The organism is Ruminococcus sp. 1001713B170207_170306_F1 (genome assembly GCF_015668065.1).
GTDB lineage: Bacteria > Bacillota > Clostridia > Lachnospirales > Lachnospiraceae > Blautia_A > Blautia_A faecis.
Genome location: NZ_JADPEX010000003.1, coordinates 115,343 through 173,013, shown reverse-complemented (window position 1 = coordinate 173,013; position 57,671 = coordinate 115,343). Strand labels below are relative to the sequence as shown.

Below are 57,671 nucleotides of genomic sequence, written 5' to 3'. Positions count from 1 at the left end.
TGCGCCATATTGGTAATAAAAATAAGAGGAATCTGGCTATCAAATTCCCGCAGTTTTCTGGCGGTGTCAAGACCATTCATATGAGGCATTTCAATATCCATAAGAGCAATGTCGCAGCTGGCTTTATAATCGCTGATAAAATTTAATCCGTTTTCAAAGCATTCTACAGCTAACGGTTCCTGTTTTTCTTCTGAATAGCGTAATATATAGTCTTGAAGAATTTTTGCACTTTTCTTATCATCTTCCACAATAGCAATGGTAATCATAGTTATCCTCCATGGTATACGGCAAAAGCCGGAGTCCTTTTGGGCATTCCGGCTTTTTCATTATACCATGTAAATATTAATTTGTTCCATATTTTACAGCAGATAAATCAAGCTTTTGTCTCATCCTTACAAGTGCATTTCTGAAATCCAGAATAAGAGGAAACAATATATGCAATCATGGAAAGTGCCATAAGTACGGCTGAAATTATGAATTTCTTTATGGTTGCAAACTCATAAAGTCCTGATACCACATATCCAATAAAATCAACTTGTGTATAAAAACTGTTAACAAGTGCTGCTGCAGTCAGAATTGCATTTGCAGTAAGCAGAAGGCTTGTCCACTTAAAATCAGGTGCCACCTTCAAAACGATCATCGCAAGAATCTGCAGAACCACTGTTACAAGCAGCAGAACCTCAATATAAGATTCTGTATGTCCTGACTGACGGTACATTACAAAGCCGATCAGCGCAAGGATTGCAGCCACAAAGCTTAAGTAAAAACCAAATGTTTTATTTTTCAGATATCCCATATTACTTGTCCTCCTTCACGTAAACTGTCTTTTTGCGAAGTGAATTTCGAAGGTACATAACTGCAAACAAAAGTGTCAGAAGTCCAAATACCACCTCTGCTGCCATAAAGGCAATCTGCCACCATGTAAGAACGTGAATATATTTAGTGGAGGTTGTAATTGTATTCATATCATTACTTGCAACTGTATTATATACGAAATATTTAATTGTTTCTTTCATCTTTTTCTGGAAAGCAGAGTCCTTTGCAATCAGCTTCAGGTTCTCGGTTGAAGTCATGGAACCAATATTAGCGCTTTCATATGCGGAAGTTGTAAGACATCCGCCACCGCCGCCAAATACAATATCTCTCCAGTTCATGTAATCAGCACCGTTGATCATATCTGTTACGATCCAGCCTTCAAAGCCCCACTCGTTACGTGCAACCTGCACCTGTGAAGCTTCAGAAGCTCCTGAATATACAGTTCCAAGACGGTTGAAGCCTGTCATGATTCCCTGCGCATAGTTATTTTCCATAGCTCCCTGGAATGCGCGGAGTTCATTTTCCCTTGCAGCCTGCTCTGTGAAAAATGTGGAAACACCGGAACGGTTTAACTCCTGATGATTCATGATATAGTGTTTCGGCATCATCATAAGACCTTTGGATTTTCCGCCTTTGCAGACAGCCTGTCCCAACAGGTTGGTAAGCATGGCATCTTCTGAATAATATTCATGATTTCTGGAGCAGTAAGGTGCACGGTGAATGTTAAGACCAGGTGCTGCAATGGAGTTGGCATTGGACCACAATCCATCTTCACCAAAGAGCTCTCCTTCTCTCTCTACAAGTTCTTTATTGAATGTTGCTGCAACTACAGGTTCTGTAGGCATGGAGCTCATAGAGTAGGAAGCATATTCGTTGTCTGAAGAAACATAAGTCGGCTCGGAAGAGTTGGATTCATTCCAGCGGGTTGCATATCCTGCAATCTGGTCGTAGCTGTAACCGATCGGTCCGTCATACCAGATTGCTTCTGGCAGGAAAATAGAATCCAGCTTCTCAAAGTTTTTATCTCCTGCTTTTTCAATAAAGTTGGCAGCCTCTTCCAAAGTCAGCTGATCCATAAGCTGATCCCATTTTTCATCAGACAGAGGAAGTGCGCCTGCGAAAGTTCCATCCTCATTAAACTGGAGGAAATCAACGGTGCTTAATCCGTTGTCAGCTCCCCAGACAACTTCTTCGTCATTGTTCTCAGTAAGCTCATAAGCGGAGTTTGTAAGACCTTTCATCATTTCCTCTATTGGAGTAATGCTTTCCACTTCTTTCCAGCCCTTGCTCCAGTCAGAACGTGTAGTGTATTCAGCAGTATCCGGGATCAGATTGTTAATATCGCAATCCTGGAATGCATTCTCTACGTTTTCAGAATAAGTCTCTTTATCTTCACCAAGAGAAACTGTCACTACATTTTCCGGCTCAATTGTTTCATCGTCTGTAATTGTGATCAGATCGTCTGTGGAATCTGTTTTTACCGCCAAGACATTGTTTAATGCTTCATGCGCACCGTTTCCGATTGTGAAATAATAATCACCGGAATCCAGCACCCATGCGCCCTCTGTTCCATCTTCTTTTACAGCTTTTTCATCATAGCTTGCCATATATTCCGGAGCGAACTCAATTTCCAGAGTCTGTGATTCGCCAGGCTCAAGAACCTCTGTTTTTCCAAAATCAAGAAGCTGAATAGAAGCTTTCTCCAGTCCGCCCTCTATATATGGTGTCTGTACATAAAGCTGGACAACATCTTTTCCGGCAACGTCACCGGTATTGGTTACCTTCACTTTTGCAAGTCCCTTTTCCCCAGATATTACATCTACACTTTCCAGCTCCTGAGTAAAGGTTGTATAAGATAAACCATATCCAAACGGATAAGTTACTTCATCTACATAGTTCCAGGCTTTGCCAGTAGAAGAGCCTTCTGTGGTGGCTGCATTTCCCTGATCCAGAACAGTATCCTCGTAACGGGTTTCATAATATTTATAACCAATATAGATACCTTCTGTTTCTACTACATACCAGTCACCCTTGTCTGCTTCTGTAAGTTCTGCACCAGATTCTGCATTGGAAGCATTAGTATAAGTATAAAGACCAAAGTTGGTCATTGCCGGAGCAGAAACAGAACTTGTGGCATAAGTATCAGAAATATGACCGGATGGATTCACAGCGCCAGAAAGTACATCACATACTCCAAGGAATCCATTCATTCCCGGAAGTCCAGTCCAAAGAATTGCTCCAATCTCCGGATCATCCTTCAGTTCCTGGATTTCCATAGGAACATCAGAATTGATCAAAACGATCACCTTGCCATTGCTATTTTCCTTTGCAAGCTGGATCATCTCTTTTTCGTAAGCTGAGATAGACATCGGTGTGTCGAAGCTGTCCCCATTAGGATCCTTCATATTTGTGCTGTAGTCAGACGCCTCTGAACTGTCTCGGGAAAGAACAACAACTGCTGTTGTATCCTTAGCAGATTCCAGAATATCATCTGTGTAAAGTTCAGCAGGTGCCTCACCTACTGTATATGTATCTGCTTCATTATAAGAAGCGGAAAAAGCAGGTACAAGGCTATGGCCCGGAACTTCATTTCCAAAGAAAGAAGCTTTTCTGTAATATGGCGCGCAGGTTTCACTTGCATAAAAGCCTTTCATGGTTTCATTTACTGTGAAGCCTCTTTCATCCATAGCTTCTTCAATACCATAAGCGATCTGACCATCCTCTGAATCAGCCACAACAGAGGAACCAATTAATCCGCCGGTTCCCGGAAGATGGCTGTTTAAGCCCCAGAGGGTAACAGCTTCTTTGGATTTGTCAAGTGGAAGGGTCTGATCTGTATTTTTGAATAAAACGGAACCTTCTGAAGAAATTTCAGCAGCCAGCTGTTCTTTAGCCTTTACCAGATCCTCTACATTATCAAATTCAGATTCATAATAAATGCCATCAGAGTCAGAATCTCCCTGCTCGATTTTGTAGCTTGAGGTTCCAAGTGTCGCATTAATGAAATCCACTCTTGCATTTGCAATTGAGCTTCCGCCCAGTGTGATTGTGAGAAGTGAGGCTGTAGTTGTTGCCAAACCACGCCAGATTTTCCCGGTATGCTTTTTCATATTTCCTTTCCTCCTAGTAAATTTCCTTTGACAGATAAACACATACTTTTCAGATAGTTACTCTGTCCTTTCAGTTCTGTTTGAACCGCTGGATTTACTATAGCAAAAGGAATGGGATTTGTGAAAAATTCGGCAAATTTGGAACCGTTTCTGGCAAAACTGGTAAGCATATGAAATTTAAATCAATCTAATATTTCAATCTCTGTCTCTGCATTTCCAAGCTCAGATTCAGCTTTCACAACTACTTTACCAGCTCCAGCCTGTGGACGGATAATCGCCAGTGCTTCTCCATAATAAGTATCTGTCTCATTGCTCTGGTAGCTTTCCGGATAGTATGGGCAGGCACTTCCAAATGCCAGAAGCTCGCCACCTTTTACAGCAAGCTTGATTCTGCCTCTTGCCAACGGTTTTGTCTGGCCGTTTTCGTCTGTGTAGCGCATTCTTACGTAGCAAAGATCGGTGTCTGCATTCACACAGGTAAGCTCTGGTTCTGCCTGGAGGATTGTTTCTTTTCCCGCGGTTGTCAAGGTTTTCTCTGCAATTATATTGTCATTTGCATCATAGGCAACAGCCTTGATTTCTCCATTCTGATAGGTTGTATCAAAGAATACCTTGCAGTCATTTTTCGGCTTCTTAGTGCCTACACACTTGCCGTTTATATACAACTTCACATGATCTGCACGAGTGTAAACTTCCACTTTTGCTGCATTCCCATCACAGCCATTCCATGACCAGCTTTCCATTGCATTTGTCATTTTCCATGCAGAAGGAGAATGGGCATCCTTTGTGTGATCAACCGGCATAACTGCAATTGCCAGATTCTCCAGTTCAAAGGCAACTCTGGTATATGCCATCTCACCAAGAGGCTTTCCTGTGAGATCAATTCGGCCTGAACCGGCACTTACCCAGCCACAGCCGCCATCAAAACGAGGTGCATAATCCTTATATTCCCATGCGCCGATTCCAACCTCACCCAGATAATCCTGAGCTGCCCAGACGAAGTCACCAATGATACGCTTATCACGTTTTGCTTCCTGCATAAATCTGTAAGCATCTGCACAGAAGGTTTCACTTCCAAGAATAATTCGCTTGGAATACTTCTTTAAGTCATGACGGTAACGCTTGATTCCATAGTTATATCCTGCTACATCCATATTGGCATATGCATCCCTTGTTTTCACATCACATGGATAAAGAGTTGCTCCTGTTTTCATAAATCCGGCACCAAAAATTCCGGCTACCGTGTTATAAAATTCACTTCCCACAGCCTTTTTCTTCTTGGCATTCTCAGCAGCTTCATCTGCTTTTTTATCGCTGTAAACACCAAATCCCATAGAGCTTAAGAAGTTAAAGAAGATGTTGATTCCGCAGCTTACAGGGCGGGTGGAATCCAGCTCATGAAGTCTGTCTGTAAGGGATTTTGTAAGGGCAATTCCCTTTTTCTGCGCAGTCTCAGACACTTCATTTCCTGTAGAATACATGATCACAGATGGATGATTATAGTCCTTATCCACCATATCTTTTAAGTCTTTTCTGTAATTTTCCAGAATCTCATCTGCATAGTCATACTTTGTTTTATGGATATACCAGCCATCAATATATTCGTCCATTACAAGCATTCCCATCTCGTCACAGGCGCGAAGAAGTGCTTTGGAGCATGGGTTATGTGCAGAACGGATTGCATTATAGCCAGCGTCCAGAAGGATGCGGATTTTACGGCGTTCTGCAAATTCATACGCACAGGCACCAAGAAGGCCGTTATCGTGATGGATACAGCCACCTTTTAACAGGACACGTTTTCCATTGATACAGAAGCCCTCTTCCGGAGTACAGCTTACTACACGGATTCCAAAGGTTTCTTCCTGAATATCCTCGCCGAAGGTTACGCGACAGGTGTAAAGATTCGGTGCTTCCGGACTCCAAAGGTTTGCTCCCGGAAGAGCAATTTCTCTAGAAAATTTACCATCTGCCTGGAGAATTTCCAAGGCGATGATCTTATCTGATGCTTTGTCAGAATTTTGAACGATTGGTTGTACTGCATTTTCGTCAATACACTGCTCTATGGTCTCGTCTGTCTGGTCTGCACTTTCGCCAGCCACAGCTTTTCTGGTAACAATCTGTTTCTCCATAATTTCCACTTTCACCTCACCGGCAGCATTCGGCCATGCCTCCACGCGGATTTTCGGCTCCTTATAATCCAGTGTAGTGATCTTCACGCTGTCAAATCTTAAATGTTTCTTCGGCACGATATACAGCCACACCGGACGGTAAATTCCGGTACCGGAATACCAGCGGCTATTAGGCTGATCGTGATTGATCACTTCCACCCGGATCACATTTTCTTCCCCGAATTTTACATATTTTGTTGCATCTACATAGAAACCAAGATAGCCATAAGAATGATATGCAACTTTTTCGCCGTTGAGATATACAGTTGCCTTACGGTAAACGCCCTCAAATTCCAGGATCACTTTCTCGTCTTTCGCTTCCTCTGGAAGGATAAATGTTTTCTCGTAAGTGTAATCCTGTGCCTCATACCATCCTGTATTCACACCGCCGGCACTTGTCTCGCTTCTCTCATCCAGCTGCATGGCATCATGCGGAAGAGTTACTGCAAATGCATTTTCTTTATCTCCTGTTTTGTAGCAAATCCAGTTTTCGTTAAATGACTGCTTCATGATTTCCTCCTGAAATTTTCTATAATTTTCTTTTAATGTCAAGCGGATATTCCAGGTCCGCTTCGCTACTTACTCATAACCAAATGCTGCTTCTCAGCTTAATTCTACCAAATAAAAAGCAGGCTGCGCTATTCCAAACGCAACCTGCCAAAAAACACGCGCCAACTGTGCAAAAAGCGCATTGCTGTTCTCCTGTTCGCAGCGACAGGCTCTAAAGCCTTTTTCAAACACGCTCTAGAAAATCTTCTGTAAAAAATTATACAGCGCCAGATGCCAGTTTCCCATAGAATGATACCGCATTGGAAATACATCAAAACAGGTATTTACACCAGACCGCAATCTGGGTTCAATATCCAGCAGAGCCTGGTAATCCTGAATCTGTCCAGGCAGGGCGAAGTCGAGGTTGCCACTTGCCACATATAAATAATGAATTGGCAGTTCTGCAAAATCGCCTGTCTGAATGGTGTCTTCAAATGCAGTCTTATCTGTCCTGCTTCCGCTGAATGCCCCAAACCAGGAAAAATAATCCAGGCTCTGGCACAATACGGAATGGTACATCGTTACCGCCCCTCTTGACAAACCAGCAAAGGCTCTGTGATCCCGGCTCTTGGAAAATCCCTTATCATCTGCCGATTTTGCATATGTAGAATAAGAGGATTCAATCTCAGGCATCAGATCATTTCGCAGCTCCTTTGCAAAAGAATAGGTCAGCTGATCCAGATCATCTGCACAGTCATCTTCCACATAAAAGGTTGGTGTCACCACAATCAGAGGCTCAATATCTCCATCTGCAATCATATTATCCAGCATGGTTTTATTATACGGATTTGTTTTCAGCCAGTATTTTTCATCATCACCTGTTCCATGCATCAAGTAAAGAATATTGTACTCTTTCTCCTCGCTGTAGCCATAAGGCAGATATACATAAGCTGTCTTTTTCACGTCCCGCTCATCAGTGGCATAAGCCCTGGTATCGTATACAACTTCTTCCACAGTTCCAGCCTGTTCTGGTTCTTCCCCATCATATTTCGACGGAACTGCCCATAACTCATCCCGAGCCTGTCCCTGTGCTTCATGTCCTGCATCATACCTTACTTTCCAAAATCCCAGAAATCCTGCCAGTATCAGAACTGCTGCCGCAAGCGGTAAAACTGCCACACGCCCCATAGGGATTTTTTTCCAGATCATCACCGTTGTCCCCAGGATTCCTCCCAGCGCGGCTACAATAGCCTCTGCCAGAAATAACCAGTTAAAGTAATATGTACTGGTAGAAAAATTGGTATTAAAATACAGAATGAAAGCTGCCGCTGCAATCAGCAAATATAAAAATGGCATTCTGCTTTTCCATGCCATATACGCCACCAGCATAAAAACCACCGCGATCATACTGAATGTAATAAATGCTGTCTTATCTCCCAAAATTGCAAACCGGACAATATCAATTCCGGAAAGTAGCACCAGAACAACTGCGAGAATCTGGCTGATCCGGTTCCACATTTTTTCATCTGCTGTCATCTCAATTTTATGCCTCATTATTTTCCCACTCCTACATTTTCTCCAGATACTTTACCACATTTCCTGAAAAATCCGCAATTTGCAGCTCAGAAACCGCAGACTGCATACAATAAAATTCTTCACAGATAAAGATAACAGATTTCTTCTTATTTTTCAGCATTCTGGCAAATGTAGGCACCTTTTAGGCAAAAAAATACCGGAAACAGCTCTCCAAATCCTAACATTCAAAGAACCATTCCCGGTTTAGAAGGAATTTCAATTATAATTTGCAGCCTCGCTGCGCGCCCCAGATCATTCTTTCACCGCACCGGAAGTCATACCGCCCACAATATATTTCTGTCCAATCATATACACGATTACAACCGGAATACAGGTAAGTACAATATCTGCGAAAATATAATTCCAGTAGCTCTTATTTTTTCCAAAGAACTGATAAACAGCCATAGTCATCGGGAACATTTTACTCTTGCTGGACAGATACAACGGAGTCAGGAAATCACTCCACACACCCATAAACTGCAGAATAAAACATGTTACCATAGTAGGCTTCAGAAGGGGCATGATGATCTTGAAAAACAGGCTGATAGGACCTGCGCCATCAATGACTGCTGCCTCGTCCAGTTCCACCGGAACGGAAACCACAAAGTTGCGGATAGTAAACACACAGAATGGAATCATGGCGCTTGTAAACACCATAATAATTCCCTGTCGCGTATCGTTCAGATGAAGAGTGCTTAATACTCTCACCAATGTTACATAGTTAACCGGGAAAAACAGTCCGCAAAGTACGAAATAATATAAAAATACATTTAATCTGGTACGCTTGCGGCACATTACAAAGGCAGCCATTGCACAGAGCACAACCCCCAAAGTGGTTGCGACCAGTGCGTAAAGTAAACTGTTTGAAAATCCCTGGATCAGGTTTCCTTTGTCAATAACCTCGGTATAATTGGAAAACAGCCATTCCTTCGGCAGGGCAAGACTCATTCGGGAAGCCTCGCCTTTACTCTTGAAAGAATTTATAACTACCATATAAAAAGGCAGGATAACTGTCAGGCACAGCAGGATGCATACCAGATGTTTCAGCAGATTCTGAACTTTTTTCTTTGTCATTGCTGTACCTCCTGTTTTCCTAAAGTTTTAACAATTACAACACCGGCAATTGCTGTGATCAGAAGCAGAATACTGTTTAAAGCAGAAGACATACCGTACTGACCTCTGGAATAAAGCTGGAATGCATAGGTGGTAAGAACCTCTGTTGCATGTCCAGGGCCACCGTTTGTGAGAACGTAAACAATATCAAATACCTTCAGGCCATAGGTAATACCAAATACCAGGTTGATCATAATGGCGCCGCTGAGCATTGGAAGTGTCACATAGCGAAGCCTCTGCCAGAAGTTTGCCCCATCGATCTCAGCTGCCTCATAGTAGGATCTCGGAATGGTATTAAGACCGGCAAGGAAAATCGTCATTACATAACCAATACCTCTCCATGCATCCACACCATAAATGGATTTCCACACAACGCCAAGATCCGAAAGCCATTTCTGTTTCAGGATTCCAAGATGCAGACCATCCAGAATTGCATTTAAAAGACCATTGTTATAGTTGAGAATGGACTTGAAAACAAGACCAATGATAACAAAAGGAAGGATAGACGGCAGATACAAAAGTGTTCTGTAAAGTCCCTTTCCTTTCAGTCCTTCCTGAAGCATGATGGCAATCAGAAGTGCCGGAATCAGCTTCACAATATTGGAAATAATGGTAAATTTCAATGTATTTCCAATACCGCTTAAGTAATCTTTGTTTGATGTGAAAATCTCTTTAAAATTGTCAAGTCCGACAAAATGAATACCATTTAATACACTTCTTGAATTCCAGTCAGTGAATGAATATGCAACACCCATTATACTGGGAAGCAGGAAAAAGATAATGTACAAAGCCAGCGGCAGTATCAGAAACCACTGTGGATAAATTTTCTTCTTATTCAAAGGCGATACCTCCCCTTTATCAAACAGTGCGAAGGAATCACTCCTTCGCACTGAAGATATACCCTTATTAAATATCTTATGCTTAAATAATTATGTCAATTTCTTACCGAAAAACTTTATTTAGTTCCAGTTTGCATCGCCAACTGTCTTGGCAGCCTCTGCACGGTTGGTGTCCATATTTGCAAGAACGTCATTTGCTTCCATTTCGCCCTGGCAGAACGCAACCATATCCTGACCGAACTGCATCCAGTAGTCGTTTGTATATTTGGTACCAGTCTGAAGAACAGATACGCTCTTCTTGCTGTCATCTACTGTTGCAAGGAACTCTTCTTCCTCTGGCAGCCAGTGTTGCTCAATTGCATCATCGTTCATATCAACGTTTGTGTATGCAGGAGAGTTGTCAAGGATTTCCTGAAGACTCTCTGTGGTTGTAACAAAATTGAAGAATTCTTTTACAAGATCCTCATGCTCTGTTCCCTTGTAACCAAACATGGTAGGTCCAGCCGGGTTGGTCGGATACCAGGTGTTATCGCCAAGTGGGATCAGGAACATACCAAACTCATCCTCTGTGCCTGTGTCATCTTTGATCTGCTGAATGTAACTGGAGTTTGCCATAGCCATTGCAATGTTTCTGTCGCCAAATTCATTTGTCAGGTTGGTGCTGTCAGTTCCAATCCAGTCCTCTCCGAAATATCCTGCATCGGAAAGCTCTTTGAACTCGTTCAGAACCTCAAGCATTTTCTCATTGTCAGCAAATGTAGCCTGATTTGTATTCAAAGCATCGTAAAGTCCTGGTGTAGCTTCTTCGTAAACACCACCGATCTGGAAGAATGCCAGCTGATGCTGCCATCCATCTGCACCTGGCATAAACCATGGAGTAATTCCCTGTTCTGCGATCTTAGCGCAAAGGTCTTTCAGCTCTGCATAAGTAGATGGTATCTCCCAACCATTCTCTTCGAACAATGTTTTGTTATAAACCATTACATATTCTGGTGAATTGTGCCAGATCTGAAGTCCGTATAATTTATCATTGTATACACAGGATGTTTTTCTTGCTTCCGGCATAAGATCTTCCCAGGAAGCTCCTGTGAAATCAATACAGTATTTCTCTGGATCAACGATTGTAGACTCGATTGCAAATGGGTTGGACTGAATCCAGAAAATATCTGCACAGGAATCAGTAGCCAGTTTGGACTGAAGCAGGTCAGAATACTGGTCAGCCGGAATAGTCTGAAGGTCAACTGTTACACCATAAGTATCTTCAAAACGCTCGATTGTTGCATCATATCTGTTATCCATCCAGCCTGCTGATACCAGAATACTCAGCTCCTCACCGGAAAAATCTGCCGTCTCCTCTGCAAATACGGTAAGTCCGCTTGTCATGGACGCGATCATTGCTGCTGCACAAGCCACTGCCACAAAACTCTTTCTTTTCATTTACATATCCTCCTTTTAATAAAATGGCATTTACCTCATTCAGGAATCTCCGCTGATTCCTCTGTTCTTTTGATGATATTATTTTATCAGCCAGATGCTTTTTAATCCATGGATATTCTTACTTTCAATTTGTACTTTTTTCACCACATATTATACTTTTTTCACATAAGCTTATGTTTCTTCGAAAAGTCACCCGAAATTCTTATATATATTTTCTCTGTTTTCGAGCATTTATTTGTACTTTTTAAACAAATATGATATACTGATTTTTAATGTTTCACACATGGATTTCTGCATCTGCTTTCATAATATAGTCAGCAGCGCGGGCAAAACAATTACAGGAGGTATCGCCAGATGAAATCACGCAGTTTACAATCCAAGCTTTTTTTTGCCTATATCAGTCTGGCCTGCCTGATTCTTTTTTCTTTTGCTGTTTTTTTCTATGCTTTTGTTTCCAGACAGCTCAAGCAAAGTCAGATCAGTGCCATGAACACTCTCAATTCCAGCTTTCAGACTCAGGTAGATTCCGCGATCCGCAATCTGGATGCAGTATCTGTAAACATTAACTACAGCAATCAGTCAAAAACCATTCTGGACAATTCCTTCAACTTAAATATTTCCAGCAACATGCTTTCTGCCATGTCTGATTTGTTTATTTCCCTTTCCGGAACCGAGCTGAAGGCAGATCAGGTAAATCTCTATGATTTTTCCGGATATGTTCTGGAAGCCGGCATCTCAACTATAGTCAAAAAGACGGATGGCTCAAAGGATGAGTGGATTGAGGTCGCCCGTGAACTGGAGGGAAAAAAAGTCCTTACTCCACCCTACTGTACCAGAGAATATACAAAAACAGCCACCTATGACCAGTGGTTTATTTCCCTGTACCGATCCTTTAATAATCAATATAAACGTGGCGTGGGTGTGATTGAAACAGCCAAGCAGTGCAAATCTGTTTTTAAAAGTATCATCACTTATAAAAAAAAGAACCATGAAGATGCTGCCAGCATCTATGTTTTTGACAGCAATGGCGATCTGATCTATCCCTACGATATTTCCCAGGAATACAAAGCAGCACTTCAGCCCTACTATGAACTTACCAAGGGAGATGATTCAGCCCTCACTTTTATCAGTCCTCTTACAGGAAAAACAGAGTATGCAGCAGAGGCCGTATCCTCTTATACCGGCTATACCTATCTTACAATTCAGCCGGAATCTGTAGTTCTGGCTCCGGTTTACAATCTGCTTCGTATTCTTGCGGCAATTGTTGCGCTGTTTCTGACAATCTCCATCTTTATTTCCTACCGGCTTTCCCGTTCAGTCGTAAAACCGGTAAAGCATCTGAAGCATATTATTCAGCGCATGGAGCTTGATACACTTGGACAGGAAAAGGTGACTGCATATCCGGTTTCCGTTAATGAACTGGAAGAGCTCTACCAGGCCTTTCAGCTGATGAGCGATAATCTGAAAGATTCCATGGAGCAGCTGAATCAGGCTAAGGAGCAGGAAATGAAAGCCAGAAGCATGGCTTTGCAGACACAGATCAATCCTCATTTTTACTACAATACCTTGTCCAGCATTATAGTTCTGGCAGAGAACGGAGATTCTGAGACCGTGGTAAAAATGTGCCGGAATCTTTCCCGGATCATGCGTTATATTACCAATACCACAGAGACAACGGTCACTTTAAAGGATGAACTGGATTATGTACAGAAATATCTGTATTGTATGAAGGTCCGTTATCAGTCCAGCCTGAATTACAGCATCCATGTAGATGAAAGCCTTCTTTCCCAACCAGTCCCCAAGCTGATCATCCAGCCTATTGTGGAAAATGCCATTCGCTATGGTTCGAACTGTGCACCGCCATGGAACATTTCGATCACCAGCATGGTCACGGAAGGAAGCTGGCAGATTGAAGTAACGGATTCCGGTCCTGGCTTTACAGAGGAAGCCAAAGAGAGGATCACTGCCAACATTATGAAAGCCATTCAGAATCCGGGACTTCCGGAACTAAAAATAAATGGGCTGGGAACTATAAATGTGTATCTCAGATGGAAAATATTCTGTAAAGGAGACATTATTTTCAGATATGGAAATACCGCTGATGGGCACGGAATCGTGTCTATTGGACGGTATTTTTCCAAGACAGCTAAATCAGCAGATGAAACTGACTGCATAAGTGAATAAGCAAGGAGGAATCAAAACAGTATGACGTACACTGTCATCGTTGCGGAGGATGAAGAACTTCTGCTCACAAATCTTGTCCAGAAAATCCAGAAAGCGGATCCGGATTTTCTGGTGGCAGGAACTGCACAAACAGGCGATCAGGCTCTGGCTCTGGTAGAAAAGCTCAGCCCTGATCTTGTAATTACGGATATCCGTATGCCTGTGATGGATGGAATCACCCTGCTCACAAAAGTAAGGGAGCAGTTTCCATTTACTAAATTTATTATCACCAGTGGATTTTCAGATTTCGAATATGCAAAAAAGGCCATCACTTTAAAGGTTTCTGATTATCTACTGAAGCCAGTTGATTCAGAGGAGCTTAAAGAAGCTCTCTCCAAGATCAAACAGGAATTTCAGATTGCCGGAAATGATTACGAAGAGGTGTTTAATGCCCGGACTGCTGCCATGACACCAGCCCAGATTGCCACATTACTGAAAGATTTCATTGTAAAAAACTACAGCGAGGACATTAATCTGAACCTGATCGCAGATAACATGAACTACAGTCCCAGCTACCTGACCAAAATTTTCTGCCAGGTCTACGGTTGTACCCCGTCCAAATATCTGATCACCCTGCGCATGAGCCACGCCCAGCGCCTTCTGGTCCATGAGCCTGGTCTGTCCGTGAAACAGATCGGGGAAATGTGCGGCTATCATGATCAGGGGTATTTCAGCAGGATTTTTAAGAAACATACAGGTAAAAGCCCGTTGGAATTCCGGGGGTAAAGCTTTGAAGACCGGCAGGGATTGTTCCCTGCCGGCCTTCTGACACGCTCTAGAGCGTGTTTGAAAAAGGCTTTCTGCAAGATGTGCATCACAATTTGTGGGAGATTTCGCCCGGATGAGGGCGCCGTAGCGGGCTACAGCAACCAAATTCGGGTGAAATATACCGCAAAGCGGGGCGTACAGATTGCGGGAATGATTTTTCAAACAGGCTCTAGATCCGGAATAATTCTGCATGCTCTTCTTTATACAGCTCTATATTTAAGTACTCTCCAAAGTGCACTTCATTCGGTCTTCCGTATTCATAGGAAACCTTCACAGATTTTCCTGGCCATGGGTTTTTCACTCTGCATGGGTGACCTTTGTGACTGAGTATGGTAACTCGCTCTACCTCACCGTCTTTCAAAACAGCGCTCACTTCAAAGCCACCCCAGGCACGGAAATTCCGGAAAGAGGCATTGGGATGCTCTGCGCTCGGCCATACCGGGAAAATACGGATCACACCCTCGCAGCTTTGCAGCATCATCTCTTGGATGGCATCTGGGATGGTGTTCAGCTGCTCGATTCCGTGAGGATTTTCTTTCAGGAATCCATTTGGGATTCCCCTGTTAAGAATCATGTCGCGCATTTCTTTCCAGATGATTTCCGGATCGTAGCCTACACGTACTGCGGCAGTGAAAAACAGACAGCTTAGGTTAGAGGCATTAAAAGCACCAGCCTTGTAGAAATGAGGATTTTTTACTCCACCAGATTCCATTCCATTGCTGTAAGCTTCGCCATTTTCTAATTCACCATTGCTATTGAACAGCAAGTTATTTGCATTATCTTTATCTGCAAATTCTGCTTCTTCAAGTGCCTTCCTGTATTCCAGCTCCCCCAGCGCATTCTCCACCAGCGCATGAATCTGCACCGTATTTCGCGCCACTTCCAGCTCTTCCGGTTCACTTCCAAGCCCAATTGCATTACCCGGGTAAATCTGCATCACATTTCCCGGAAAATGGAAAGACCATTTGCCACCGATACCTTCATCATAATAAATCTCTTTGTCCAGCATTTCTTCCGGAAGCAGATCCTCCAGCTTCACATCCACCTCTTTCCAAAGAGTGGGATTCTCCTGAATCTCCCGAATTGTCCCCTTTGGATAAGGTGCCAGGTTCTCTGCGATTTCCAGCCATTTTTCCCTCTTTTTCTCATCCAGATCAAGTGCCTCACTGATTCTCGGCATCCAGGTAAAGAAGGTTTTCAGATAACCTAATGTATTCACCGGATTTTCCGGAACGCCATTGTCACGGATATTCCCATCCGTGCGCTCGTGCATACCATCTCCAACCACATGGTAAACGCCATCTCTGTACACCAGATCCTTTTCCCAGAAATCTGCCACACCGCGAAGATAGGGATAAACCTTCTGTGCATACGCCTCATCCTCCGTGATTCCATAACGATAGATCATATTCAAAGCACCGTGAATGGCAGGAGATTTCATATGCAAAAGCAGGGCCTCACTTACCAGGCCGTGAGGTCCCAGTCCCAGCGGATAATAAAGTCCCTCATGGTGAAGCAGCCGCTTACACATCTCATCTGAAATTTCCATCAGTTTCAGATAAGGCGCATCGTGAGGATCAGACTGCTGGAAATGTCCGGAGACCATCAGATTCAGATAGGGAGACTGATGGTTATAATTAATCTTATAATTTCCATTCCATGCCGGACGGTCAAAAGTACTGATTCCCAGAATATTGGGCGGATATTCCGGATCCCGTGCTACACTTGCCAGCATATACTTCGACAGATAATATCTCTGCTCGATCACCGGATCATCCAGGGAAATTTCGGAAACACTCCAAAACTTTTTCCACCATGCCCGGTGCCGTTCATGAAGAGTTTCCACATCTTTTTCCGTTATCCACCTTGCCCTGGAAAAGGCATACTCATAAGGCCTGCTGCACTTCGCCCAGGAGCGCACTGGCAGAACGAATGTTGCCCGCTTACCGGCTTTTATTTTTTTATGAGTGCTTCTGTCACTTAGCTTCCCTGTATTTCCAAATGCTTTAACTGCCTCAACATTCTTTAAAATACCGTTTCCCGCCGAAGGTTCTGTAAATACCGCTTTATTTGATTTATTCCCACTTTCCTCAGTGGATATAATAGATTCTTTCTTTAAAGAACCCAAACTTTCAACGCCGCCAATTACTTTCGTTTCCTTCAGAAAGCCCCCAGCAAAACCAACCTTAGTTGGAATATCCACATGATCTGAAAACTGCCGGTATCCACTTACAATCCCACCGCCGGTTTTCTTTACCTGCAGCGGACGTCCCGTCACCAGTCCAGCGAACATTCCGTTCTGGATATTCTCCAACTCACCGCTTCCCCAGACATCCACAGCTTTTTCGCAGCCTTTTCCCGTTTCGTCTGGAAAATAAAAATCAAATTCCACATCCAGATCTGTCTCACTCTCAAACTCTACCACAAGAATGTTCTCATCTGCAGCCACCCAGCTTTTCAGAGAACATTTCTCTCCGGCGGAATTTGTCAATATTGTTATAGTTTCTCCCGTGGCAAACTTCTGCTCCGTATACCACCTGGCACCCTCCATAGCAGGAATATCAAACACCATACGCCCTACCGGTCTGGGGCTTCCGCCGCTTACCGCCGGATCACATTTGGCAGAACTGTTATCATGAAAGAATTCCCAGTTCGCCGCACTTTCCATTTGCCAGAAGTCATTGGTCGTAAACCAGAACTGTGGATACCTCCCATCCCCGGCCACTGCCGCCAGCAAATCTCCATTTCCCAAAATCGGCGCGTCAATCTTCGTCCCCGCATTCTGCCAGATTTTCCATCGTCCGCCCCCTGAAACATCCACATTTCCATCTGGCACAGCCGTCGGAGCCTCAGTAAATACAGCCCTATTTCTCTCTACAACCATATATCTTTCCTTCTTTCCACTTTCGCTTCCCGCACCGCAGTATCCTACTTTATAATCACCGTCTCATAAACCGCTTCCCTCATTCCCGGGAAGCTGCCCTCTCTACGCCCATTCACCAGCTGTCCTGCCGCATCCTTCCACTGGAATCTGGTCGTCGCATACGCCCCATTCTCAAAGTTATAGTTATTTCCTTCATCCTCATACAGCACAAACTCTCCGTCTGCCCCAGGATAAACGATAATCTGTACCGGCTTCTCTGGCTCCTGCTCTGCATAAACCAGCCCATCAGCCACCGGAATGATCGCACCCGCCTTCACGAAAATCGGGATCCGGTCAATAGGTGTCTCCACCTTCACATACTGGCCGCCCTCATATTTCTCATTTGTCCAGTAATCGTACCAGATCGTACCAGCCGGCAGATAACACTCCCATGTCTTTTCCCTGTTAAGCACGGTACTTTCCGGACCATAATACATAGGCTCCGTAACTGCACAGATCAGCAGGGATGGTCCAAACATAAACTCATTCTCCACCTTTCGCGCCTCTCTGTCCTCCGGGAAATCAAACAACAGGCTTCGCATAATGGTATAATCCTCAAAATGTACTGCCCCTGCCAGCGAATAAATATAAGGCATAAAATGATATCTCAGCTTGATAAATTTCTCGATAGCATCATAGAACATAGTGCCCTTTTCCCCGAAATTCCAGATTTCTCTCGGCGTATCTGTACCATGGGACCGGAACATAGGAAGAAATGTTCCCATCTGAAGCCAGCGTGTATAAAGCTCACAATATCCCTTATCTTTCACACCCTCATTATATTTTCCTTGCCAGAACCACTTGGGCTCCGGATCCGTGTTGCATCCGCATCCACGGTTCTGCCACTTATCTGCAACTGTGAAAAAGGCTCCGATATCCAAGGTCCAATAGGGATAACCGCTCAGTCCCATATTCAAACCTTCTACGATCTGGATCTTCAGATTCTTCCAGTCCGCGCAGGTATCTCCAGACCACAGCATAGCTGCATACTTCTGACCAGATGCATAACCGGAACGTGTCAAATTCAGTACACGCATATCCTCCCGAGCCTTTCTCTGGTTCTCATAAATTCCCTTTGCATGCTCCAGGGCAAAAGCGTTGGCCACAGCAGGATCCAGGTATTTCTTGTGCTCGCCTCCAACCAGCTGGAAACGCTCCCAGGGCTCTCTTTTCACCGCACCGCCCCAGTCCGGACCGGAAAACGGCTCTGTGGAGTCACACCACCAGGAATCAAAGCCCTGGTCAAACAGCCCCTCCTTCGCCTGTTTCCAGTACATTTCTCTTGCTTTTTCATTAAAAGCATCATAGGTTGCATAATCATACAGAAGATATCCGGCATCAAAAAATTCCTGATGATTTTTTCCTCCGGCATTCATATTCGGCCATACAGAGACCATGCTGTGGGCATGCATCTCATGAATCCGCTCCATGCACTCCTTGTTATCCCCATAACGGGACTGATCCAGAATCTTCTCCCCCCAGTTGCCCGGATCCCAGGTATTCCAGTCCTGAACCACACAATCCAGCGGAACCCCGATTTCTCTGTAATGGCGTACAATTTCCTCTAATTCTTTGGAAGTATAATATTGCTCCTTGGACTGGATATAACCATAAGCCCACTTCGGCAGCATCTGCGCCTTGCCTGTCAAATAGCGATAAGCATGGATAATTCCATCCATGGTATTGCCGCCCATGAAATAATAATCGATCTGATCCACTGTATCCAAAAACAGGTAAGACTCCCTTCCCTCATCATTAAAAGTCATCAAAGAACAGCAGTCAAACAGCACTCCATATCCTTCTGTAGAAACAAACAGAGGCATTGGAATCCTCATATTGTGCTGGTAAAGATACTGATTGTGTCCGCGATAATTGTAAATTCCTTCCTCCGCCTGGCCAAGACCGTGAATCTCTTCCTCCTCTTTCCAGTCGAAAAATACCCTTGCACGATAACCGTCGCGCACCTTCTCCGGCTTCAGATTCTGAATAAAGTTACGCTCACCGTCAACTGTTTTTACACGGTTGATAACCGGCTTCTCACCTCCAGTTGTATACCGCACTACATCAATTTTTGTTAAATCTGCCTTATCCTGTATGCACCACCTGGTTCCGTCCGCGTGCTTCCACTCTATTTTTCCAGATGAAAGTTCCAGAGAGGCCAGAACTTTTCCAGTCTTTAGTTCCAGCTTTTCTTCGTTTTCCTCTGCTGCAAACTCAACTGCCGGATATTCCTTTTTTTCAATAATAAGAGAGTCGTTTCCCTTAATCTCCTCTTTTCCAATTACACAGCGGATAATTTCCTCTGTAACCGGAATCAGCCGGTATAACATTCCTGCCGCTTCCGTCTGTACATACCTGTCTGTTTTTATCATTTTCCATTCCCTCCGTTTTTCAATCCCCTTTTTTTTACGTTGTCTGTCTGAAAGAGCCTCTTGCGTGATAATAAATTCCAACGAAATTTTCCATTACATAAAAAGCTGGCACATCAGGACAAAGCTTCCTGCTTTTATCCTAACATGCCAGCCTGAAAAAGGTCTATGTCTTATCTGCTCCTGAATTTTAATTATTTTTACTCTTCTCATATCCGGGAGTTTTTCCCATATGCTTCTTATATAATCTGTAAAAATTGGAAATATTATTGAACCCACATGCCAGGGCAATCTCAGTCACATTTGCCCCATCCTCCCGAAGCAGCTCCCGGGCCCGGTTCACACGCAGACGTGTCACATAATCACTGAAGCTGATGTTGGTGAACTTACGGAAATAGGAGGAGAAATAGTTGGAGCTCATATAAACAGACGCTGCAACCTCCTCCAGTGTAATCTTCTCACAATAATGAGCGTTTATGTAAGTAAAAGCCTGCTCCAGACGTTTCATGGCATTTTTCTTTTCCCGAAGCATTTCACCGGACTTGGTCTCATCCTGATAAGCCCGGATCAGCATGGTCAGAATCCGCAGAACATTCGCCTTAATCATAAGCGGATAGCCCTCCTTGCGCTCCTGCCATTCCTGGTAAATCTCCTGTATGCTGGTACGGATCTCCGTATTCACCGGTTCTTCATGGCCCACTCTGTTCTTAAAATTAGTTCCACGCTCAACAAAGGGCCGCAGATATTCCGTATCAAAAGTACTGATCTTCTCTGCTACAAACTCCGGCGAAAAGATCATAACCAAAAGCTTCATTCTGCCTCCCAGAAGCTTCCAGCCATGCGGCTCTACATTATTGAAAATGATAATATCATTCTCTTCCATGGTATATTCCTGTCCATTGACGAAATAGTTTCCCTTTCCTTCCAGAACCCAGGTGATCTCAAAATAGCTGTGCCAGTGCCAGGTTCCCGGATGACTGTTGGAAGGGTTAAGCTCCACTTCTGATATCTGAAAAGGAAATTCTTTATCAAGAGGAATGCTGTCTCGTTCCAGTCTCATACTCTGCCCCCTGTAATAATCTCATGAGCACAGTATAGCAGACTTGGGTTCTGCATGCAATCAGCCTTAAAGATTATGTTATTGTTCACTCCGTGACCAGTAACACGGAGCGAGCAGTAACTTATTCTTTTTGGGGACCGGAATCCAAAAATTCTTCTAACTTTTGCAGCTCATCCTCATGCTTCCCATGAACTGCAATTCTGAAATAATCTTTTCCCTGCACTCCCTTTATCATATAATAATCATTTTCTATTTTGAAAAAAGGCTCTTTCAGCATATCCAGATACACAAAACTTCCCAGAGGTCTCAGACTTAATATAAAAGCTCTGTCTATAGGCGCATCCAGAAGGTAATCCGTTGCGAACCAGCCTGATTCTGCACACTTTTCTCTTGACGGCTGTTTTCCAAGAATTTTCATTTAATCGGCTCCTCTCAATGATACTGCAATCTGGCCTGCTGCCTCCAGAAATGCAAGGATTTCCTCTTCTTTCGTAAACCAGGAAACGCTCACTCTCACAGTTCCACTATTTTTTGTTCCCATTGCCTCATGAATCAGGGGGGAACAATGAAGTCCGGCGCGCACTGTAATTTCATAACCGTTTTCCAGGATATATGCCGCATCGGAAGCCTTCAGCCCCTGAAAATTCAGGCTCATAACAGGTCCCTTACATTCCGCAAAACTGCCATATATCTGTACCCCCGGAATTTTTCCAAGCCCTTCATACAAAAGCTTCATCATCCTTTCTTCTTTTTCCTGTATCCTGTCTACGCCGATTTCCAGCACGAATTCCACACCGGCAAGAAGTGCCCTGATTCCCGGCAGATTCTGAGTGCCGACCTCATACTCATAATCACCTTCTTCATAAGTAAGCTGTTGACTGTTCCGCCCTGTGCCGCCATACTTCAATGGCTTCAGTTCCAGCCCCTTTCTTATGAAAAAGCCCCCGGTGCCTTGTATTCCCAAAAGACTTTTATGCCCTGTAAAAATAACCCCATCTGCCCTCCAGCTGTCTGCATCCACCGGAATACAGCCTGCACTTTGCGATACATCAACAAGCAGAAGCAGATTATTTTCTCTTACAAAATTTCCAATCAGCTTCATATCCTGCACATATCCGGTCACATTGGAACAGTGGTTTACAATAAGAGCTGACGGATTTTTCCCTGTGTTTTCCAGAGCTTCTTCCAAACCTTTTTCCAGTGCCTTCCGGGTAACTGCTCCATTTTCCAGGCAGGAAATGATTGTTACCGGATGCTTCTTTAATACCGACTGATTCATAAGCGGGCGCAATACACTATTGTGTTCTGTCTGGGTTGCCAGGATTCCACACCCCTCTTCTCCGTAATCCAGTCCACACAGCACTGTGTTCAGGCTTTCCGTAGCACCTGAGGTAAAAAAGATCCGGTCATGAGCATGGATGCCCAGCAGCTTTCCAAGCTTTTCCCTGCACCTTTCTTCTGTATCTTTTTTCAAAATTGCGCTTCCTCCCCGGAATTGCGAAGCAGGCGTGTCCATAAGACACGCCTGTACAGCTTCACATACAGAGGAAGGCTTGGGCCAGGAAGTGGCCGCATTGTTCAGATAGATCATCTAACTCATCCTTCCAGGATATTGAAATCCATAACCTTTGCAATTTTTTTGATCAACCTGGTATAATCACCAAAAATCAGAACCTGATGATGTCCAAAGCCAGCCAGATTGTGCATAAACTCCCTTGCATCATCCATCTGGATATAGTAATACGGGCTGCAATAGGTCTCGGCATATTCCGAACGGATTACTTTTCCTTTCTTAATGCACATGGTATCACCTGCCGGATTGAAACGACCAAGTGTAATATAATCGTCTTCGTTCTGTGTAAAATCAACCTGAAGCTTACCGCCGAAGCCCTGTCCGGTAAATGCCCACAGCTTGTATTCCAGCGGTTTTGTTCCGTATCCGTTCATACAAAGTGCCGGAACTGCATGATGGATCCTGAGCAGCTCATCTGTCTCATGATTTGGATTTCCCATAAAGGCCGGACGGTTTGCAGCGTATTGCATGATCAGCATTGCCATAAGTGCATTCAAGTCTTCCTCGCATCCGCTTGGAATTCCCTCATCCTTCATAATTGAATGACACATGCATGGTGTAAATTTACGGTTCTGTGGAATTTCCGTCGTACAAAGCTCATGACAGGCTGTGGAAAATGCATTGCAGTCATAAATATCCATCATTTTCTTTGCTGCAAGATAATATTTAATGTCATTGATAAACCAGTCGGTATTTACCTGAGTATCTGTAGAACCAGCAATCAGCTTATCCGCAATTGGCTTTGCCTCTTCATCCGTAATCTCATCCATATATTTGAAAATAGATGTGAATGGAAGCTTGATCACTTCAAATCCATAACGCTGACGAAGAACCTCCGGATCACGGATAAGGCTCTGAATTCCAAATGTAGGCTGGGAACCTGCGGTCAGCACAAGTGCTCTTGTATTGCGAACTGCTTTTCTTACCCAGAGAATATGTGCGATTTCATTTACATCCTGAAGATCCATTGCCACGTATGCTTCCACACCAATTGAGCGGCAATATGCTGCAAAATCAATGCCCTCATTTCCATTCTGCCAGATAATGACCGGTTTTCTGTAGCGTTCCAGCTTCGGAATTCTCCATCCCATGCAAAGGAAGCAGTCAATTTCATCTACATCTTCACCGATCTTGTCGAACATTTCTTTTTCTACAACAAAGGATTCATTATATCTTACATCCAATGCCTCTTTAAATTCAACCTCGCTGATCACGTCCTTCAGGGCCTCTACAGAGCTTTTGAAGGTTTCATCAGCAACCTTTGTCTCTGCCTCTACAGTCATGTCTTCTTTTCGTCCGGCACGGCACGGTCCCTCCCAGAAATGAGTATGTGTCAGACAACCGATCAATGGTCTTACAACAAGTTTTACATCCATAGCTTTCTGTTTCATAGTTTGAAATACCTCTTTTCCCCATTCAATTTTTGTGTTTCCCCCGCGTATTAATTTCAATTATATCTTTTAAAAAAACTTTTTCTTCTATTTTCTTCCTGTTACTTTATACTTTCTTATTGTTTTTTGTACTAATTACACAAATATTATAATTATTCCTATTAGTTTTATATGAATTATTGCACGTTGTATATCTCATACAGACAACGCAAAGCGCCGACAGATTTACCTGCCGGCGCTTTTTGGTTTTTATTATGGAGTTAACAAAACAAACTTAATTTGAATATGGGTTACTTCCATCAATAAGACTGCATATGTTTCAGCGTCCCAGAGACTCTACAAAAGTTCCCTTCACATCGCTCCAGTTGCGGTCTGCATAATCAAGAAGATATGCAGCCTGCTCCATGGACATTTCCGGGAAAAGAAGGAAAAGGCTGTGGGAGCCGTATTTATTTACAATTCGGTCTACGTTGCGGATCCAGTCTTCAAACTCACCGGAATATACCTTTACCCAGATGGATTTGCCTGCTGCAATTGCTTTATCATAGATCACATCCCAATCCGGAAGGGTTCCGTCCGGACCGGCATCACCGCTGGTCCACTGAAGAGCATCAATTCCCTCAATTTCCATAAGCGCATCCATGTGCTTAATTGCAGCCGGACCATCCAGATGATAAAGTACATGATCCACATTTTCAGACTGACTGCGTAAGGACGGCTGGATATATTTACGGAAATCTTCCGGTGACATCATTGCTGAGAAATCGCACTGAAGCTTCACTGTTCTGCCTGGTCCCCAGATCTGGAATACGGTGTATGCATTTCCGCCTTCTTCATCTTTGATAACATCATAAAAACGGTCATAATATTCATAATAAATGTCCGTTACCTCCTGGATTCTTTCCCCGATCATTTCCGGCTCATCCAGAAGATCAAACAGAATATCCTGCGCTCCGCGAAGAGAGGCAAGAACATCAATGTTTTCCATAAGATCCGGCATATCCACATAGAAGTCATCTCCGGCAAGTGCCTGACAATCCTTTGCAAGCTGAAGATGTTTCTTAAACCATTTATTCTCCGGATCAAAGGTCAGCTTCGGCACACCGTCCCAGCCGTCCAGACATTTGTTAAACCATACTGTATCTTCTTTAAACCCAATTTCAGAACCAAGATAAGAAGCAAGTGAGCCTGGTCCAAAATCAATATTCAGATTCGGAAAGCTCTCTCCAAGGAATGCATGTGTCTGGCAGAAGTAACGATAGCGGTCAACAATTCTCTGAGGGTTCTGGTATTTGTCCTCCATATCTTTCCACTTCAGTTCTTCCGGCATATTATAGTATTTTCCCTGACAGATCTGATCCAGATAACCGCCCTCTACAGGTGTTCCGTCGGAGTACTGCTCCACCTCAGGTCTTCTTGCGATTACGCACATAAGCGGTCTTCCCGTGTTCTTATGCGCCCAGTAGTTGCGGAATTTCTCTTTGGCAGCTTCCATATTTACTTTGTAGCCTTCACCAGGTTTCGGAAGCTGAATTTTGCTCAGATCCACTTTATCCTTTACAAAATGAGGTGCCTCATGAAGCGGTCTGCGTACCCAGGTACCATTGGTTTCGGATGTTTCGTAGGAATCATCTTCCGGAGTTTCTTCTGCATCCGGCTCTGACTTTGTCTGCGCATCAGTCATCGCAATATTTTTCTCTTTGTCTTCCGCACCTGCAGTTACGCTTTCCTCGCCCTTTACTGAAACCTGGTCAAATTCCCCGGCTGCTGCCTTTGCACAGAATCCGGATTCCGCATATTTTTTTGCACACTCTGCTGCAGAAGCTGCATCCTCTGTGTATGCGTCTGCTCCGATCTCATCTGCAAACTCCTGGCTGATCGGCGCACCGCCAACCATGATCTTAATCCTGCTTCTGAATGGCTGTTCCAGAAGTGCTGCTACTGTGTCACGAAGTGACGGCATTGTAGTGGTAAGAAGAGCGGAAAGTGCTACAATGCTTGCTTCTTTGTGCTTATTTACCTCATCAATAAAAGTCTGGATCGGCACATCAACACCAAGGTCAATTACTTCAAAGCCTGCACTTTCGAACATCATTCCAACCAGGTTTTTACCAATGTCATGAAGATCTCCGGCAACCGTTCCAAGAATGATGGTTCCTGCGCTTCCGGCCTCTCCGGTTGCAAGATATGGCTTCAGTACTTCCACACCAGCCTTCATGGCTCTGGCTGCAGCCAGCATCTGTGGTACAAAAATAATCTCTTTCTTAAAGTTATCGCCAACAACTGCCATGGCGCCGATCATGGCGTCGTTGAGGATTGCAGTTGGATCACATCCTGCATCAAGTGCCTCCTGGACAGCCTGTCCGATTTCTTTATTTTTTCCATCCTGGGTTAATTTGAAAACCTTCTGCATTTTCTCATCAAGCGGAGATGCAGGAGCCGGCTGAGCGGCTTCCTCGGATGCTTTGTTTCCGAATTTATCAATATACTGCAGGCAGTATTCATCACGCTCCAGAAGTGCGTTTGTTGCATAGATCATACCAATCATGTTTTTGTTGGTCGGATCTACGATGGCACTGTCCATACCAGCATTCATAGCAAGAACCATAAATGCCTGGTTAATATTTTTTCTCACCGGAAGTCCGAAGGAAATATTAGAAAGTCCGCTTGTAATGTGGATCTCCGGATATTCGTATTTGATTCTTCTGCAGCAGTCTGCAAATACAGTCAGCGCAGTCTGGTCTGTTCCCAGGGTTACAACCAGTGGGTCAATATGTAAACGGCTTGGTGCAATGCCGTACTGTTTCGCTTTTTCCATAATTCCAAAGAAAATTTTCATACGACGCTCTACGGAATCCGGAATTCCATCGTTATCGCAGAGAAGGGCTACGCACTCCCAGTCTGTGTCTGCGATCACTGGAAAAATCGTGTCAATTTTGTCTCCTTCAAGGGAAACAGAGTTAATAAGTCCCGGTCTTTTACAAAATGGAATGGCTGCAACGCAGGATCTGGCACTTGGACTGTCCACACAGATTGGTGTATCTGTCACTTCCTGTACAAGGTCGATCATCCATTTCAAGGTTTCTACTTCTACAGCCTCTTCTACTGAGGCACATACGTCCAGAAATGTGGCTCCCGCTTCTGCCTGCATTCTGGCTCTTTCTCTGATCAGGTCCGCATCCTTCTCAGCAATGGCTTTTGCAACTGACGGAATGGATCCGTTCAGCTTCTCACCAATAATAATCATGGCATTTTCCCTCCAATATGAAATTGTAATTGCTACTGTTCACTCCGTGACCAGTAACTTGTAATTTTCTGTCACAATCTTCTCCGCAAGCTGTAACAGTTTCGTTCTCTCCGCTGCAAGTCCTCCGCTAAAAGGACTTGCTTTTTACAAATTCATTTTATATCAATTGGGGGAAATTCCTCTTCTGTTATTTTCTCATTCAATTATACTATCTTACTGTGAATAATTTCACAGCTTAATGCATATGCAGGATTTCAGAGCAAAGCATCGTAAAATACTATATAAACTTTCATTTCTTTGTGCTTACACTCCTTCACTTGACACATATACAACTTTTCTTTGCGAAATATCTAACCACCTGCATTTCATCTTCTCAGTTTCACTTTAATAAATAACAGCTGGTATACGCAATCTTTCTAGGACCATAATAATAGTCAAGGTGGTTTGCCTGACAAACCTGCATGACCAGCATTCCATAGGCTTCCATTGAGGAAAAGGCCTGGTCCGGAAAGCGGCAGGGAGCGTCCGGACAGGTACAGGTTTTGCATTTTATGCAGCAGCCTGCGCCTATGGGAAGCATATTCGGGTAAAATTTCCGCAGATCTTTTTCCAGGCTGTAAAAGGAGGCTTTGTGCATAGCTTCTGTGCGCATCATGCCTTCCCCGTCCAGGGAATCCTCCAGCTCTCCCACTGTCTGTACCAGAATTCCAAGTTTATACTTTCTTACTCTTTGTTCGCATTCCTCCAGGGTTCCGCAGCCGGGCGGACAACTCCAGCATTTGTTGTATTTGTGACAGGAATCGGAGGCGCACATCTGGCGTACTTCTGGCTTTAGTTCAATGGTATCGCAGGCCAGGGGTACCACGTTGGTGAAACCGTGGGACAGGCATAGTTGTTTTAAGTCTTTAAAATTCATGTCTCTAATCCTTTTTAAATCATTATTATCCACAGATAACAATATGCAAAAGCATCTTATAATTCTCTGTCTTCTATTTTTATAAAATCAGCACAAAATTTCCCGTAATAAACACGGAAATCTCTTTACCTTTCAAATCCCAGCTCATCTACGAAACAATCCTGAAATTCCGGGCAAGCCGCCAGTTCCAGAAATTCAATGCTCTGTACCGCTCTTTCAATCTCATGACGCTCATTCTTATTTAGCAATGCAATCTTAGCACCTTCCCCGGCGATATTTCCCACACATTGTACTTTCTTCACAAAGCTTTCCGGGATCAGCCCAATCCGGGCTGCGTTTTCTGCACTCATATAATTGCCGAATCCACCTGCCAGATACACGGTCTGGATCTGGGATTCTTCTATGCTTCTTTTCTTTAATAAAAGCTGGATTCCAGCGGCAATGGCTGCTTTGGCAAGTTGAACCTCGCCAATGTCTTTCTGGGTAAGATAGACTCCGCAATCATTCTCAAAACGCGACTGCCCACTCCCATTTTTTTCGTTTCTCTGTAGGCACTCCGTTTTCTCACTTTGCGCATCCTCTGACATATTCTGCTCACATTGGGCAAAAACAGTTTCTTGTGGTGGCACAAGCATAAACGTGTCTGATCTTTCCTGCCCACTGTGAAGAATTCCATTTTCCTCTAACAGACCTGCACGCAGAAGCTCTGCCACCAGATCAATCAGCCCGGAACCGCATAGGCCTACAGGCTTCTCACCGCCAATTGTGGTATACTGCCATTTTCCATCTTCATATTTTACATGATCAATAGCTCCCGGAAGCCCCCGCATTCCGCACTGGATCTTCGCCCCTTCAAAGGCTGGGCCAGATGCCGCGGAGCAGGCTGCCAGGCCATATTTATTTCCAAGGATCATCTCTGTGTTAGTTCCGATATCCAGCATTAAAGTTATTTCATCCTTCAAATCCTGTCGAAGAGCCAGAAGACAGCCACTGGTGTCTGCGCCTATGTATCCGGCGATATTCGGAAGAAGGAGCAACTGGCCTTTTGGGTGGATGTGAATACCATAATCGGCTGCGCGCAAAGTAAGGGACTGACTGATTGCAGGCGTATATGGCGCATGTACCAAAGAAGCCGGGGAAATTCCAAGAAACAGGTGGTGCATACAGGTGTTTCCAACAAGACTTACCTGATAGATATCTTCCACTCCAGGCATCCATTCAGCGCTTTTCGTCTTGCCATTGACAGTTTGATCATTCACTTTTTTCCTTCCACTTGCTATTTTGGGGGCTTTTTGAGTTTTTACAATAAGACTTTCCAGTATTTTATTTATTGTCTTCTGCACGCACTTGCTCAGCGTTTCTGTGCCATGTTCCAGCGCATAATTGGCTCTTTGAATTACGTCTCCGCCATACTGCATCTGAGGATTCATTCTACTTTCTACTGCCAAGTTTTCCCCAGTTCTACCATCCAAAAGATACCCCACAATTGTAGTCGTTCCAAGGTCGATTGCCGCAGTAAAAATCCCATCACCTTTTTCACCACTACTATTCACTCCATGAACAGAATCTTCATGGACGCTAACAATTGGTCTTAAATCAAGGATTTCTTCATCTGTATAGGCTACTTGCCACTCTGGATTGAAGCTTCGTTTTTCATAGAGACTTCCGGCAAGTTTTACATCTGTTTTTATACACCCATAATCTACATCTGACGTTCTTTTATTGTCTGAGATTCCATATACGTCTTCCACCAACCGCTCCCACTCTGACTTTTTTTCCCCAGTCTCCGGCTTCTCCAGCCACACTGTTTTCACCTGCAATTCTGGCTGGAAATTCACCTTTCTGGAAAATCCTTCGCTCAAAATTTTACCTCTATTTTTCTTCCCGGGAATCTCCACCTGACAGTCCTTTTCCACCTTCGTCTGACATGCCAGCACAGGCTTTCCATCTACCTTCACCAGACATTTTCCACAGGTTCCCTGCCCTCCGCAAGGCACATCCGGCGCAAGCCCCGCCTGAATCTCCGCCTCCAGAACGCTGGTTCCAACCGGAACCTCTATACTAATCTCTTCCCTCACAAAATACACCTTAGCCATAACCCAAACTCCCTAAAAACAACCGACCGGGCATGCCCCGGTCGATGTATTATTCTTTCAGCAATTTTTCAACAGCCTTTTTGAAATCATATAATTTATCAATATACACATGAACAATTGTCCCGCAATGTTTTTTCACAATCACTCCATCATAGTCGTGTGCAAGCTGATTTCTTACTTTCAGCATATCCATCCACTCATCACCAGTAATCAGATTCGCCTGAAATGATTCTCTGAGAACTTCTCTTGGTGAGCCAGTGACAAATCCAGTTATTGCATAATACTGTACCAGAATATCTTTCATAACCTTCCACGCCAAGTCAAATGTAATACTGAATTTAGCACTGGTTCCACTAAGTACAAAAGAATCTGACAAATCACGCTGTTTCGCCTCCGCCAGAGAGTCCAGTGAATTTCTAAACGACTCAAATCTTCTTATAAATTTCTCGTCCATATTGTTTTATATCCTCCAACAACAGCTGATTCTGACAAGTATCAAGATCAACCAGATCAATTGTGTACAATGTTGGAATCTCTTCTAAATTCTCCTGCAAATCAAGAATTTCGTGTGAAGCGACTCCAGACACTGCAATATCAATATCGCTCCGCTCTGTCGCAGTTCCCTTTGCCCGGGATCCATACAGAATTATCTTCTGTGCCCCATACAATCTGCACCGTTGTATAATTTCTGTCATGACCTCATCAACGCGCATAGTTTCCCCCATTTCACTCATAAAACTAATTTCATTATAGGTTAAATCCCACGCAACGTCAATTTGCAAAATCTATCTAATTTATTGCCATCAACATCCAGTATCAAATTATCTCTATCATTTTTTCCATTTTCTCACTCATTTCCTAACTGCTTATCACTGATATTTTTTCAAGTTTTTAAAATGTATTTTTAAAACTTTTGTATTTTACATTTTTTTAATTTTATGTGCTGTAGCAGATTATTTTATACACACATAAAAAAGAATCCGGCACAAAGCATTTTTATACACTTTGTACCGGATTTCTCTTATTTTTCTTGTACAAATTTTCTCACAAACTCTTCATACCCACAAGGCTTCCCCCAGAAATATCCCTGTGTGAATTCCGGGCACAGCTTTCGGATTTTGAGCCATTCCTGGGCACTTTCTATACCTTCGATACAAATCTTCATATCCAGATTATGAATCATGGTGCAAAACTGATTCAGAAGATAATATTCCTGCTCATCTGCAACTGCTTTCGCAGTGAAAGAACGGTCGATCTTAATGATCTCTGGTTTCAGCTCGCTGAGATAATGGAAGTTCGAGTAGCCGGTTCCAAAGTCATCCAGCGCCAGACTGATTCCCATTCGCTTCAGTTCTGTGAGAAAATGCTTCTCATTTATATTTTGTTCCAGAAGATCGCTCTCTGTCAATTCCACGATCACCGCTTCCAGCGGCAGCCCTGTCCTTTTCATTTCTGCACTGATATCCTGAATCACATCAGACTTAGAGGCCTGTACCTGGGAAATATTAATACTCATCCGGAACTCTGAAAGTATCTTCCGGATCTCACTGCATTTTCCCATAGCCTCTTTCATCATCCAGCGGCCAGCAGGAATAATCAGACCTGTTTCTTCCAGAATGGGAATGAACTCCGCCGGTGAAATCATTCCGAATTTTTCAGAGGTAAAACGCATTAAAGCTTCTGCTCCATAAGGCACTTTTTTGTCTTCAGCAAATACAGGCTGGTAAAAAGCTGTAAAGCCCTGAAATCCATTAATTACAGCTTCCCGCAGTTCCTGGGTGATCTCCCTTTTCCGAAGAAATTTTCTGTAGGTTTCCCCATTAAATATATAACAACGGTTTCTTCCCAGCTTCTTCGCCTCATTCAGGGCAAAATCCGTCAGCTTCAATGCTTCTGAACACTGATTTCCCTTTAATGCCGCAAATGGTACAATTCCTCCTGAAACCGTATACATGACTTTAAATTCATTGGTTTCAATAAATCTGTCTATTGCCTCTCTCACTTTATCATAAAGCTTATCCGCATCCTTCGCTTCGTCAGAAGCAACATCCAGAATCAGAAATTCATCTGCCACAAGCTTGTACACCTTCTGTCCTTCTGATGTACAGCCTGAAATACACTCCGCCGTTTTCTTAAGTACAAAGTCACCGTACTCCTGTCCGAAGTTATCATTGATTTCCTTAAAATGATCGATTCCTATACGAAGCAGATATCCTGTCTCCAAAGGAGTATCCAGCTGGTTCATATACTCCCGGAAACCAGACTCTCCCAATAGTCCGCTTACATTATCTGCCTTCTGTCTCTTTCCAATTTCGTTCACACAACCAATCATGTAAAGAGGTTTCATGTTATCGTCACGGACCAGATACCCTTTGCAATGAATCCAGATCGGCTTTTTTTTCAGATCCAGCCAACGATATTCCATGCTATGGGTGCAGCGGTCTGTTTCCAGAAGATCATCAAATTCCGCTTTCAGTTTTTCATAATCCGGTGCATATACAAATTCCTTATGCTTCGAAATTACATTATGAAAACCATTTTTGGGAATACAGAAGCGTTCAAGAGCCTGATTTGCTATGTAATAAAAATCCGACCGAAAGTCAACCACATATGGGTAATTATCTGTAGTCGGACTAAGAAGATCGATCACACTGCAAAGCTCATCCACAGACATGCTCTGAAACTTTTTCTCCTGCAGGATCACCTCATCTGTGATCTCCTCTGTCGACTGCTTACTCATACGGGAGAGCAGATTGTCCAGACCTGCTGACCGTGCCACCTTCTTTCTGCGCTTCTGACGGTACAGCATGGTATCACTTCGTCTTACAATATCCTTAAAGTCAAAATCTATATCAGGCTGATAATAAGCATATCCGGCTGACATGCTGAGTGGATACTCCAGCTTGTTCGTTTCCGCTGTTTTTTTCAAAATCAGCTCCAGCGCCTTCAGCCGTTCCGGAATCATATCCTTCTCATCGCTATGATATACATATGCAAACTCATCGCCGCCAATCCGAAAACAGTTCTTTACATTCTGAAATGCCTGACTGATACACTGATAGCATAGCTTCAGCGCTTCGTCTCCCTTTTCATGCCCAAAATTGTCATTGATCACTTTCAGATTATCCAGATCAAACAGAACTACACCTGTTGTACGAAGTTTAATATCACTTTCATCCAGATATTTCACCATGTCCTCGTAAGCGTTTCGGTTCATGGCCTCTGTGAGCATATCCATGTTAGCTATTTTCTGCAGATAGATCACCTTTTGTTTCTGGATATATTGATCGTAATATTGGGAAACCTGGATCCAGATCAGCATAATGATAAACAGCAGGGTTCCTATGGGAAGCAAAATGGATGTCTGTTGAAATTCCCTCAAATAATAAAGGAACATTTCTGCCATTCCGAATACTATGAGCACACACATAGGATACTGGAATTTCTTGGCTTCATCGTTGCCTTCTTTTCTGGCCTCGTAAAGAATGAGGGCAACTGTGTAAACTGCATTGGCAACCATAATAACATGGGTTGCGGGAAGCAGCCGGAATATATCAATAATTCCCATACACTGAAGCAGAACGTCAGCTGCCATATTCGCAAGATAAAGAATGGGAAAAATCAATGCACCTTTGTGATATCTGCTTTTACAGATATCATATAGCAGGAAATTAAAGGGTACCGGGAAAAGGAAGAATGAAAAATAATCCACAAAATACAAAGTTCTTCCATCCGGAATCAAAAACTGCAGGAATCCACATTGTGCCAGTGTCCATACTGCAATCAGCAATGAGAAAAATCCAAGGTTTAAAAAGACCTCTATCTTCGTTTCTGTCTTGTCTCTTCTTTTTCTTCGCACTGCTCCCAAATAAAGCAGCAGGCAGATGATACTTGCAAACAGAATCCCGCAGCTGAGTAACAGGGTTTTAAAGCTGTCCATTAAAATTTTCAGAACGCAATTGCCTCGTGTTCCGTATACAATGCTGACTTCATTTCCATAATAGTTGTCATATACTGGAATAATTCTGACCTCAAGACTTTTACCAGCGCTGTCTTCCGGAATATTCACAATGTGCCAGCAGCTTCCCGGTGACTTCATAAAGCTGGGAGCATCTTCTTCATTTCCGTATTCGTATATTTTTTCTCCGTCCAGCCACACTTCTGCAATGGTGTGTGTGGTTTTAAATAAGATTGATCTGGGATCATCGAAGTCTTCGGGCAGAGCAATATTCTCTGATTTGATTTCTCCATCTGTCAGTTTTTTTGTTTCAAACCTAATCGTATTATCCCAGAGCAATTTTTCCCTGGTTGTACTCTGACTGAATATCCAACCTGAAAAACCAATTGCAAACAATCCAAATACGAACAGAGTGATCCATAGTTTTTTTTCTATTTTCATAGTTTCTCCCTACTACATAAAATAGCACTGCTCACTAAGTGCACAATGATCACCTTGTGCTGCAATTCTGTGCAAAATTTACCCGCACAGAATATTACCTGTAAACAATGACTTACAACTCATCAAAAGATATACATAGACAGCATATCAAACCCATTTAGCTTTTTCAAGGTTTTGACAGATTTTGTTAAAACCTTTTTATTTGAGGGCAAAAAAATATCTGACGGGGCAATTCTGCCCTGTGCCAGATATTTTCTTCGTTTCTGTCAGCTTATGTGTCTGCCGATTTTCCGGTAATCACGCTCATATTAATGTATGCGACTTCCCTTATGCAAATTTCTCATCCAGATATTCTTTCAGGATTCCCAGATTTTCATCACTGTACAGCTGATCTGCCGCATGCTTATAATTATGAAAAAGCTTAAATTCCACCTTATCTGTCCCAACAATTCTTGTAAGCAGTGCATTCAGTCTCTCAGACTGCAGATACGGAACATCTAAATCCGCATCACCATGCCAGATTAATATATCCGGGCTGTTTTCCTTCGTAAGATTTTTCTCAATATAATACAATGGACTATAGTTGTTTTTCTCATCCTCAGTAAGAGCTTTTACATCCTTGCGCATCCAATAAGATTCCACATCCTCGTAGCCGGTATCTTTAATTGCCCCCTGAAGCCACAGGCTGGCCGCCCAGCGGACAATTTTTGGAATCCTCAGCTCCCTGTAATCATCTTCCATAGTTCCGAATTCCATACAGCCGTAATAGTCCAGAATCACCTGAACTTCACTGGAAACAGGATGGTTCTCATCTTCTCCGATAAATGGAACACTATTAAATTCCTCATCATTGGAAGCGCCACAGATCACTGATAAATACCCCCCAGCTGACTCTCCCCAGATTGCGAAACGCTCCGGATCGTATCCATATTTCTCTGCATTTGCACGAAGAAAACGGATCGCTGATTTCACATCTTCCACTCCTGCCGGAAAGGCTGCTTCCTGGGCAAGACGATAGTTAACGGATGCACATGCATATCCATGATCGCGGAAATAGTGGTACATCAGCTGCGCCTGACGGGACTGGCTATCATTGTATACGAAGCCGCCCCCATGTACCAATATGATCAACGGCATAGGTTCTTCACTGTCCGGCACATACAGATCCAGATAATCATTTTCGGAAGCCTCAGAATATGGCAGCTTCTCATAAGCTTTTCCACCATTCCATTTGGAAGAATCATCCAATTTCACTGATGGAGAGTACACATTATGAAAAACTACACGAACTGCTTCATGATTGTAACCGAGAATGCCAGCTACAACAGCGAAACAGATTCCACCTATAATAAAAACTTTTTTCTTCATTTTTTCAACCTCTTTTCCGCCTTAAATCATAGCCGGTCACTTCATTCACATGGAATTTCCACCACATAAAACCGTTCTTCATCTGCCACGGTAACCTTCACCGGTCCGTTTCCATCTGCCTGTACAACCGCCATCGCCTCACCATAATAAGTCGCCACAGTATGGTCAGTGTAATTCCCTTTTACATAAGGAGCCGGACTTCCAAGCCCCTTCAGAACCCCATTTTCTACTGTTACTTTTATATTATGTTTCTCCATTGGTTTCCAGATTCCCTTGTTATCTGTGTATTGCAGTTGAATAAATGCAAGGCCCTCCGGCTTCACGGTTTTCTCCTCTGGACGCACCTGAAGAACCGTTTCTTTTCCTGCTGTACACAATGAATAACGGTTGATTTCTCTTCCATTTTCATCGTAAGAAACCGCCGTTATCTCCCCATTCTGATAAGTAGTATTAAAATTTGCACGGCATTTTTTCACTTTCTTTTTACCAACACTTTTGCCATTGATAAACAGCTCAACCTGTGCAGCCCTTGCATAAACTTCTACCTTCGCCGTTTCTCCGTTACAGCCATCCCATGCCCAGCTTTCCAGAGCTTTTGTCAGCTGCCAGCCAGTAAGACGAAGCTTTTCTTTCTGATAAACAGGATCAACTGCAATAAACGGACCTGTCTCTCTTTCAAAAGCGACTCTGGTATATGCAGCCTCTGCACGCGGCTTTCCGTTCAGGTCAATTCGACCGTTTCCGCCTGTCATTCTCGTGGCGGGATCTTCAAATTTATAGTCAGAATACTCTGCTGCACCATCCCCGACTTCTCCGATATAATCCCATCCTGCCCACACAAAATCACCGATAATTCTTTTATTTTTTTTGGCAATTTCCCAAAAACCATACGCATCCTTACAGAAGGTTTCACTTCCCAGAATCAGACGGTTCGGGTACTTTTTCAGGTCATGTTTGTAGCGGAAAATACCGTAATTATAACCTGCGATATCCATGTTTGCGTAGGCATCCTTCGTCCTTAAATCGCATGGATAAAGGGTGGCACCACACTTCATAAAGTAGTCTCCAACCAGACAGGCAAGAGTATTATAGAACTCGCTTCCTACTGGCTTTTTCTTCTTTTCCGGCTTGGTGCTGCCTAATCCTTTTTTTCCATTTTCTGTGGCTTTATTTACTGTCTTTTCACCACTTTTAACTACTTTTTTCTCATTCTTTCCAGCTGCCTGAGCGGCATTTTTCTCTGCATTTCCAGCGCTCTTTTCTGCCTTGTCATCGCTGTAAACGCCAAGTCCTATGGAGCTTAAGAAATTGAAGAAAATGTTGATTCCGCAGGTAACAGGACGGGTGGAGTCCAGACTGTGAAGATAGTTTGTCATATCGCCGGTGAGGGCAATTCCCTTCTCCTGGGCGGTCTCTGCAACCTCATTTCCTGTGGAGTACATGATCACACTTGGATGATTATAATCCTTGTCAACCATGTCTTTTAAGTCCTGTTTCCACCAATCAGCAAGCTGTCCGGCATAATCATATTTAGTCTTATGAATGTACCACACATCTACATATTCATCCATCATCAGCATTCCCACACGGTCACAGGCATCCAGAAGTGCCTTAGAGCAAGGATAATGTGCAGAGCGGACTGCATTGTATCCATTTTCTTTGAGAATACGCATTTTACGTTCTTCTGCTTCCGGATACGTACATGCACCAAGCACGCCATTATCGTGATGAAAGCATGCACCGCGAAGAATCACACGCTCTCCGTTAATGGTCATTCCTACCTGCGGATTCCAGATCAATTCACGGATTCCGAAAGTTTCAGTTACTTCGTCTTCACCGAAAATTGCTTTACAGATATAGAGATTCGGGTGCTCTGTATCCCAGAGCTTTGCGTTTGGAACATCCAGCTGGAAGATGGCCTGGTATGCTGCTTCCTGATTATTTTTTTCCGCTTCCACCTGCGCCAATTCACTCTTCTGACCATTTTTTCCAGTCTGTACTGATTCATTTGGCTGCATGTTTTTATTATCTGATGATATTATTTTGTCATTGTTTACATTTCCTATTTTTGTACTTTCACCAATTACTCTAAGTACTTTAGAGCCCTCAAACTCAATCTTCAGGGAAACCTCTCCCGGCAAAGAAGTTTTCACAACAACCTCAATTCTCGCCGGATCATAGCTTAAAGTACGAATTTTCACACCGTTTACCGGAATATGTTTCTCTTCCCCAACATACAGATAAGCCGGACGGTAAATACCGGTTCCTGAATACCAGCGGCTGTTTGGCTGGTCAGCATTGCGCGCAATGACTTTGATCTCATTCTCTTTTCCACACTGGAAAAAGCCCTCTGTATCCACATAAAAATTGGTATAACCATAAGGACGGTAAGCCGCCTTTTTCCCATTTATGTAAACTTCACCATTGTGGTAAATCCCCTCAAATTCAATGAGGACTTTCTTATCTTTATACTCCTCTGGCACAAAGAAATTCTTGGTATATTCGTAATCCCCACCAATATACCATCCAATATTTCCCTCGCCGGTACTCTCCTGAGTACGCGGCTCACTCAGCATTGCATCATGTGGCAAAGTCACCGGATAAGCAGCCTCATCCCGGGTAAGACACCTGCATATCCAATCCTTGTTAAAATCAATTTTCTGCATACAGTAAACTGCTCCTTTCTGAAATCTCTGTCCTTAAACCAACTACCTTTTCGGCATTCTTGTTCTGTTGACAGTTTACTGCTTTTTCCTATCTCTGTGGAAGAATTAGCGTGAACAGTCCTTTTTTTTACGCTAATAACAGCCCACAGAACTTTATAAATCAAGTCTGTGAGCTGTCTTCTCTACCTTCAGCTCGTTCCCATCCCACACAATATGTACCTGTCCCTCAGCAACAGGCAATGTACAATCAAAGCTGTCGAAAAACTCAGTATGCGGTTCTACCACAAATTCTTTTCCGCCGACTCCAGTAAATTTCAGCCCCATGAAATACTTCGCCAGGAAATAGATCGGGCTTGCAGCCCAGGCATGGCAGAGACTTTTTCCAAAGCGGTCGCCGTACATATCGTACTGAGTTTCTACTGGTGCCTCCGGGTCAAACTCTTCCCAGAAGGTAACTGCACCGCGGTCCAGCATACCGCCCCAGTAATTGCGAATCTTATTTAGTACAAATTCCAGATTTCCGGTCTGGCAGAGCATATCCAGTTCAAAGAAGTTGAAATATGGAGTTGTAATTGCCGGAATTGCATTATTCTTAATTACATTTGCCAGAATTTTCTCCTGCTCTTCTTGTGTTGCAATGTGAAAAAGAATTGCAAAAATATTGGCATGACGGGTCACATTTCTCTTACCGGATTCAAAGGAATTAATAAATGCGCCTTTCTCCTGATCCCAGTAGAATTTACGGATCTGCCCGATCAGTTTCTCATATTTCTCCATGTATTCCGGCTTTTCTTCTCCAAGAGCTGCACTCACTTTCGCCATGGTCTGCCAGCATGCTGCGAACAGCATCTGCTCTGCACAAAGGGCACCAGTCTTATCCATGTCAGCCCAGTCAATGTAGATCCAGTCATTTTCACGACCTACAAGAAATCCGTTTTCATCCAGCTGACCCTCACAGAACTCCATAAGGGAGCACATTTTCGGATAAACCTGGCGGACAAATTCCAGGTCACCATATGCCTCATAATGATAAAGCACGCCCAGGATCCAGAACAGGGAATAATCCATGATGGTATTGATATGTCTTGTCATAGGATCATTTCCACGTAGTGCTAAAAGAGTTCTCTGGTCAATATCAGGATCTGCCAGCAGATACTGATTTACAAAAAAGCTCTGGTAGGCGTCTCCAGACCAGATCCATTTGTCACGTTTCACCCCATCCAGGAAAAAGATACCGCTGCAAAGACGGAAGGTATGCTCTGCCACCTCCCAGATCTTATTCAGTTTCTTGTCACTGCATTTAAAAGAAGCGCGTTTCGGGAAATCCACATACTGGTAGAAGGCTGTGATTTCTACATCTTCAGCTTTGCAGTTCGGAATAAATGCAAAACGTACTGCACAGCAAGGACATCTGTTTGTTACAGGATCCGGCTGCCAACTATAATAGCAATGCTCAAGGTCAAGAGCTTCGTCCATGGACTCACCGCAAAAAACTTCCACCTCAGAACTATTTTGACGTTTATCCTTTACATAAACCGCCGCCGTCAGTTCCGTCTCAAACTCTGCCAGCACGCCACCGTTTATCTCACTGATTTTTACAGGCTTGCACTCTTTTTCTGTATATTCCCACACAGTAGGATTCTGTCCCGGCTTGGTAAAATACTTACACACTCCAACCGGCACTAATGGCTGGGAATAATCCTCCGCCTGCCATGTTTTATCAGAATAGATCACCTCACCCTGCACATAAGCGCAAGGAAATGCCTCCACGCAGCCTGCATGAATAGAGATCCGCACCTTTCCAGGTGCTACTGTAATCTTCTTTCCAAATGGATATTTCTTCTCCCTATTTTCCCAGGTTACAAGCACATGACCAATCGCATTGGAAAATACAGTAAAGCTGGTCTCCTGCTCCAATTCATAAGTCCGGCGGAAAGCCACACGGTTGCGGAAGCCCTCACTCTTCCAGAATGCCGGCCATCCAAAGCCTCGCTCCACACGGCTGAAATTCTGTTTCATTGCATGATATAATTCAAAATCTCCCGGATACCAGATCCAAAATGTATGTTCCATTTCTGTTTTCCTCCCGTAAATTATTGCTGTTCACAATCTTTGAACAATAACCAATTCTCATTTCTTGTAAATCTACTCATAATTTAACTATAGTATAAAATGAATTTCTCCAGGAGTCCACAACATCCCACGTTTAAAAAGCTACAGATTACGCTTTCGTATCTGGTTACGGCTGGTGAATTAAACAAAGAAGGCGCAGCTTAAAAACAAACTTTTAAGTCGCACCTCTTTTGTTTACATCATTACATAAAAAATGAAAACCATATATTGCCAGAAACATGGGATTACCATAACCAGCGTCATCGATGGAACCCTTTTCAAATTCATGAATGCCGTGCATGTCAGCGCCAGTGACCACTGGTTTCATCTGAAAATATTGATTCCAATACCAGATTCGTCCACTGCTACCGATTCAAATAACAATAAAAAAAACAGCAGGAGTTCATTCTAACAAACGAACGCCTGCTGTCTTCTTGTTAAAATTAATTTCTGTAATGCTTCTACCCAACAGTTCCTACAACACAAACCCAATTGTATTCTTCCCCTGCGCCTGAATATCCAGACAGCAATCTGCCACATGCTCCTGATTCAGGTCTAGAGAATAATTCACTTTCATGGCAATTTGCCCGTCACTTTCTTCCAATTCCAGATTCGTCGCTGAAATTCCCATTTCAAGAGTTCCGAATGGGGTGGTATAAAATGCCATATTACGCTTTCCCTGCTCGAAAACCATATGTGTATTTACCTGTCCTTTTTTTCGGACTTCCATTCCCCTGGAGGATATCTTGATATAATTTACAGTAGGATCTCCCTGCTCATCCAGCATTTCTTCATAGCGAAGATAATGACTACCGTTGCGGAAATAATACTCTCCCGGAACCACAATCTCGATTGGCTCATCACCTTCTGGTGTGTCCATCATATGTAAACCTTTTACGTGAATTAAAACTTCTTTTTCCATTGTTTTTCCATTTCTTTCTCTTTTTCAATATTTCTCAATATCAATCTTCTGCGTTTTCTCCACATCAAATGGCAGAATCGAATTGGCAAAGCCCTTGAATTTCTCTGCCAGATCGCTCACATAGAAACGATATGGGAAATCAGACTGTCCCTGTCCGGTGCTCTGCATATCCTGCTCTTTCAGAAGTCTGCCAAGCTCCAGTGCCGTCTCGTACGCCGGGTTCACCAAAGTAACCCCCTCTCCCATGATCTGTCCGATGGTAGAACGGAGCAGTGGATAATGGGTACAGCCAAGGATCAGTGTATCAATATCTTTTTCCTGTAGTTCCCTCAGATATCTGCTTGCAACTTCCACTGTCACCGGATCATGAGTCCAGCCTTCCTCTACCAACGGTACAAATAAGGGACATGGCTTTCCAATCACTGTAATCTCCGGATCGATCTTTTTCAGAACCTCCGCGTGGATTCCACTTCCAACAGTACCTTCTGTACCGATGATTCCCACCCGTTTATTTCTGGTAACCTGCGCAGCTACCTTGGCACCGGCTTCAATCACTCCAAGAATGGGAATGTCAAATTCTTCCTGAACTGCCTCCAGGGCAAACGCACTGGCTGTATTACAGGCCACCACAATCGCCTTCACCTTCTGCTCTTTCAGGAAACGGATTATCTGACGGGAATATCCTATAATAGTCTCTCTGGATTTGCTGCCATATGGAACTCTGGCAGTATCGCCGAAATACACGATTTTCTCTGCTGGAAGATTCCGCATGATCTCCCTTGCCACAGTAAGTCCGCCAATACCGGAATCAAACACACCAACAGGCGCATCTCTGTCTATTTTCATTTATCTATCTCCAAATTCATAGTCAAGCGATATTTGCAATCTGTATTTCATTTTAACACCAAAGGAGCGGCGGTGCAAGTGCTTGTACTACATCAAAGCGTTAAGTGTATCCACAATCCAGAAATGAAATCTTGGCTCTGCTTTCTGACCGTTCTCCGTCCTCGGTGCTTCCATAAAACAGAACTGGGGATAAATAGTTCCCCACCATGCAAGAAGGTTGGAAGTTTTATTAAAATTTTCACTGCATGGGCAAAGTAATACAGCTGTCAGAAGTGCTGCCGCTATATGATATTTGTTTTTTCTCAGACAAAGCATAAAAGTACCTCCCATATTTTTCTTAACAAAAGTATTCCCTGTCCCAGCCTGGAATAATCACATTCATACCCACTAGTTGCTTATTGCTTTTCATAGCCGCTCTGGAGCCTGTTTGAAAAATCATTCCCGCAATCTGCACGCCCTGGTACTTACCTGATTCGGCTAAAATTTCACTTCCAGTTCCTTTCCATAAATTTTCAGTTCTGGCAATTCAGACAAAGCACCACGTTCATAAAACTCATGATAAACCTCACGAAGCGTTACTGCCTGTCCCGGGCTTCCATTTGGATTATTTTCCAGCAGCCCAAGAAGATACTCTCCCAGAGAAACGTCCTGAGGGCTTACCCAGGCTACTGCTTCAGATGCCGCAGCACAGCGAAACACATAAACATTTTCACCTATAGTCGGCTCCTGCTTCAGATACTCGAGAACCTGCTCCCAACGCCCTCCATCCAACAGACTCTCTCCAAGAACCAGAATTTCCAGATGTCCCATATCCAGATATTTTTCCTGTGTCCGGCTGTATATATTTTCAATCTCACGGAAAGTTTCTCCCTGAATCGACGGAGCAGCATTCCCCTGGTCTTCCCCGTCTTTTTCCTGTCCTGTAGATTTTGGAAGATCCGGAATTCCGTAAGTCAGCAGATATTTCCCCTCTGTAATATCGGCTCCAAGTGCAAGCGGATACATGCGTTTCTCCGGTTCCACACCACCACAGCCGGCTAACAGAAACAATGCACTGACACACGCTACGGCAAGCTTCTTTTTCCACTTCTTTTTGCCTGTCATAAAAAAAATAATCTGAAGCACCAGCATTCCGGGCACAAAAATATATTTCAAATATAATGGAAAACTATTCCGGATTCCCCATCTTTCAATATCCCACACAGCTCCGGCAAAAACCAGAGTGGATATCCACAGCTTTCCAGTTCCCATATCTGCTTTTTCCACAATTAAATGACCATAATGCAGAAAACTTCCAATAGAAAATAAAAGGCTGTATAAAAGAAATCCCATCCAGAGGACATCAAATCTTGCCAATACATTCCCTGGAAGCTCCGCACCTGACAGAAGCGGCAAAATCGGGCAGCTTTCATATTTCAGGCGCCCCCATCCAAATACGGAAGGAAGCAGCAATTCCGTCAGAATAAGCAACATTCCCAAGGTAAAAACGGCAAAACTTACAGTTTTCCCTGTATCTTTACTGTTTCCTACACTGTCCAATGCAAAGGGAAGCAGCCCCAATCCGGAAAATGCACATATCACATCATATCCACTTTCCATAATTTTTCTTCCTGAGAAAGAGGAATTCCATACCATTTCCTGAAAATACTCCCATTTTCCCTGTCCCACAGCCAGGACTAACATAAGCATAACCGCTGCAAGTACCACGCCTCCTGACACTTCTCCCATTCTGCCTCGTCTCTGAATCCCCTTTTGCGTGCCCATACTGCAAACCAGCAATGTGATCAGACATAGCCATTTTTTTCCTATACCTGTTCCCAGACTAACTGCAACAATTTCTCCCAGAAGGTTCAAAAGAAATGCGGCTCCAAAAATACAGTATATAAGAAAAAACAACGCTGTCAGCCGTCCCCACACCACACCGGCTGTTTTGCAGGGCCTGGCAAAAGCATAACGAAGACGGATGAGGAAAATCACATAAAACAGCACAGCTGCAAGGGCTGCTGCAGTCCCTGCCAGCCCACCAAGCCCCAGAGTTTTTCTGTTTTCGAAAAGGCATAATATTAATGGTGCAATAAACGCAATCACAATCTGCCTGTAGAGCTGCCGCTGGGAGATTCGATTATTTTCTGCAAATTTCATTTACTTCGGTTACCTTTCCTTCCTGTTCTTATTGCGGATTTTTTGCAGTCTCACTCGCTCATTTTTTCTGGCATATGGAGGGCGCCTCCATCTCTTTTTAAATGGCACTCTCACAATTTTGCTTCCAGTCCCATTATCCGTACTTTGTTTGACAAAGGGCGACAGGTATGGAACTCCAAAGCTGAGAAGTCCTGCCAGATGTGATACTGTCAGATATACTCCTGTCACAATTCCAAAAATCCCCAGATATCCTCCCAAAAACAAAAAGAAATATTTAAGCATCCGAAATGCCGAGGCAAATTCTTCATTAGGGATTGCAAGAGAACCAAGTGCCGTGATCGCCACAACCATGACCACGATCGGGCTTACAAGATTCGCTTCCACCGCAGCGGATCCCACGATCAGTCCTCCCACAATTCCCATAGCATTCCCCAGTGCTCCCGGAATCCGTACGCCAGCCTCCCGAATCAGCTCAAAAGATAATTCCAGCAAAACAAGCTCCGCAATGCTGGAAAATGGTACACCTTCTCTTGCCTGGGCAAAGGACAGCAGCATGTTCGTGGGAAGAATCTGCGTATGAAACCGGATCACCGCAAGATAAAGCCCCGGCAGCAACGTAGCTGCTGCCATTGCCACATAGCGCAGTATTCGAAGAAACGATGCCATTTCAAATCGGTTATACCAGTCCTCACTACTTTCCATAAAACTGTGAAAAACACCTGGTAAAATAAGCGCTGACGGAGAATTATCACAGAGAAGCACTGCTTTTCCATTTAAAATTTCCTGCGCCGCCCGATCCGGTCTTTCCGTAGTCTGATACTGTGGAAATGGGGAAAACCAGGAATCCTCCGTCAGCTGTTCCAGCATTCCGCTGTCCAGAATTCCATCAATTCGAAACTCTCCAAGCCGCTCTTTCACCTGCTCCAGAAATTCCTCCTGCACCAGATCTTTCATGTACACCATCTGTACCAGTGTATGTGATCTCTCCCCAATATAAAATTCCACTACCTTTAATCTGGTATCCCGTAGCCGCTTCCGGATCAGTGCCGAATTTATTTTCACAGAATCAGAGAAGCCTTCCCTGGAACCTCTCAGAACCTTCTCCATCTCCACTTCTGTTACGCCCATGCTTGGATAACCGGCACTGGAAATTTTCATGGCCTGGTCAAATCCGTCCATAAAGAAAACCGCATTTCCGGCAAGCAGCCCTGCGAACACCTGCTCCATGTCAGTCAGCTTCTTTACATCCGCAATTCCCAGACTGTTATACTCCACAAATTCCTGCATCTCCCCAGGCGAAATCTCCCAGAAATGCCCCACCATTTTTCCAATGGCAGAGTCTTCCAGCATCATATTGGAAGTCGCTACCTCAATATAGACCATCAGACAGTCAACCTTCCGCTCATCCCCCAGCCGCATCTTCCGGATCTGAATATCTCCACAATCTGTCAGACGTTCTCTTATATACCGTTCATTTTCTCGAATATCCTTTGAAATCATAACAATATTATCATTTTTATCCAACACTGCTCCTCTTTTCCATTTTCAGGCAACAAAAGAAAATCCTGCCCGGTAGGGCTTTTTGTGTAATAGGGAATTCCAATGAAATTTCCTATTACACAAAAAAAGACACTGGTTATCTCTCCCAGTATCTCCCATAAAAACAATTATATTCATTTTCTCTCAACTTCCCAAAAAGAGGAACGCGGGCAGGATGTGCCCGCTCCGCTCCCAGAAAACCACTCAGTTTACTCTTCTGCCCGAATCGCCTGAATAATTCCCATCCGCTGATTTTCCAGATGTTCAAAAGACAGCTCCTGTGCCGCTTTCACGTCCCGTTCCTTAATCGCCCTGGTAATTTTCTCATGCTCTTTCACCAGACGGTTTCTGGACTCATCCTCTTTCAAATATTCTACACGATATCTGTAGATCTGCTCGCGAAGATTATTCAGAACCTGCATCAGTCTTTTATTATCAGCAGCTTCATAAATTACCTCATGGAAATTCACATCCGCCTCAGCCATCTTTACCAGGTCGCCTTCCGCCGTACTGGTCTGGAAAACCTCAGCCGCCCGCTCCAGCTTCCGGATATCCGCATCTGTCATATTAGCACAGGCCTTCTCAATGGCCATATTTTCCAGAGTGATCCTGACCTCCAGAACGTCATTCAGATCCTTCTCTGTAATATTGGCAACCTGGGCTCCACGTCTCGGGATCATCACAACCAGCCCTTCCAGTTCCAGCTTACGCATGGCCTCCCGGATAGGAGTTCTGCTCACCCCAAGCTTCTCCGCAAGGGCAATCTCCATAAGTCTTTCGCCCGGCTTCAGTTCTCCCTTCAGGATTGCCTGACGCAATGTGTTAAAAACGACCTCCCTAAGTGGAAGATACTCATCCATATGCACTGTAAAATCACTTGTCATTTGTATTTTCCTCCGCTAAAAAACATCTGTGGCAAAAACAGTCTTCGCAAGTCTGCTCTCCCTGAGAACAGCTGCTGCCCGATCCATTTTCTCCTTATCATCAAAAATGCCAAATACAGTAGGACCACTTCCGCTCATCATGGCCTTACGTGCTCCGTTGCTCTCCATCAGATCTTTGATTTCCTGGATCACAGGATATTTGCTGATAATTCCCGGTTCAAATACATTTCCCATTCTGGAAATCATTCCATCAAGATCACCATTTCTGACAGCTGTCACCATACCATCGATATCCGGATGAACCACAGCAGGATCGTCCAGTTTCAGGTTCTCATAAGCAGTCTTGGTTGAAACATTTACTCCTGGTTTTCCCACCAGAACATAGCAGTGAGGTACTCTGGGAAGTCTGGTCAGCTTCTCCCCGATTCCCTCTGCAAGAGCAGTTCCGCGCATCACACAATAAGGAACATCAGCTCCAACCTGCACAGCACGCTTCATCAGCTCTTCCTCAGAAAGTCCCAGTCCAAACAGGCGGTTCACTCCAACAAAAGCAGCTGCCGCATCAGAGCTTCCACCAGCCATGCCGGCTGCTACCGGGATAAACTTCTCCAGATTCATGGTAAGCCCCTCTTTTATATCAAACTCATCCATTAACATTTTCGCCGCTTTATATACAAGATTCCGCTCGTCAGTAGGAACGTAAGGAATGTTCGTGGTAAGGACAATTCCCGGCTCCTTTTTTTTCTCAATTTCAAGCACGTCATACATCTGTATGGTCTGCATGATCATACGGACTTCGTGATATCCGTCATCACGTTTTCCAACCACGTCAAGTCCCAGATTTATCTTTGCAAGTGCACGTAAACGCATAATTTCCTCCGCTTGTAGCTGCCGCTCACATAAAACCTCTGGCAGGCTCTAAGAGCAGCAGTTTCTTTGTACTTTGTATACAATTTTATCAATGTTTTTATTGTAAAATATTTTTGTATTTTTTTCAATACATTTATGCGAGGAAATTTCTCATTCTCTATATATCGTTACTGTCCACAACGTGACCAGAGCATGTTTGAAAAGGTTTTCTCCAAATATATGCAGTAAACAGAAAGCAACCTTACCCTTCCACCTTCTTCACCAACAGCAACGGCATTCCAGGCACAACTCTGTCCTCTTCCAGTTCATTCAGCTCACAGATTTCCTCCACTGTAGTATAAAATCTTTTCGCAATATCCCACATAGAATCCCCATTTTTCACCACATACACCGTGATTCCCGGCATTGCCTGGATTTTCTCCATATCAAGGGGACGCTCCTCCACTTTGCTTATGATCATCCGGTTTTCACACTGAAGCACCAGCACATTGAGACTGATCACAGCCTTCACCTCAATCTCATTGCTGTCGATCATAGACGTTGACAGCTGTTCCAGATCTGCCTGCAAAAAAAAGATACTGTCCTCGTTGATCCCGTTTGCCTCAATTATATGGGAAAAAGGGATCATTCCATCAACAGAATAGAATGGCATTTCATCATTTCCTGTAATATACAGAATTTTCATAAATACAATTCCATCAGCCTGGATTCCATTTTCTACAATTTTCGTTTTCTCAACCTTTACACGTCCCTGGCTGTGACAGATCTGCAGGATTTTCCCCTGGCTTTCCTTCAGTTCAATACGGTCAGATACGCGGCATTTGGAGTCATTCCGTACCAGGAGGCTTTCCAGACACATCTCTTTTCCCTGAGGAATGCATTCTTTCAAAGGCGAGTACACATCCAGAATCAGGTCATGCTCTTCTTCGCGGTAAAGCTTCATGTCCAGTTCCAGCACCGTGTCTACACTCATTACCCGTTCTTCCCCATCGGAATCCGGTTTTACTTCAATGCTCTGATGCATAACGGAAAAGCCAATATTTGGAATCATCTCTCCCATACAACCAGTACACTCCACTTCCGTATTAAACGGAAGCACATACTCTGCCCACTGAAGCGGATTTTCCTCATCTTCTCCCGAATACAGGACAAAAACTGACAGCTCCCCTCTTGCCTTCACCACATTATCCTCTGGACGCAGATCCATTCCACGGACATCGATGGTATACCACAAAAGCTGTTCAATGTTCGGTTTATTGGACACTAAAGTCACTTCATCCTTAATCCGCATAGTGTCCTTTTTATGTACCATAAGACTCATTAAACGGACTTTCTTCCTTTTTACTGAAATTCCCTCCTCACTGATTTCCACCGGAAGCTGAATCCCTGCCATTTCATCTACCACTGCATAAAAGGTGACAATTGCTTTTATGTTTAGTTTTCGGGAATGAATCATGTGCACGCTGAGATCCTCAATCTCCCACTTCAGGCACATTTTATCCCCACTTGCAATCCCTTCCAGGTTCAAAGTCTCATCAAAAGGCAGTTTTGCCCCCAGACTGCTCACCTTCTGGTTTTCTTCCCCCACATAGAGAATATCCACGTTCAGGTTTCCGCTGATAAATGCCTTTCCTTCGCTAAGACGCACTTCATCCATGGAAACGTCACCCTTGTTCTGGATCAGTCGGCCCACATCCGGCTTTGCATCTGGTACATTATAATCTGTATCAAACGTTACCTGGCTGGCTGCACGGCTTTTTATCTGAAGCATCTGCACACTTTCTTTTCTTAATTCCACGATTTTCCACTCCTTTTTTCACCAGACTGCTATATTGCATCATTTTCGCTTTTTTCAGTAAAGCGTTCAAAAATCACAGGTTCTTTTCGGTATTCCGTCTTCACCACGATGTAAGGATAGGAAGGCGGACTGATCGTTATTTTCTCGTCTGATGGCCCCAGCAGCATTGTCCGGAAAAAAACAGCCTGGGAAGTCCACCCCAGTTCTTCCACGGAAATACTGTAACCTCCGCTCATTTGCTCCCCGTATCCTTTTACAAGAAACAGGTCTTTTTCACATTGATAGGTCAGCTGAAATTCATTCTTCTTTTTCTCCTGTATCAGGGCAGCCAGTTCTGCCGGTATCTCTTCATTTTTTACAATGGAATACTCCAGAGGCTTCCGCGGCTCTTCCTCAATGCGGATAAAATTGCATCCACTGATCAAAAGCAGTGACCACAAAATTACTCCCAGAAGAACTGCTTTTGTTTTTTTCATTCTGCCACCTCAGATGTCTCGTTGCTGTTCATCTGATGCTCAGCCTTTAAACACAGCAAACAGCAATCTCCATTTATTTTATTGTATGAGGAATAAAAAAGATTTATTGCAAGAATTTTTCAAATTACATATAATAGACATAAACAATATGCCAAAACATGCTTCCTACGCATGAGGCACAGATCAAAGAAAGGAAAATCATATGATTCGTTTTATTTTATGCGTGATCGTAGTGGTTGGATTCCTGATTTTATCCATTCCCATTCTCTTTGTAGAATGGATCATCGGCAAATTCAATCCTATGGCAAAGGAAATCAGCTCTCTTCGGATCGTTCAGGCAGTATTTCGTTTTATCCTGTGGATATCCGGTGTGAAGCTGACTGTTATCGGAGAGGAAAATGTACCAACTGATGTGCCGGTTCTTTATATCGGAAATCACAGAAGCTTTTTTGATGTACCGATCACTTATCCACGCTGCCCCATCCGTACCGGCTATATCGCAAAAAAAGAGATGGAAAAGGTTCCTCTGCTTTCTACCTGGATGAAACGTCTTCACTGCCTGTTTCTTGACCGTAATGACCTGAAGCAGGGACTGAAAACCATTCTCACTGCTATTGAGAAAGTGAAATCCGGCATTTCCATCTGCATTTTCCCAGAGGGTACACGAAACAAAAATGAAGATGAACTGGACATGCTTCCATTCCATGAGGGCAGCTTCAAAATTGCCGCAAAGACAAACTGTCCGATCATCCCGATGGCGATCAGCGGCTCCGCTGATATCTGGGAAAACCATTTTCCAAGAGTTAAGAAAACCCACGTTATCCTGGAATATGGCAAACCAATCTACATAGACCAGCTGGAAAAAGAGGACAAAAAACATCTGGGTGCTTATACCCAGAATGTTATCCATGAAATGCTGGTAAAAAATAAAGCGCAGTTATAATGCGTCAGCTTCCAACTAGAGCGTGTTTGAAAAAGGCTTTCTGCAAGATGTGCGTCACAATTTGTGGGAGATTTTGTCCGGATGAGGGCGTCGTAGCGGGCTACGACAACCGAATCCGGGCAAAATATACCGCAAAGTGGGGCGTGCAGATTGCAGGAATGCTTTTTCAAACACGCTCTAGCAGGACAGACCTTCAGGCTGTCCTGCTTGTTATTTTCAGAGGCCTCTGGAAAAATCATTCCTGCTTTTTTCCCAGCTGTTTTCTCCGGACTTCCTTCGGCGATTCCCCATAAGCTTCCTTAAATTTTCGCAAAAAACCTTTGTAATTGGTAATCCCGTTTTTATCCAGAAGAAATGTTATATTTTTATCTGTCTCCAGAAGATCTGTGTGGAAATGCTCCATGCGGATCTGATTTACATAAGTCAGGAAGGTCTGTCCTGTATATTTGCGAAAAAGGCGACAGAAATGCTCTGGTGTAATGGCCAAAAGCCCTGCAGCATCGGCAAGGGAAATTCTTTCCCCATAATGTTCCCGGACAAATTCCATGCATAACTTCATCCGCTCCAAGTCTCGCAGAGTGCCGTGAGCGTTTTCTGTATCTTCCTCACTCCTGATTCCTTCTGTATAAAGAAAATAAAGTAAACGGTAAACAGCAGAAAGCACCAGAAGATGATAGCCTTCTTTTTTTTCTTCATAAAAGCCTGCAATTTTCCGAAATACGTCTCTCAACTGATCATACAGATCATCAGCCCGATTTGTAGACTTTCGATTCTCCCTCATCTCCACAAGTCCCTTTCCCTGCACATTCTCCAGTTGTTCTCCCTGAACACATGCGTCAGCTGATTTCGACCTTATAAGCTCCTGAAATTTCAGTCCCTTCCACTTTGCAGAAATTCTTTCCAGATGAACCGGCGGGATCTGTAAAAGATAATACCTGGCATCCTCATGCGTGTAGGTATAATGGATATCATTGGAATTTACCAGAAAAATATCCCCTTTTTCCAACTCATAACTCACATCATTAATAGATGCTGTAATCTCGCCGCCAAGCACATAAATAATTTCCAAATGCTCATGCCAGTGCGCCGGTAACAATTCATCCCAGGTATTTACATATGTAAAATGAATTTTCCCCAAATGATCATCCAGCACGTTTTCATATTCTGCTCTCATAGTATGCCTCACCTTCTTTTTTCACTCAAATTTACCGACTTCCATAATACGCAACACTTATGCTGCAGGTTTAAAATCAAAATACAACATTTATGCTACAGGTTCAAAATCAAAATATACCATTTATTCTTTATGATAATATATAATATTTCATCTATAATATCAAGAAAAACCTATAAAAGAAGCAATAAACCATCTAGTACACCACCGCTTTTTCCAGTACAATAGCAATATCAAGGCAACTACACGAAAAAAACTTTCTAATTATAAATTTATCTACAGGAGGACATCCCACAATGAACAAATGGACCAGAGTTAAATTCCAGCCAAACCTTCCCCTTAAGGAAAGCGGCCGTGTTACCGCAAGCAAAGAACATATCCTTCTTTCCAAAGAAGCCGCCAAGGAAGGTATGGTTCTTTTAAAAAATGAGAAAAATCTGCTTCCTCTTGTTGAGGGCACACGCATCGCCCTTTTCGGCAAGGGCAGCTTCGACTATGTAAAAGGCGGCGGCGGAAGCGGTGATGTTATGGTTTCTTATGTACACAACCTTTACGACGGGCTGAAAATGCAGGAAGGCGCCGTTCAGATCTATGAGCCATTATCCGCATTTTACCGCACCGATATCCAGCACCAGTATGAAAAGGGTGCCGCACCAGGAATGACGGTAGAGCCAGAGCTTTCCCCAGAACTTGCTGACGGCGCAAAAGCATTTGCTGACGGCGCAAAAGCATTTGCTGACGTTGCTGTTGTTGTGATCAGCCGTTTCTCCGGCGAAGGCTGGGACCGTTCCAGTATTGAATGCAACAACGAATTTAATCCATGGGATACGGAAACCACCATGCCGAAAATTTCCGGCGAAATTTTCCCGGATGGCGACTTCTATCTCACTGCCCGTGAGAAAGAAATGCTTTCCATGGTAAAAGAACGCTTCGATGATATCGTGGTAGTTCTCAACATCGGCGGAATCATGGATCTTTCCTGGGTAAAAAATGACGACCGGATTTCCTCCGCTCTTCTTGGATGGCAAGGAGGCATGGAAGGCGGACTTGCCATGGCGGAGCTTCTCACCGGCAAAGGAAATCCTTCCGGTAAGCTGGCTGACACTTTTGCCGCAGACGTAAATGATTATCCATCCACTGCCAACTTCCATGAGTCTTTTGATTATGTAAACTATACGGAAGATATTTATGTAGGCTACCGCTATTTTGAAACTCTTCCAGGGGCACAAAAAAAAGTAATCTATCCATTTGGATATGGACTTTCCTACACCACCTTTGGCCTGGACACCATCGCTATGTGGGAAACAGAGGATCAGATTTTCGCTGAGGTTCAGGTAACCAACACCGGTAACCTGGCTGGAAAAGAAGTTGTCCAGATTTATTTCGAAGCTCCACAGGGACTTCTGAAGAAACCAGCCCGCCAGCTTGCCGCTTTTGCAAAAACCCGTCTTCTTCAGCCAGGCGAGACACAGCAGATCCGCCTTTCCTTTGCAAAGGCTGACATGGCTTCCTACGATGACCTTGGAAAAATCAAGAAATCCGCATATATTCTGGAAAAAGGTACTTATAAGTTCTATATTGGAACTTCTGTGCGCGACACCAAGGAGAGCATCCTGACAATGGAACTGGCTGAAAATGTAATCACAAAGCAGCTGACAGCTCATCTTGTTCCAACCAGCCTGAAAGAGCGTATGCTCTCTGACGGCAGTTTTGAGGAGCTTCCACAGTCTGCATGCAATGACATGAACGAATGCGTATTTGAGAAAATGGAGCCGGGCACTGAGGAAGGTATTACCCCTGCAGTCCGCTGCTGTGCACGTGGCACACTTTTCGACAACTTTGGCAGAAAGCAGTTTATTGATGTAGCAGAAGGCAGGCTTTCCCTGGATGATTTTATGGCACAGTTAAGCGATGACGATCTGATTCATCTTCTTGGAGGACAGCCAAACGTAGGTGTTTCCAATACCTTCGGTTTTGGAAATCTTCCGGATTACGGCGTTCCATCCATTATGACAGCAGACGGTCCAGCCGGACTTCGTATCAGCGGGGAATGCAGCATGAACACAACAGCATGGCCTTGCGCGACACTTCTTGCATGCACCTGGAACCCGGCTCTTGTTCAGCAGGTTGGACAGGCTGGTGCCGAAGAAGTGAAGGAGAACAATCTTGCTGTATGGCTTACCCCAGCAGTAAATATCCACAGAAATCCTCTTTGCGGAAGAAACTTCGAGTACTATTCCGAGGATCCGCTGATTGCCGGAAAGATGGGCGCAGCTATGGTAAAAGGTATCCAGTCCCAGCACATTGCAGCTTCTGTGAAGCATTTCGCAGCAAATAACAAAGAGACCAACAGAAAGCACAGCGATTCCCGTGTTTCCGAGCGTGCACTTCGTGAGATCTATCTGAAAGGTTTCGAGATCATTGTAAAAGAGGCACAGCCATGGACCATCATGTCCTCCTACAATGCAATCAATGGTCACCGCGCTTCTGAGAATCGCGAGCTTCTGGAAGATGTTCTCCGCGGCGAGTGGGGCTTCAAGGGCATGGTTACAACTGACTGGTGGACAAGAGCTGAACATTATAAAGAAATCAAGGCCGGAAATGACGTAAAAATGGGAACCGGTTTCCCCGAGCGTGTGAAAAAGGCCATGGAAATGGGACAGCTTGGCCGCCCGGAATTAGAGCACTGTGCAAGACGGGTGCTGGAGCTGATTCTGAAGATTGACTGATATAAGATGATACCAGTGTCAAAAGACCTTTTGATACTCATTTCATAAGATTACACATATTCACAAAACAGGACCCTGCTTTCATGCAGGATCCTGTTTTTTGTGAATATGAATATGTGTAATACCTCCGATTATTTTCGGATGGAATCAACCAGTTTTCGTGCTTCTGCTGTCAGGTCTCTGATCTTGTCAAATTCTCCGTTTTTTACAAGCTCTCCTTTTACCATCCAGCTTCCGCCGCAGCATATAATTTTGTCGAAAGAAAGATAATCTTCCAGATTTTTTGCATTGATACCGCCAGTGGGCATAAACTTAATTCCCACATAAGGTGCGGCCATAGCCTTGATCATGGCAACTCCGCCTGCCGGTTCTGCAGGGAAAAATTTTACAACCTTAAGGCCTCTTTTTACTGCCTGTGCGACCTCAGACGGTGTGATGCAGCCTGGAAAAACAGGAATTTCTTTTTCCAGACAGTAGTCTACGATCTCTGGATCAAATCCAGGGCTTACAATGAACTTCGCACCGGCTGCAACAGCTGTGTCTACCTGCTCTCTGGTAAGAACGGTTCCTGCTCCTACAAGCATCTCCGGAAACTGTTCTGTCATCAGACGGATAGATTCTTCTGCTGCCTCTGTACGGAAAGTTACCTCTGCACATGGAAGTCCACCTTCAACAAGTGCCTTTGCAAGGGGTACTGCATCTTTTGTATCTTCCAGCACAACTACCGGAACAACACCAAGCTTCTGAAACTTTTCTGCTATATCCATCATTTGAATTTCCTTTCGTTATCTTTTTATATCAAAATTCATTTCCATCACATGTCTGATCAAGGAAGCATCATCTGTAATATTTCCGTCACCATGAATGGTATGCTTCACCGCACTGGCTGCAACACCAAAGTTCACAATATCCTCCGGTGTATATTCATTCATCAGTGCATAAATAATACCGCTTACAAATGCATCTCCACCTCCAACACGGTCAAGAATATGGAAGGTAAGCCGTTTGCTTTCATAAATCTTTCCGTTTAACCAGAGATAAGCCATAAGGCTGTTCTCACTGCAGCTGTGTGCAAAACGCACATGTCTTGCAATGCATTTGATATTCGGATATCTCTCTGCAAAGGCCCTGAAGACTTTTTCCTGCTGTTCACGGTCCGGCTGGAAGGGAACACCATCCTTTACATCACCTGCTGTATGATCTTCTTCATTTTTCCAGATATGGTAAGGCTCAATTCCAAAGAGAACATCTACGTATGGAAGGCAGAGGGTACAGAAATCTCTTGCTTCCTCCCAGTTCCACAATGTACTTCTGAAATTTCCGTCAAAGCTGACGGTCATGCCATTCTCCTTTGCTGTTTTCAGGCAGGTCAGGATCAGTTCACTGCAGCTTTTTCCAAGTGCCGGAGTGATTCCGCTCAGATGAAGCCAGGTGTATCCTTCCAGAAGTTTCTTCACATCTGTTTTGCTGAAATCATACTCTGAAAAAGCACTGTGTTTTCTGTCATAAACGACTTTACTCGGGCGGATTCCGTAACCCGTCTCCAGATAATAGGTTCCAAGCCGATGTGTCGGTGTCTCTTCTTCTGTTGAATAAACTACGCTGTCGCAATTTACGTCATTGCTTCGCAGCATACGTACAGCACTTTTTCCAAGACTGTTTCCCGGAACTACTGTAAAGAATGAGGCATCTACTCCAAGATTTGCAAGGGAGAGGGCCACATTGGCCTCACTTCCCCCATATCTTGCCTCAAAAGATGTTGCTGTTCTGATTTTTTCATAATCCGGCGGAGTCAGGCGAAGCATGATCTCGCCAATGGTAATAAATTTATGCTTCATAATCAATACTCCAGATAAGCTCCCTTCATTGGACTTGCAGCATGCTGGCTGAAAAGTCTCAGGACACCTTTTTTGTATTTCATTTCACGTGGTTTCCAGTTTTTACGTCTTTCTGCAAGAATCTGGTCAATTTCCTCCATAGACTTACGTTCTCCTGCAATTCCGATGATGTTTAGTTTTCTTTCCATAACATCGATTTCGATAAGATCGCCTTCTTCCACAAGTGCGATCGGGCCGCCATCAACAGCCTCCGGGCTGCAGTGTCCGATAACCGGACCGGTAGATGCACCGGAGAAACGTCCGTCTGTGATCAGGGCAATGCTCTTTCCAAGTTCCTTATCACTGCTGATTGCCTCAGAAGTATAGAACATTTCCGGCATTCCGCTTCCCTTTGGTCCCTCGTAACGGATGAAGACTGCATCACCCTTCTGAACCTTATGTTTCAGAACTGCATCCAGACATTCTTCTTCGCTGTCAAATGGTCTTGCGCGGAGAACAGATTTAAACATTTCCTTCGGGCATGCAGTGTGTTTGATCACGGCACCTTCCGGAGCAAGGTTTCCACGAAGGACTGCAATGCTTCCATCTGTTCCGATTGCTTTGTCATATGGACGGATGATGTCTTCCTTCGTAACATTTACATTGTAACGTTTGTTAAACTCCTGAAGCCATTTATCACATTTTTCATAGAATCCGTTGTTCTTCAGTTCTTCCAGGTTTTCTCCTAATGTCTTTCCTGTAACAGTCATGACATCCAGGTGAAGATGCTCTTTGATCTCTTCCATGATTGCCGGTACACCACCTGCATAATAGAAGCACTCTGCAGGCCAGCGACCTGCCGGACGTACATCC

Annotated in this window: 41 protein-coding genes and 4 pseudogenes (2 of these 45 running past the window's edge); 6 read left to right on the top strand and 39 right to left on the bottom strand. The window is 43.8% G+C overall.

The window, feature by feature from the left end; translation table 11 throughout:
- The 8 genes from I4V84_RS03890 to I4V84_RS03855 form a co-directional block, all read right to left on the bottom strand.
- Nucleotides 1–266, bottom strand: the beginning of a protein-coding gene (locus tag I4V84_RS03890) for a LytTR family DNA-binding domain-containing protein (protein WP_118577566.1). The gene continues 445 nt to the left of window position 1, outside the view; 266 of the gene's 711 nt are visible here — the first part of the coding sequence; the start codon lies at nt 264–266; its stop codon lies beyond the left edge, outside the window.
- A 107-nt stretch (nt 267–373) separates the two neighbouring features.
- Nucleotides 374–796 carry a hypothetical protein gene (locus I4V84_RS03885; protein ID WP_173715761.1) on the bottom strand — a complete coding sequence of 141 codons (423 nt, stop codon included), beginning with the start codon at nt 794–796 and terminating at the stop codon, nt 374–376.
- A 1-nt stretch (nt 797) separates the two neighbouring features.
- Nucleotides 798–3,926 (bottom strand): glycoside hydrolase family 3 C-terminal domain-containing protein, encoded by a 3,129-nt coding sequence (locus I4V84_RS03880; RefSeq protein WP_195991280.1) that lies wholly within the window; start codon nt 3,924–3,926, stop codon nt 798–800.
- 182 nt (nt 3,927–4,108) lie between these two features.
- Nucleotides 4,109–6,604, bottom strand: coding sequence for a glycoside hydrolase family 2 TIM barrel-domain containing protein (locus tag I4V84_RS03875; RefSeq protein WP_243284011.1), 2,496 nt, complete (start codon nt 6,602–6,604; stop codon nt 4,109–4,111).
- 234 nt (nt 6,605–6,838) lie between these two features.
- Complete coding sequence (locus tag I4V84_RS03870; protein ID WP_195991279.1) at nt 6,839–8,137, bottom strand: alpha/beta hydrolase-fold protein; 1,299 nt, start codon at nt 8,135–8,137, stop codon at nt 6,839–6,841.
- Nucleotides 8,138–8,410: 273 nt separating this feature from the next.
- On the bottom strand, nt 8,411–9,232 hold the full coding sequence (locus tag I4V84_RS03865; RefSeq protein WP_173718072.1) for a carbohydrate ABC transporter permease: 822 nt from the start codon (nt 9,230–9,232) through the stop codon (nt 8,411–8,413).
- Nucleotides 9,229–10,110, bottom strand: a complete 882-nt coding sequence (locus I4V84_RS03860) for a sugar ABC transporter permease (protein WP_226854495.1) — start codon at nt 10,108–10,110, stop codon at nt 9,229–9,231. Before I4V84_RS03860 ends, I4V84_RS03865 begins: the two co-directional genes overlap by 4 nt.
- A gap of 120 nt (nt 10,111–10,230) precedes the next feature.
- Entirely contained in the window at nt 10,231–11,547 is a 1,317-nt protein-coding gene (locus I4V84_RS03855) for an ABC transporter substrate-binding protein (RefSeq protein WP_118577574.1), read from the bottom strand.
- Nucleotides 11,548–11,901: 354 nt separating this feature from the next.
- Here I4V84_RS03855 and I4V84_RS03850 point away from each other — a divergent pair, with 354 nt between their 5' ends.
- Nucleotides 11,902–13,731 carry a histidine kinase gene (locus I4V84_RS03850; RefSeq protein WP_148461551.1) on the top strand — a complete coding sequence of 610 codons (1,830 nt, stop codon included), beginning with the start codon at nt 11,902–11,904 and terminating at the stop codon, nt 13,729–13,731.
- A 21-nt stretch (nt 13,732–13,752) separates the two neighbouring features.
- Entirely contained in the window at nt 13,753–14,496 is a 744-nt protein-coding gene (locus I4V84_RS03845; protein ID WP_187565216.1) for a response regulator, read from the top strand.
- 93 nt (nt 14,497–14,589) lie between these two features.
- On the opposite strand, the pseudogene I4V84_RS20295 reads toward I4V84_RS03845, so the two are convergent.
- A pseudogene (locus I4V84_RS20295) lies at nt 14,590–14,640 on the bottom strand (DUF6783 domain-containing protein); the annotation flags it as partial.
- Here I4V84_RS20295 and I4V84_RS20290 point away from each other — a divergent pair.
- Nucleotides 14,617–14,865 (top strand): annotated as a pseudogene (locus I4V84_RS20290) (DUF6783 domain-containing protein); the annotation flags it as partial. The pseudogenes I4V84_RS20295 and I4V84_RS20290 sit on opposite strands and share 24 nt — an antisense overlap.
- Here I4V84_RS20290 and I4V84_RS20285 read toward each other — a convergent pair.
- From I4V84_RS20285 to I4V84_RS03705, 25 genes and pseudogenes are all read right to left on the bottom strand, one after another.
- Nucleotides 14,837–15,016, bottom strand: a pseudogene (locus I4V84_RS20285) (glycoside hydrolase family 95-like protein); the annotation flags it as partial. The pseudogenes I4V84_RS20290 and I4V84_RS20285 overlap by 29 nt on opposite strands.
- 2,450 nt (nt 15,017–17,466) lie before the next feature.
- Nucleotides 17,467–19,833 carry a TIM-barrel domain-containing protein gene (locus I4V84_RS03835; protein ID WP_195991277.1) on the bottom strand — a complete coding sequence of 789 codons (2,367 nt, stop codon included), beginning with the start codon at nt 19,831–19,833 and terminating at the stop codon, nt 17,467–17,469.
- Nucleotides 19,834–20,020: 187 nt separating this feature from the next.
- Entirely contained in the window at nt 20,021–20,890 is an 870-nt protein-coding gene (locus I4V84_RS03830; RefSeq protein ID WP_148461547.1) for an AraC family transcriptional regulator, read from the bottom strand.
- 121 nt (nt 20,891–21,011) lie between these two features.
- Nucleotides 21,012–21,308 carry a hypothetical protein gene (locus I4V84_RS03825; RefSeq protein ID WP_173718067.1) on the bottom strand — a complete coding sequence of 99 codons (297 nt, stop codon included), beginning with the start codon at nt 21,306–21,308 and terminating at the stop codon, nt 21,012–21,014.
- Entirely contained in the window at nt 21,309–22,481 is a 1,173-nt protein-coding gene (locus tag I4V84_RS03820) for an aminotransferase class V-fold PLP-dependent enzyme (protein WP_195991276.1), read from the bottom strand.
- A gap of 5 nt (nt 22,482–22,486) precedes the next feature.
- Entirely contained in the window at nt 22,487–23,854 is a 1,368-nt protein-coding gene (locus tag I4V84_RS03815) for a hypothetical protein (RefSeq protein ID WP_118577584.1), read from the bottom strand.
- Between the two features lie 319 nt (nt 23,855–24,173).
- Nucleotides 24,174–26,267 carry a corrinoid protein gene (locus I4V84_RS19795; RefSeq protein WP_243243604.1) on the bottom strand — a complete coding sequence of 698 codons (2,094 nt, stop codon included), beginning with the start codon at nt 26,265–26,267 and terminating at the stop codon, nt 24,174–24,176.
- A gap of 54 nt (nt 26,268–26,321) precedes the next feature.
- Nucleotides 26,322–27,101: pseudogene (locus I4V84_RS03800) on the bottom strand (methyltetrahydrofolate cobalamin methyltransferase); the annotation flags it as partial.
- 379 nt (nt 27,102–27,480) lie between these two features.
- Nucleotides 27,481–28,017, bottom strand: coding sequence for a DUF2284 domain-containing protein (locus I4V84_RS03795; protein ID WP_148461543.1), 537 nt, complete (start codon nt 28,015–28,017; stop codon nt 27,481–27,483).
- A gap of 125 nt (nt 28,018–28,142) precedes the next feature.
- Nucleotides 28,143–30,113 carry an ASKHA domain-containing protein gene (locus tag I4V84_RS03785; RefSeq protein ID WP_243284010.1) on the bottom strand — a complete coding sequence of 657 codons (1,971 nt, stop codon included), beginning with the start codon at nt 30,111–30,113 and terminating at the stop codon, nt 28,143–28,145.
- Between the two features lie 49 nt (nt 30,114–30,162).
- Nucleotides 30,163–30,567, bottom strand: a complete 405-nt coding sequence (locus tag I4V84_RS03780; protein WP_195991275.1) for an HI0074 family nucleotidyltransferase substrate-binding subunit — start codon at nt 30,565–30,567, stop codon at nt 30,163–30,165.
- Nucleotides 30,539–30,847, bottom strand: a complete 309-nt coding sequence (locus I4V84_RS03775; protein WP_226814871.1) for a nucleotidyltransferase domain-containing protein — start codon at nt 30,845–30,847, stop codon at nt 30,539–30,541. The genes I4V84_RS03780 and I4V84_RS03775 overlap by 29 nt, the downstream gene beginning before the upstream one ends.
- A 287-nt stretch (nt 30,848–31,134) precedes the next feature.
- Complete coding sequence (locus I4V84_RS03770) at nt 31,135–34,512, bottom strand: EAL domain-containing protein (RefSeq protein WP_195991274.1); 3,378 nt, start codon at nt 34,510–34,512, stop codon at nt 31,135–31,137.
- Between the two features lie 327 nt (nt 34,513–34,839).
- A complete protein-coding gene (locus I4V84_RS03765) occupies nt 34,840–35,880 on the bottom strand; it encodes an alpha/beta hydrolase (protein WP_173718063.1) in 1,041 nt (346 codons plus the stop codon).
- 41 nt (nt 35,881–35,921) lie between these two features.
- Entirely contained in the window at nt 35,922–38,546 is a 2,625-nt protein-coding gene (locus I4V84_RS03760; RefSeq protein ID WP_243284009.1) for a glycoside hydrolase family 2 TIM barrel-domain containing protein, read from the bottom strand.
- Between the two features lie 153 nt (nt 38,547–38,699).
- Entirely contained in the window at nt 38,700–40,619 is a 1,920-nt protein-coding gene (locus I4V84_RS03750; RefSeq protein WP_195991273.1) for an amylo-alpha-1,6-glucosidase, read from the bottom strand.
- A 514-nt stretch (nt 40,620–41,133) separates the two neighbouring features.
- Nucleotides 41,134–41,580, bottom strand: coding sequence for a DUF1934 domain-containing protein (locus I4V84_RS03745; RefSeq protein ID WP_195991272.1), 447 nt, complete (start codon nt 41,578–41,580; stop codon nt 41,134–41,136).
- Nucleotides 41,581–41,604: 24 nt separating this feature from the next.
- Nucleotides 41,605–42,426, bottom strand: a complete 822-nt coding sequence (murI, locus tag I4V84_RS03740; RefSeq protein WP_118577593.1) for a glutamate racemase — start codon at nt 42,424–42,426, stop codon at nt 41,605–41,607.
- 87 nt (nt 42,427–42,513) lie between these two features.
- Complete coding sequence (locus I4V84_RS03735; protein WP_118577594.1) at nt 42,514–42,741, bottom strand: hypothetical protein; 228 nt, start codon at nt 42,739–42,741, stop codon at nt 42,514–42,516.
- Nucleotides 42,742–42,903: 162 nt separating this feature from the next.
- On the bottom strand, nt 42,904–44,568 hold the full coding sequence (locus I4V84_RS03730) for a GerAB/ArcD/ProY family transporter (RefSeq protein ID WP_195991271.1): 1,665 nt from the start codon (nt 44,566–44,568) through the stop codon (nt 42,904–42,906).
- 9 nt (nt 44,569–44,577) lie between these two features.
- Nucleotides 44,578–46,092 (bottom strand): spore germination protein, encoded by a 1,515-nt coding sequence (locus I4V84_RS03725; protein WP_334286004.1) that lies wholly within the window; start codon nt 46,090–46,092, stop codon nt 44,578–44,580.
- 224 nt (nt 46,093–46,316) lie between these two features.
- Nucleotides 46,317–46,991, bottom strand: coding sequence for a GntR family transcriptional regulator (locus I4V84_RS03720; RefSeq protein ID WP_195991270.1), 675 nt, complete (start codon nt 46,989–46,991; stop codon nt 46,317–46,319).
- A gap of 15 nt (nt 46,992–47,006) precedes the next feature.
- Nucleotides 47,007–47,861 carry a 4-(cytidine 5'-diphospho)-2-C-methyl-D-erythritol kinase gene (gene ispE / locus I4V84_RS03715; protein ID WP_195991269.1) on the bottom strand — a complete coding sequence of 285 codons (855 nt, stop codon included), beginning with the start codon at nt 47,859–47,861 and terminating at the stop codon, nt 47,007–47,009.
- Between the two features lie 241 nt (nt 47,862–48,102).
- Nucleotides 48,103–49,659, bottom strand: coding sequence for an SPOCS domain-containing protein (locus I4V84_RS03710; RefSeq protein ID WP_173734781.1), 1,557 nt, complete (start codon nt 49,657–49,659; stop codon nt 48,103–48,105).
- A 29-nt stretch (nt 49,660–49,688) separates the two neighbouring features.
- Nucleotides 49,689–50,135, bottom strand: a complete 447-nt coding sequence (locus tag I4V84_RS03705) for a protease complex subunit PrcB family protein (RefSeq protein WP_118577599.1) — start codon at nt 50,133–50,135, stop codon at nt 49,689–49,691.
- A gap of 202 nt (nt 50,136–50,337) precedes the next feature.
- On the opposite strand from I4V84_RS03705, the gene I4V84_RS03700 reads away from it, so the two are divergent.
- Nucleotides 50,338–51,078, top strand: coding sequence for a lysophospholipid acyltransferase family protein (locus I4V84_RS03700; RefSeq protein WP_195991268.1), 741 nt, complete (start codon nt 50,338–50,340; stop codon nt 51,076–51,078).
- On the opposite strand, the gene I4V84_RS20280 is transcribed toward I4V84_RS03700, so the two are convergent.
- Nucleotides 51,024–51,206: a DUF6783 domain-containing protein gene (locus I4V84_RS20280; RefSeq protein WP_334286009.1), complete on the bottom strand. Its 183-nt coding sequence runs from the start codon at nt 51,204–51,206 to the stop codon at nt 51,024–51,026. The genes I4V84_RS03700 and I4V84_RS20280 overlap by 55 nt on opposite strands.
- Between I4V84_RS20280 and I4V84_RS20275 the strand changes: the two genes are divergently transcribed.
- On the top strand, nt 51,126–51,371 hold the full coding sequence (locus I4V84_RS20275) for a DUF6783 domain-containing protein (protein WP_334286008.1): 246 nt from the start codon (nt 51,126–51,128) through the stop codon (nt 51,369–51,371). The two genes, I4V84_RS20280 and I4V84_RS20275, sit on opposite strands and share 81 nt — an antisense overlap.
- Here I4V84_RS20275 and I4V84_RS03695 read toward each other — a convergent pair.
- Nucleotides 51,314–52,252, bottom strand: coding sequence for an AraC family transcriptional regulator (locus I4V84_RS03695; RefSeq protein WP_195991267.1), 939 nt, complete (start codon nt 52,250–52,252; stop codon nt 51,314–51,316). The two genes, I4V84_RS20275 and I4V84_RS03695, sit on opposite strands and share 58 nt — an antisense overlap.
- Before the next feature lie 296 nt (nt 52,253–52,548).
- On the opposite strand from I4V84_RS03695, the gene I4V84_RS03690 reads away from it, so the two are divergent.
- Nucleotides 52,549–54,981 carry a glycoside hydrolase family 3 protein gene (locus I4V84_RS03690; protein ID WP_195991266.1) on the top strand — a complete coding sequence of 811 codons (2,433 nt, stop codon included), beginning with the start codon at nt 52,549–52,551 and terminating at the stop codon, nt 54,979–54,981.
- A 131-nt stretch (nt 54,982–55,112) separates the two neighbouring features.
- On the opposite strand, the gene I4V84_RS03685 is transcribed toward I4V84_RS03690, so the two are convergent.
- The 3 genes in view from I4V84_RS03685 to ilvD are tightly spaced (at most 15 nt apart) and all read right to left on the bottom strand, a layout consistent with a single transcriptional unit that may run on beyond the window.
- Nucleotides 55,113–55,751: a bifunctional 4-hydroxy-2-oxoglutarate aldolase/2-dehydro-3-deoxy-phosphogluconate aldolase gene (locus I4V84_RS03685; RefSeq protein WP_195991265.1), complete on the bottom strand. Its 639-nt coding sequence runs from the start codon at nt 55,749–55,751 to the stop codon at nt 55,113–55,115.
- Nucleotides 55,752–55,766: 15 nt separating this feature from the next.
- Nucleotides 55,767–56,819 carry a sugar kinase gene (locus I4V84_RS03680; RefSeq protein WP_195991264.1) on the bottom strand — a complete coding sequence of 351 codons (1,053 nt, stop codon included), beginning with the start codon at nt 56,817–56,819 and terminating at the stop codon, nt 55,767–55,769.
- 2 nt (nt 56,820–56,821) lie between these two features.
- A protein-coding gene (gene ilvD, locus I4V84_RS03675) for a dihydroxy-acid dehydratase (RefSeq protein WP_195991263.1) crosses the window boundary here: on the bottom strand, nt 56,822–57,671 show its final stretch. Its footprint extends 896 nt past the window's final position; 850 of the gene's 1,746 nt are visible here — the last part of the coding sequence; the start codon falls outside the window, past its right edge; its stop codon occupies nt 56,822–56,824.

Coding starts and splice junctions, on each gene's coding strand:
- I4V84_RS03885 (WP_173715761.1), bottom strand. CDS start 796: ATGGGATATCTGAAAAATAAAACATTTGGTTTTTACTTAAGCTTTGTG.
- I4V84_RS03750 (WP_195991273.1), bottom strand. CDS start 40,619: ATGGAACATACATTTTGGATCTGGTATCCGGGAGATTTTGAATTATAT.
- I4V84_RS03820 (WP_195991276.1), bottom strand. CDS start 22,481: ATGATCTATCTGAACAATGCGGCCACTTCCTGGCCCAAGCCTTCCTCT.
- I4V84_RS03760 (WP_243284009.1), bottom strand. CDS start 38,546: ATGCAGAAAATTGATTTTAACAAGGATTGGATATGCAGGTGTCTTACC.
- I4V84_RS03795 (WP_148461543.1), bottom strand. CDS start 28,017: ATGAATTTTAAAGACTTAAAACAACTATGCCTGTCCCACGGTTTCACC.
- I4V84_RS03680 (WP_195991264.1), bottom strand. CDS start 56,819: ATGAAGCATAAATTTATTACCATTGGCGAGATCATGCTTCGCCTGACT.
- I4V84_RS03770 (WP_195991274.1), bottom strand. CDS start 34,512: ATGAAAATAGAAAAAAAACTATGGATCACTCTGTTCGTATTTGGATTG.
- I4V84_RS03730 (WP_195991271.1), bottom strand. CDS start 44,568: ATGAAATTTGCAGAAAATAATCGAATCTCCCAGCGGCAGCTCTACAGG.
- I4V84_RS03815 (WP_118577584.1), bottom strand. CDS start 23,854: ATGAAACAGAAAGCTATGGATGTAAAACTTGTTGTAAGACCATTGATC.
- I4V84_RS03690 (WP_195991266.1), top strand. CDS start 52,549: ATGAACAAATGGACCAGAGTTAAATTCCAGCCAAACCTTCCCCTTAAG.
- I4V84_RS03845 (WP_187565216.1), top strand. CDS start 13,753: ATGACGTACACTGTCATCGTTGCGGAGGATGAAGAACTTCTGCTCACA.
- I4V84_RS03720 (WP_195991270.1), bottom strand. CDS start 46,991: ATGACAAGTGATTTTACAGTGCATATGGATGAGTATCTTCCACTTAGG.
- I4V84_RS03830 (WP_148461547.1), bottom strand. CDS start 20,890: ATGAGACTGGAACGAGACAGCATTCCTCTTGATAAAGAATTTCCTTTT.
- I4V84_RS03865 (WP_173718072.1), bottom strand. CDS start 9,232: ATGACAAAGAAAAAAGTTCAGAATCTGCTGAAACATCTGGTATGCATC.
- I4V84_RS03700 (WP_195991268.1), top strand. CDS start 50,338: ATGATTCGTTTTATTTTATGCGTGATCGTAGTGGTTGGATTCCTGATT.
- I4V84_RS03780 (WP_195991275.1), bottom strand. CDS start 30,567: ATGGACGAGAAATTTATAAGAAGATTTGAGTCGTTTAGAAATTCACTG.
- I4V84_RS03850 (WP_148461551.1), top strand. CDS start 11,902: ATGAAATCACGCAGTTTACAATCCAAGCTTTTTTTTGCCTATATCAGT.
- I4V84_RS03870 (WP_195991279.1), bottom strand. CDS start 8,137: ATGAGGCATAAAATTGAGATGACAGCAGATGAAAAAATGTGGAACCGG.
- ispE (WP_195991269.1), bottom strand. CDS start 47,861: ATGCGTTTACGTGCACTTGCAAAGATAAATCTGGGACTTGACGTGGTT.
- I4V84_RS03735 (WP_118577594.1), bottom strand. CDS start 42,741: ATGCTTTGTCTGAGAAAAAACAAATATCATATAGCGGCAGCACTTCTG.
- I4V84_RS03745 (WP_195991272.1), bottom strand. CDS start 41,580: ATGGAAAAAGAAGTTTTAATTCACGTAAAAGGTTTACATATGATGGAC.
- I4V84_RS03825 (WP_173718067.1), bottom strand. CDS start 21,308: ATGAAAATTCTTGGAAAACAGCCGTCAAGAGAAAAGTGTGCAGAATCA.
- I4V84_RS03880 (WP_195991280.1), bottom strand. CDS start 3,926: ATGAAAAAGCATACCGGGAAAATCTGGCGTGGTTTGGCAACAACTACA.
- I4V84_RS03685 (WP_195991265.1), bottom strand. CDS start 55,751: ATGATGGATATAGCAGAAAAGTTTCAGAAGCTTGGTGTTGTTCCGGTA.
- I4V84_RS03855 (WP_118577574.1), bottom strand. CDS start 11,547: ATGAAAAGAAAGAGTTTTGTGGCAGTGGCTTGTGCAGCAGCAATGATC.
- I4V84_RS19795 (WP_243243604.1), bottom strand. CDS start 26,267: ATGCAGAAGGTTTTCAAATTAACCCAGGATGGAAAAAATAAAGAAATC.
- I4V84_RS03835 (WP_195991277.1), bottom strand. CDS start 19,833: ATGATAAAAACAGACAGGTATGTACAGACGGAAGCGGCAGGAATGTTA.
- I4V84_RS03875 (WP_243284011.1), bottom strand. CDS start 6,604: ATGAAGCAGTCATTTAACGAAAACTGGATTTGCTACAAAACAGGAGAT.
- I4V84_RS03785 (WP_243284010.1), bottom strand. CDS start 30,113: ATGGCTAAGGTGTATTTTGTGAGGGAAGAGATTAGTATAGAGGTTCCG.
- I4V84_RS03775 (WP_226814871.1), bottom strand. CDS start 30,847: ATGAGTGAAATGGGGGAAACTATGCGCGTTGATGAGGTCATGACAGAA.
- I4V84_RS03705 (WP_118577599.1), bottom strand. CDS start 50,135: ATGAAAAAAACAAAAGCAGTTCTTCTGGGAGTAATTTTGTGGTCACTG.
- I4V84_RS03695 (WP_195991267.1), bottom strand. CDS start 52,252: ATGAGAGCAGAATATGAAAACGTGCTGGATGATCATTTGGGGAAAATT.
- I4V84_RS20275 (WP_334286008.1), top strand. CDS start 51,126: ATGTGCGTCACAATTTGTGGGAGATTTTGTCCGGATGAGGGCGTCGTA.
- I4V84_RS03765 (WP_173718063.1), bottom strand. CDS start 35,880: ATGAAGAAAAAAGTTTTTATTATAGGTGGAATCTGTTTCGCTGTTGTA.
- murI (WP_118577593.1), bottom strand. CDS start 42,426: ATGAAAATAGACAGAGATGCGCCTGTTGGTGTGTTTGATTCCGGTATT.